Below are 57,671 nucleotides of genomic sequence, written 5' to 3'. Positions count from 1 at the left end.
CGATGCCCGACGATTTGCGCAGGTCGCTTGAACGCGACCCGACCGCACCTGTGCTTGGGAATCCGGATGGCGATATCACCCTGACGGAATTCTTTGACTATAACTGCCCGTTCTGCCGCAAGATGGTTGATCCGGTGCATCGGCTGATCCTGTCGGACAAGAATCTGCGTGTCGTGTTCCGCGAATGGCCGGTTTTTGGTGAGGACTCGGATTTTGCCGCCCGCGCCTCACTGGCATCATTGCAGCAGGGCAAATACTGGCAAATGCATACCGCGTTGTTTCGCACGCGGGGCCGTGTGACGACTGATGCCACCATGCAGACCGCGCGGAAGATCGACCTGGATGTTGCCCGGCTGGAGCGCGACATGGACAACGAGCAAATCGAGCAGCATATTTCCATGAGCTACATGCTGGCCGAACATATGGGCTTGCTGGGTACACCCAGTTTTATCGCCGGAGATGAAGGCGCATTCGGGGAATACAGTCTCGATGAGTTGCGGGGGCTGGTTCAACGCGCACGTGAGACGTTGGGATGATAGTGCTGATGGGAGGGGCTCTTCCGCGTGCATCAATATGGTGGTCAAATTACTTCCTGACATGTCTTTCGCCGGTTGCACCGGGGGCAGGCTACATCAGAAATTTGTCAGTTGATTGCATGGAGACCGCTCCACTTAATGCTCCGATCAAGCCGAACCTTGTAAGATGGGGCGGTTACTGCATGTTTAGGCGAATGCCGTAATTTACCGACGATATGGTCTGGTTATGTTCATTATAGTTCACGATCATGTACGGATATGACACAGTTCCGAGTATTCACGAGAGAATAGTACCGGTCTACTCTTGTGCGGAAACCACATTCTCCGAGGCCGGCAGCCGATCACGGCTGTCGGTTCTTTCCCACCATTCCCCCAGTGCATCAATGAGAGGAACCAGCCTTTCTCCGGCAGAGGTCAGATCATACTCGACACGAAGCGGATAACCGGCAAATTCGGTTCGCTGGACGATGCCTGCATCCTCTAGCTTGCGCAGCTCCAGTGTCAGCATCTTGTGAGAGATTGTCGGATTATCCCGGCGAAGATCACTGAAACGCTTCGTCCCATCTTGCAGGTAATAGATCAGCAGTGTCGGCCAGCGCCCGCTGAGTACTTGCATGACCTCTTCGATCGGGCAACGGGAGACAAGGTTTTTCATTCTTTGTCCATGGTTACAAAAAGGTGCGTAATTTACTTCGGGCAGGGGCCCGCTAAATTCCTCCTACGCTGCGCAGCGTGATCACCAGAAATCACGGAGAATAATAGCATGGAACCTATCCTTTTGTACGGCTTTCCCTCGGGAAGCTCCATGGGGCTTGTCGCCGCCTTTGAATGGCTGGAACAACCCTACAAGCTTTGCCGGGTAAACATGCTCGGCGAGATGCGCGAACCTGATTACAGAAAGCTTAATCCGCGCGTCGAAACGCCCGTTTTAATCACCGGTAAGCGTGAGGTGCTGACGGAGACCATGGCGATTGCCGCCTGGCTTGAAGCACGGGACACGAAACGGCGGATCAGCTTCGATCCGCTGTCGCGACAGGCGGATCGAATGCATCAGATGATGGCGTTCATCAACACCGGGTTTACTGGCATGTTCGGTCCCTTATGGGCGGCGATGGAGATGGAACCACCCAACCCGGCAATGCAGTCGGCCCTGAGGGAATGGGGTCGTGAGAGGGTGATCGAGCGGCATGACAGACTCGAAGAGATGATTGGAGATACAAGGTTTCTGATCGCCGACCACCCAACCCTTGCCGACGGCGTTCTGATTGGCGTCGCGCGGTGGCTGGATTTCCATGAGGTGGCCGACAAGGGACGCTGGCCAAAGCTCGCGGCACTGCGGGAGCGAATCGAAGCCGATCCGGCAGTCGTTTATGCGACGGAGCAGGAGAGCGGCGGGATGCTGCCGGGCAGCGGGGCGTGTTCTGCTCATATCGAGCTTTCGGAACTGATTGAGCAGTTCGGTTCATAACAATATCGGGTGCGGGTGTTATGGTCATCGCTTTCACCTGCGCCCGATCACCCGTTAAAATGCGTATTCGAGTTCTGTTCGGCGGATTATCTGGCGCATCGTTGACAGCGATAATCTGCCCAATGCTGCTGGTCATGCTTCGGCTTGTCGCGGCAGCGCGGTTTAACCAAACCGGCCGTTCCCGCGCTGTGCAGCATCGACGATCGGTATATGGTAGATCTCAGGGATGGACTTGCCGTTCGCTGCACCTGAAGCCTGAGGATGCTGATTTCGAGTGAGATCGGCCCAGGGGGCGGAAGGCGGATTAACGGCTGCGCGGCGTAGCAACTGCGGCATCAGGCTGAATTGGACATTCGGCTGCGCGGCGACATGCTTGGCCAATCGAGACTGAAAGAGGAGATAGTCCCACATAGCCTGAAGCTGCCTTCGAGGATGAAGCGGCGCCGTTCGGTGACAGCTCGCCCGAAGAGAGCGCCGGCCCCTATCACCACGCCGGGGCTGGCGTGGCAGTGATGGGAGTGGCATGGGCAGTATCCACACGGAATCACAAGACGGTTTTCTCCGGTATCCAGTCCAATCGGCCCCCGTGCTTGTCGGCCACCATCGCAGCCCCCATGTTCGTGGGGCGGTCGCCGGTGTCCAGCGTCATCCTCCGGCCCGTTCTGTGCGGGCATGGAAGATGAAGCCGAGGAAGTTCAGCAGCACCTGGGCGGCAAGGATGGCGGTGCTGCCAGAGTGGTCATAGTCGGGCGCAACCTCTACCAGATCGACGCCGACCACCTCGTGTCGCCGCGCAAGGGCCTGCAGCATTTCCAACACTTCGTAATAGAGGAAACCGCCATGGCTGGGCGTGCCTGTGCCCGGCGCGATCGAGGGGCAGAAGCCGTCGATATCGATGGTGACATATACCCGTGCGCCCTTGGGAATGCGATCGATTACCCCTTGCGGCCCCAGCGCCCGCATCTGTCGCACCGAGAGAATGTCCGAACCCATCGCCCGGGCGGCGTCATAGCCCTCTTTCGCGGTCGAGGACACGTTGCGGATGCCGACCTGCGTCAGACCGGTGACATAAGGCTTTTCCGCCGCACGCCGCATCGGGTTGCCGTGACCGTTGCGGACACCATGGCGTTCATCGACAAAATCCAGATGTGCGTCGATCTGAAGAATATGGATATCGCCCCGCCCCTCGAAAGCGTCGATGCAGGGGATGTTGACCGAATGGTCGCCGCCGATCACGACCGGCAGCGCGCCCGCGTCGAGAATGGCGTTCACGCCTGCCCTGATATTGGCGTGGCTTGCCGTGGTGTCGGTATGCACGATATCGGCATCACCGATATCTACCATCTGCACCTCACCGCCCAGATAGGTGCAGTCATCTTCATGGTCATAGGCCCCGGCATGGCCGAAGCTGAACAGAGTTGACGCTTCGCGTACCGCGCGGGGACCAAAGCGCGCGCCAGCCCGATACTGCGTGCCGAAATCGAAGGGTGCACCCAGCACGGCGATATCCGCATCGATCTGCGTCCAGTCGCCGACATAAGGCCGCTTGCCAAAGGTCGGGATGCCGACGAAGGGAAGGTTGAGGCGGCCGGACTGATAGGAATGGGCATTCACGGATGATATCCTTAGGTTTGTAATTAAATGAAGGTGGCAAAGCCGCTATTCGTCCTTGAGCCGGGCCCCGGCGCGGCCTGCGGTACTGATCGCAATCGCGACAAAGGTCACCACCGCCGCACCGACCAGATACCAGGCCGGGGCCAGCTTCGAACCGGTGACACCGATCAGCCAGGTTGCGATCAGCGGAGCGGTGCCGCCAAAAAGCGCATTGGCGCTGTTGAAGCTGAGCGCGAATCCCGAAAAGCGCACCCGGGTCGGGAACAACTCGCACAGAAAAGTCGGTAGTGTTCCACCATTCATCGACAGCAGCGCACCGAACAGCGCCCAGACGCCCAGGATGATGAAAAAGCCGGTCGAGAGGACGCCGGTAAAGACCGCGCCGGACAGCAGCACGAACATCGGCACGGTCAGGATGGCAAACAATACCGAGCAGGCCATCAGTACCTTTTTGCGCCCGATATGATCAGACAGCGCGCCCATCAGAAAGATCGAACCCAGATAGACCGCGAGCGAGGCGGTCGAGCCGATGAAGGCGGCGGTCTCGGAGATACCGAGTTCGGTCGAGAGATAGATCGGCATGTAGCTCAGCACTAGATAGAAACCGACCGCATTGAGAAGCGTGCCCCCGAAGGCGATCAGCACTGCCCGGAAATGACTGGTCAACAGCTCGATCACCGGCGTTTGCGGCACGTGCTGCGCCTCTTCCAACGCCTTGAAATGCGGGGTCTCGTCCAGCCTGCGGCGGATATAGACGCCGACATAGCCGAGTGGCAGCGCCATCAGGAACGGCAGGCGCCATCCCCAGGAGTGCAATTGTTCGGTCGTCAGCAGGCCATGCAGGATCGCCACGAAAAGCGAGGCCGCAAGCAGACCCGCCGCCTCACCCGCAGGCACGAGACAGGTCATCATGCCGCGTTTGTTGTCGGGCGCATATTCGGCCAGAAAGGACGCCGCTCCGGCATATTCGCCGGATGCGGCAAAGCCCTGCACCAGCCGGGCGGCAAGCAACAGCCCCGCCGCCCAAAGGCCGATCGATTCATAGGTGGGCAGGAACGCGATCACGAAGGTCGCCGCCGACATGATGAAGATCGACAGCGAAAGGGTTTTCTGCCGCCCGATCCTGTCGCCGAAATGACCCCAGATGACGCCGCCGATCGGACGCACGATGAAGGACAGCGCGAAGACCGCATAGGTCGCAAGCAGCGCAGTGCGGGCGTCGGTCCCGGGAAAGAAGACGACGGCGATCACCGTGGCGAGAAAGCCGTAGGACGCATAGTCGAACCACTCGACAAAAGTGCCTATGAAGCTTGCCATCCCGGCTCGACGCAGTACGACACCTGTCGGATTGACGCCGGGAGCGGTGATGCCGGGCGGGGCGGTAACGGTCTCTGTCATTGCGAAGGTCTCCTCCCATTCGCCTAGACGACACACCATCCTGCAGCGCTGATCCGAACCTGTCTGGGGCCGGATTTCCCTTCAGAGTGATGTGCGATCCCAAGAATTTCTTCGGCCAGTCTTGCTGCCGCGAATAACTGCAGCAAAGCTGAAGTTAATGATGTTCATATTAGAATTATTGATGTAATAACTCGTCATGCGGATCAGCGATTTCACCCTGCGCAATCTGCGCACCTTCTGTGCGGTGGCCGAACATGGCGGTTTTCTGGGTGCACAAGCAATGCTTGGAATGAGCCAGCCGGCGATCAGTGCCCATATCAAGGATCTGGAGGTCGGGCTTGGCTTTTCGCTCTGCCGTCGCGGCCGCGGTGGTTTCGCGCTGACCGAGAAGGGTAAGGACGTCTATGCCCATGCCAAGGAAATGCTTTCGGGCGTCGAGGACTGCGAGGCACGGCTGGGCGCATTGCGGCAGGTGCTGACCGGGCATCTGCGGGTGGGGCTCGTCGACAGCGAGGCCGACAACCCCGATTTGCCCGTACACCGCGCCATCCGCCGATTCTTTTCGCGCGAGCAAGAGGTGCGCCTGAGCCTTGAGGTCGGCACGCCCGAGGCCCTTGCCAAGGCTCTGCAGACCGGCGAGGTCCATGTCGCCATCGGCCCCTTTCCCAACCGCCAGCCGAATATCGACTACTCGCCGATCTATGTCGAGGAACACGCCCTGTTCTGCGGCCGCGATCACCCGCTGTTCATGCTTCCTGCTGCTGAAATCACGACAGCGATGTTGTCCCCTTATCCGATGACGGTACGGCCTTATCTGCAGCGGGCAGAGCTTTCAGCCCTTCAGGATGCGCATGTGACCGCCTCTGTCTCCAACATGGAGGCGCAGGCGATCCTGATCCGAAGCGGATGTTTCCTCGGCTTTCTGCCGGTGCATTTCGCGCGGAAATGGCTGAACGATGGCCAGATGCGCCGGATAGACCTGCCCGGTCTCGGCTGGCGCTCGCAATTTCATATCGCGCAGCGCGTCCAGCCTGAACCGACCGGGATCGCCCGATTGTTCGTGCGTGATGTAAAGCAGGAGTTGATCCAGCATAAGGAATGAGTGACTGCCCCGTGCCAGAATAAAATCCCGCTCCGCCCAGGCATATAATCGGGCTACTGTTTTCTGGAAGCGCCTACATCACTCTCCCGGGGCGGATGCTTGCAAAATCTGCGTTGAATTGCCTGACAAACGCCTATGACGTAAATGCGCGGGCCGGAGCAGGTGGTAATGACGATCGGTTGCTAGCTCGTGAACATGTCCCTGCGGATGATCGCGTGAACTCCCCAATTGCCGTCGGCAACCTGGGTGATACCGAAATCGACTGCCACCGACATGAGCGTCGTGACCTCATCCTCGGTCAGGCCCCGCCAATCCATCAGAAATTTCCGTGTTGCGCGAAAAGCGGATCTCAGCGCCCTGTTCAGTGACGACTTTTGATAGACTTCGGCCTGAGCATCCCGGCCAAGATCCTGAAGGTAGTCCGGATAGCTGAAGCCATGCAGCACGAACTCGCCTCCGGCCTCGATAAGCGGCCCGGCCAGTCCGCGCAGAAACGGCTTCTTCAAGGCGTCTCTCTTGTGCAGGTCGAAGCGAAAAAGGCCGGTCAGCGAGCATTCCAATGCGGTTCCCGAAACTTCGCCATCGCCCTGCGCCAAATGCCCATCGCCAATTGAAAACAACGCGCCGCGGGTTGAAACCGGCAAATACAGGGTCGAACCTTTCCCTGCGCGCCAGTTATCAAGATTTCCCCCGAACTTTCCAGGTGGCACGGAGTCAACCATTCCTTCTTCGCCGGGGGCCACAGCCATGCAGCCGAAATGAGCGCGTATCGGGATGCGGATATCCTGTAATATCCCGGTTCTCTTTTTAATAATCGACCGATCCACGGGCACGCCCGGGTAGTCGATGATTTCGTGCCGGACGCCGAAGGGATCCGTTTGTGCGACCCAGCGATAGGAATAGATCGCCTGTGCCCACTGAGCATCGGGTTCTATTTCGAAAATCGTCACGATTTCGCGCGGATCTGACGGATCGATGAAGTCCGAATACTGATACCCCCACCAGGTGGAGGCGTTGCTGGCGAAGCTGGAACCCCGGAATTTGCGGTTGGCGCTTGGCCGGGGCTCGATATCGAGAATCTGTACTTCCAGAATATCGCCTGGCTCGGCTCCGTCGATATGGATGGGCCCGGTGAGAATATGCACACCGAAACCCTCGCCGGCCCCACGACCGAAGATTGACGCATCCAGCGGCCCGGCACCGCGTCGGTTTACGTTTTTTTGCTCGCGCGTCCATAAAAAGACGCTTTCCGCGCCCGGATCGTCCTTGATCATCCGTTCATGATCATCGGAAGCGTGCTGGGTCAGGGTCTCGATCCTGACCCGATCACCGGGCGAAACATGGAGCACGGGCGGAATCCTGTTGCTGAGATACCCCCAATGCACCGTGTCGCGATTGGCAGCCACGTGAAACGGCTCGTCATTCGCCGGAAGTTCCGATTTCAGCGGTTTCAATCCGGTGGGCCTCGTCCCTGCGGCTTCATCGGCAGCCAGATTGTCGATAATTGTCGATGCTTCGGCGGCACCGACAGGACGCCCCCTGACAAGAGTGACTGCCGTGGTGGCCCGGCGCCCGGCGATGCGATATGCCCTGGGCGACATGCCGAACTCTTTCCTGAAGCTGCGGCTGAAATGCCCCTGATCCCGAAACCCCCACGTGAAGGCTATTTGCCCAACGGGTTTTGCCTGTAGATTCTCTGCCAGCAGGTCGAGCCGTGCGCGATCAAGACGGCGTGTGCGCAGGTAATGTGAAAAAGTTGTATCATGCAGCGCAAAAAGCTTTTGAAGATATCGCTCTGACAATGCCTCTTGCCGCGCGATCAGAGATAGTGACAGGTCGGATTGGGTCAGCCGGGCTTCGATCATCGCGGTCACGCGCTTGAAATGAGCGGACTGGACCTGGGTAATGCTATCATCATTATATTTTTCCGCACCGCTTTGCAGCGCGCCTACGATCAGTTCCATCACAGCGATCTTTGGCGTGATCAAATCTGCGCCGTCCAGTTTGTCGAACTCGTCAAGAAGCGTGCGCATGATCAGGCGCGCCGAATGCGCCGACACTGTCTGAGGCATGATCATGATTCTTTGAAGGCGGGTCCGCCCAAGGCGGGCCAGCAGCCGGGCGCGCGGGATTTCAAGCAGCAACAGGCAGCATTCCTGCTGGAACGACATGGTCCAGCCCGATGCCTGATCACACAGCGAAATATCACCTGCGGCAAAAGCAACACCGTCCGAGAAGGTGCCGATGCCATCAGAATGCAACACGCTTAAGACCGAGGATGCCGAATTTCCGCGGGTTGGGGTTCGGCGCAGAGTCGGAACATTCCCGCGGATACGTGCGAGAATGGCACCGCATGGCGAATTAACGATTTTGATATCGCCACCAAAACCCGGTGAAATCGGACCGCTTTCCAGCCCCAGAACCGCCAGCGTCTCATGCCATCTGATCTCTTGCTGATCGAGCGGCAGCAGTTCAGTGAAGGTTTGCATCTGTTCTCCCTCGATCGGAACCGGAAGACAATGAATGACCGCAAAACCAACGTCATCATACGGTACAAAACCGGGAGCAAGGATCATCCCCCGAAACAGGTTCTATCACATGCCTTCGCTTCCGGGCAGTCCGTTCCGCCACCGCAGAACACGAAAGGCGATGGCGGATACGGTATGGATTTGTCAGACGCTGATTTGCTTTTACCTTTTGATGTCCCGGCGCATCGCGATATGCGCACCTTTGACGCCATCAACGACCTGCGTGACACGCAAATCTCCGGCAACGCTGCATAGCGAGTAGGCTTCCATTCGGGAAATGTTCCATTCCTGTTCGAGAAGGGAAATCATTTCCAGAACGGCCTCGCGGACCGCCTCGTCTAGATCTTCGTCGAAGCCATGGCAGATCCAATGCTCCGGGGTTTCAAGGATCGGATTCCGGCTGCGGCGTTTCTTGTGCAGGATCAATTGGATCGTGGCATTGACATGGGCTTCGATTGCCGTCCCGTTCACTTCGCCATCGCCTTCCGCGAAATGCGTGTCGCCCGCCCAGAAAAGCGCGCCTTCGCGTTGAACCGGATAGAACATGCTGGTTCCGGCAACGAATTCGCGGTTATCCACATTGCCACCATGTGCACCCGGCGGCACTGTACTTATATCGCCATCATCCGCCGGACATACACCGGCCGTTCCGAAATGCAGTCTCAGAGGTATCGAAAAACCTTCCAGCGCCGGTTTGCGCTGTGACGGATCGACCCTTGTATAGCGTCCGGGGATCGCGCGTGCCGGGCTGTCATACTCGTATTGAAATACCGCTTTGGCGATTCCGGAATCGATATCGGCTTCGTAGATGATGACATGCTCTTTCGAACCGAACTCCTTATGCAAGAGCCCCCAACTGCCCGCGAAGTTGACGCCGTATTTGAGGCGGGGTTTCATTCCAAGCACGCGGCATTCAAGTGTGTCGCCCGGTTCCGCGCCCTCCACATAGATGGGACCGGTAATGATATGCACGCCAGGCGCACGGGTGTCTTCGGGAATACCGTCATAGATTTCGCGGATGGCATCATCCATCAGTAATTCGGCTGCATCGCCGGCATGGTGGCAGAGGCATTCGATTTCGACAATATCGCCCGAGGCGACACGACATACCGGCTTGGCATTTGCATTAAAGGCGCCCCATTGCACCGTATCAAGACCTGCCTTGATGTGGTGAATACGGCTCGCGATATTCTTCTGAACCATTATTTGTTGATTCATGGTATTTCCTCCTCATGTTGGTATTAGAATTGCAGGCTGAGTTCCCCGCGTAGTGCCGCAACGGCGACCAGACCGACAAAAGTACCGATAATCGCGAAAATCCCTCCCAGGACATTCGGGGCGGGTATCGGGGCGCGTAATGCGGTGTAAATCAAACCGGTGACCAGTCCGACCATTGCCGCCTGCAATTCAGTGCCGCCAATCGCAATTTCCATCATTGCTGATCTCCTGCGGCGCCGGTTCCGGTAGCTCCCCGATCAGTTGCGGGAGGCTTGCCGAAAGCAATCTCTCCCCGGATTTTCTGCACGATCAGATAGCCTATATATGTGAAGATGATCGCGAAAATTCCGCCGAGCACACCTGGTGCCGGAATTGGCAGTCTTAACCAGGAATAGATAAATCCAGTGGTGAGACCTACCAACAGCGCCACCAATTCGGTTTTGCCTATATATACATATTGCATTTGATATTCTTTCCTCCCTTCAACCAGCCGATTCCGATCCCCGGCGCAGAACCGGGGCTTATGTTTTCTCATTCACAGGGCAAAGCTGTCACATATGCCGGCATATTCATGTCGGCTCGGTATTGGTTTCCCAAAAAGTTAGTCAGCGATTCCCGGTCGCGGTTCGCAAAAATCTCTAATGCCGACTGGATGTAGAAAACTGTAACTTTCCGACCTTTTTCGTTCAATAGGCTTGCGATAGCGATAAATATGTCGGCGCGCCTTCTGGAGGCTGCGTGAATTTTTTAATACAATTAAATTTCAGTAAGTTGGATTGGTTTCGTGAAAGGCGATGTTGTTCAGAAATTCCGGAAAAGTTCGTGATTGGCACTGTTTTTGTGCACCTGGGGGCAAATCTCAATCATATTGCTTATGGAATCTGGCAGTCATCCTTGCAGCGAAGGTGCTGAGCGGGCCATCCCTCAGACCTTCCGAACCAGCCTGATCGCACATCTAGGGCTAATCCTGCAGGGTGTGTCCTGCGCCCCGACATGCTTCATATCCGGTTTCAGAGATCGGAAGAACAGGGTTTAGGTCTGCCCATTAATCCATTTTCCAACATGATGAAGTACAAAAATCCTTCCACGTGAAGAGCCAAGGCTCTAAAATCACGCAAGGCTCTGTAGAATAGCGAGCACCTGCATAGAAGTCCACATTCACTAGCCGCACTACAGCGACTGAATGCCGTGGCTAACGGCAGCAAGGGGCCGATCGTGCCTATTAGCGAAATCCAATCGCCCAGGAAGGATGCCGCACGAAGGCTGTGCCGAGCCTTTTTTCGACATTCGCATTAAGGCTATCTAGGTTAGGGATTAGCTTAATCGACCAACCCGCCCTCATCTAGCCGACGCGGAAGACGGGCCAGTTTCTCGTTGGTCGAGAAATCCTCGATGGTCAGGTCCAGCGGCAACATAGAGATAAAATTGCGCGTGCTCGGGGTGTCCTGCAAGATACAGGTGAAATCCTGATCCGCGAAGGTGCAGCGAATGCGCATGGTTTCGTTTCCGGTCTTTGCGTGCAAATAACGAGGCACTGTGATCGTGACGATGGCGCCTGCCAGAACAGCACGGCGCGATGGGGTGATCAATGATGGTCTGTTCCTCATGGTCCGGTCGCTCATCAGCCGGGCTATGACTTGGCCCAACCAACAATCCTCGTGGAGTCTGGACCGCCCAGCCACGGAAACCCAGGGTGGAGCGGACCTAATCTATCAGACAAGCGTATCGCCAAAGAAGCTTTCCATCCGGTCGAAGGGGATCACATCCATCATGTCATAGAGATCGGTGTGATTGGCGCCCGGGATGATCATCAGCTCCTTTGGCTCGGCGGCCGCCTCATAGGCGGTTTCGCTGAAATAGCGCGAATGGGCATTCTCTCCATGGATGAACAAGATCGGACGCGGCGCGATTTCCGCGATATAGCTGAGGATCGGCATGTTCATGAAGGACAGGGGCGTAGTCTGTGCCCAGGCATTGCCCGAGTTGACTGCCCGCGCATGGTAGCCGCGCGGCGTCATGTAATAGTCGTGGTAATCCACCAGGAACTGCGGCGCGTCGTGCTCCAGCCCCACGTTATATGCGGGCTGCATGGCAGGGGTGCCGTTTGCGGCGTCTTCCCAACGCTGGCGGCTCAGTTGTTCCAACGTCTTTGTGCGCTGCTCGGGGGTGACGCTGTCGTTATAGCCCTTCGACATGACGCGGGTCATGTCATACATAGTGCTGGCCACAACCGCTTTGACGCGCTTGTCCGCCGCGACCGCATTCAACGCCATGCCACCCCAGCCACAGATGCCGATGATACCGATCCGCTCGCGGTCAACGCTTTCGTGCAGGCCGAGATAATCCACCGCCGCCATGAAATCCTCGGTATTGATATCGGGTGAGGCGACATTGCGCGGCTCGCCACCGCTTTCGCCGGTAAAGGACGGATCGAAAGCCAGCGCGACGAAGCCGCGCTCGGCCATGGTCTGTGCATAGAGACCCGATGACTGCTCCTTGACGGCACCGAACGGACCACCGACGGCAAGCGCCGGCAGGCGATGATCGGTGTGATTCCTTGGCAGATAGAGATCGCCGACCAGTGTGATCCCATATCGGTTGGTGAAGCTGACCTTCTCGTGATCAACCTTATCGTTCCTGGGGAAAACCTTGTCCCAATCCTGTGTCATGGTCCGAGCCTTTGCTGTTGAAATGTTAATCGTTGAAGTCATGCCGAAGACGGCAATACCGGCGCCGGTCATCTTCAGCATCATGCGGCGGCGGAAACGCATTCCGGTTCTCTGCCCGTCAGTCTTGTCGTGGTTGGCCATATCTTTTCCCATTTTCATTCACTGTTTCTCCAAGCCGGGTTTCAGCATCCGCTGACCGTTACCGATCAGGACGACAGCGGTGGCAGACAGGATGACGCTGCCGGCGAAGGTCACGGTGATCGACCAGCCGTCCAGAAGCACCCCGCCGAGGACCGCGCCCAGCAGGATCGAGGCCTGAATTGCTGCGACCATCAGGCTGCCGCCCTCTTCAGGCGCGTCATCGACGTTCCGCGACATCCAGGTCATGAAGATGACTGACATGACGGTGTTCATTGCGCCCCATATGAACAGCAGACTTCCGGTAACGGTTGGCGAGGCGCCAGTGAACACAAGTCCAAGCGTGACGGTCCCCATGGTCAGGGCGGGGAGTTTCAGTTTGGGCGCGACATGATCCCCGATGAAACGACCCGACGCCCAGGTGCCGACGAAGCCCGCGCAACCCAGCACCAGCAGCAGGATCGACAGCGTGGGAATATCTGCCCGGGTGACCTGCTCCAGATAAGGGCGCAGATAGGTGAACATGGTGAAGGCCCCGCCCCAGGACAGCATCGCTGCGACGATGCCCCGTGCGAAATGGCGGCGGCGTATCACCGCAATCAACGTGCCGAGGTTTTGGCGACCGCGCGCGGGTAGCGAGGGCAATGCGATCATGTGCCAGATCAGGTTGATCGCGACGATGGGTGTCAGCGCCCAGAAAACACCACGCCAGCCGATGATATCGCCCAAGTAACTGCCAAGCGGCGCTGCGAAGGCGGCCGCGATTGCCTGCCCGCCATACATGAGCGACAGCGCGCGCGGTACCGCGCCTTCCGGCACCAGCCGCATGATGACGGCGGTCGCCAGTGCCCAGAACCCGCCAATGCAGATCCCCAGAATAGCGCGGGCAATCATCAGCACCACGAAACCCTGAGCCATCGCGACCATCACCAGCGACAGCAGCATCAACCCGGTCAGGCCAACCAGCACCGATTTACGGTTCAGGCGTCCGGCAGCGGTGGTGATCAGCAGGCTCGCGCCCACGGCGAACAACCCGCTGATGGAAATCGCCTGCCCGGTCTGGCCCTCGCTTGCCCCCAGCCCCGTGGCCATCGGCGTCAACAGGCTGACCGGCATGAATTCCGAGGCAATCAGCATGGCCACGCAAAGCGCCATGGACATCACCGCGCCCCATTCCGCCTGGGGCAGGCTTCCTGACTGACTCAGGCTCGCATCGCTCATCGTTCATTCTCTGGTCTATTGTGTTGCCGAGAAGATAGCGGCAAGGCACCTGTGTGATTAGCCGTCGCAAATGGCATGGACTAATCGATCTGGTCGATTAATGATGTCCATATGTCCAGGACGGATTTCAATGACCTGATGTGGTTCCGCATCGTCGCGGAAGAGCGCAACTTCACCAGAGCGGCCGCGCGGATCGGTGTGGCCCAGTCCACGCTGAGCCACACCATCAAGCGGCTGGAAACCAATATCGGTCTGCGCCTGCTGAACCGCACCACGCGCAACGTCTCGCCAACGCCCGCAGGCGAGCGATTGCTGGCAACCATCGCGCCGCGCCTGGGCGAGATCGAGGACGAAATCGCGGCCCTGATGGTGTTCCGTGACAAACCCTCCGGATCGCTCCGCATGACGCTGTCGGATCACGCGTTTCAAACAGTTGTCTGGCCCAGGCTGAAGCCCGTTCTGCGGGAACATCCCGATATCAGGATCGAGTTCAGTCTGGACAGCGGCTTTCGCAATATTGTCGAGAATGGCTTCGATGCCGGGGTGCGCTTGGGCGAGAGCGTCGAGAAGGACATGATCGCCGCGCGGATCGGCCCCGACTGGCGGATGGTCGCGGTGGCATCGCCCGCCTATCTGCCGTCACGAGATATGCCAAAGCATCCGCGCGATCTGGTCGATCACGACTGTATCAACATGCGGCACGAAACCCGGGGCGGGCTTTATGCCTGGGAGTTCGAGAAGGACGGGAAGGAGGTGAATGTCCGCGTTGATGGCCAACTGACCTTCAACAATTCCTATGCCATGGTGGATGCCGTGCTGAGCGGTCTCGGCGTGGCCTTCCTCCCGAACACCATTGCGGATCCTTATATAGCATCGGGTGACCTCATTTTGCTTCTTGATGATTGGTCGCCCTATTTCGACGGCTATTTCCTCTATTATCCTAGCAGACGACAGAACCTTCCCGTGTTCAAAGTGGTTCTCGATGCCCTGCGGCACCGGCCAGCGCGGTCCTGAGACGCGCGTTGAATTTCCGGGCCGGGAATATGCTATCCGGGTCAGGTTTTTCAGGGCGGGTGCTCTGCCCAATACAGAGGGAAGTCCCTACGCAAAACGTTACAATCGCGCATAAGCCCATCGTTGTGGTATAAGTAACATTGCCGGATGCGGCGTTGCGTCATAAGCTTCGAATGACATTCTTGCAGCGCACGCCCAATCCGGATGTTCGATTAGGGTATGTCACGCAAATTATACGCCATGTTGTCATGGATCGTCGCTTTGCTGGTCTCTCGAATTATGCTGTACGTGCAAAATCAATTTTGTGCATGCAGCGAATGCCGCTGTCAGCGGTGAGCGAGATAGTCCGCTGAAACATAACCCGAGATAGCAGGCCTGTCGGTGAGGAAGACCCTGCACCAGACCCTACCGCTATTCGTCACGCAGTTCTGGCGGGTGAGGCGCGTTCCGTCGGGCAGGCCGATTATGATCGCATGGTTGAGACCAGGGCCTTCGCGAAGCTTCAGGAGATCGTCCGGCCCGGCACCCTTGACCACTGCACCAGACCCGACCGTGCATCCGGTGGCGATCATGAGAGCGAGAAGAGCAGTAAAATGAGTTCGCATTGTCTGACCTGCATAGTTTTGCTATTACTACGACACCATCACGCGAGATGATAGCAGGTAGGTGCAGGACGCTGATAAAGGGTTGCCGAGGCCAGCCATTGGAGGTTCGATTCTCCCTGTGGGGCATTGATTTTGGTTAATATTTTTCTTCATCGACAGTCGATTGGCAGCTTTGGGGAATGCGGCCACGCAGCATGGGTTCGCCCGCCCGGCAGCAAAGGGTCGACCGCAGATCGAGACTGGTGAGAGCATCGATCCGCCGGTCATTCCGATTTGATCGCCGCGAGGTTCGCCAAACTGGCATGACGGATCAGGCCCAGGGTCCGGCCCCTCTGCGTTTCCCCAATAGACATAATCGAGGAAGGCGCATGTGTGACCATATGTTTGTCATAACCGGTGGCCCCGGTTCCGGCAAGACCAGTTTGATCGATGCTCTATCCCGCCGAGGGTTCCCGAGCATGCCCGAGGCCGGACGGGCCATTATAAAAGATCAGGTCGAGATAGGTGGAACTTTTCTACCTTGGGCGGACAGGTCGATGTATGCCGAGCTCATGCTGGTTTGGGAATTGCGTTCCTATCATGAGGCAAGGGCGCTGGATGGCCCGGTTCTGATGGATCGTGGAATACCTGATGTCATTGGCTATCTAACGCTCTGCGGCTTACCTGTTCCAGGACATATAGAGACGGCGGCAAGCCACTATCCCTATAATAGGCGGGTTTTCATCGCCCCTTACTGGGATGCAATCTTCACGCAAGACACCGAGCGAAAGCAGGATCGGCAAGAAGCTGAAGCAACCGGCAGGATGATGGCAGTAACCTACGCCCGTCTCGGCTATCAGCTCATTGAGCTGCCCCTGGCAGGAGTTGAGGAACGCGCCGATTTCATGGTGGACCACCTATATGGTGGGTGACGGCTGTGTCCGCATTATACCAATTTGATTGGTCGGTTTCGCCGCGATCGGTTTGCATGACCGGTTCGGTGAAGTCGCGCCGCGGTATCGCACAGCACAGCCAAGGCAGCTCGGAGTCGTTTATTGCTCCGCCGTTTTCATCACCTCGTGGCTAAGTTCTTCGATCAGGCACGGCATCCCGTTCTCCCTTCACGTCAAGAGAGATACTAGGGAAGGGATTGCGGTTCTGACGGCGCTTTGACGCTGCCGCTCTGTCTTGAACCGGAGCTGCCGCTAGTCGGCATTCTGATTTGCCTCGCGCTGCTGACGTTGGAAAGCCCCTGCGTGTGGTGCGCATGCGAAGGCAGGTTCGTGAAAGCTGCATCCCATCGGACTGGGAACGGCGGCAATGGGCCGTGCAAATCCTTCGTCCTGCGCCCGGCGATCACAGCTGTTGCCGCCTTGCAGCATGATGATTCGAGCTCTGTTTAGTCACATGCCGCGTTCGCAGCGTGAACATCAGACGGTTGTTGTTTCACGGCTTCCGGTTGACTGGAATGGCCGAAGCTTTTACTACCATTGCTCGGTCCATAGCGAAGCGATGGAATTGTCGATGTTGGAGCTTGTTACGAAGCACTGATCACCGCCGGAATGCCGGGGTGATCCAGATCAGGCGGAGCGAAGTAGCGCTTCACGCCTGTTTTTCTGTGTTTATCGAACAGGCTAAACTATGAACATTTCCAAGCTCGAACAGCGGGTACTTCATGTACTGGCTCAAGGTGGGCAGATTCGCTACACGCGCGGCCCGAATGGCAAATTGATCCGGACCGATTGCTTCACGCATGACGGCTCGGTTCTGGTCGATTGCACGCCGCGGATCGTCTCGACCCTTTGCCGCAAGCGGCTGATCGAATCGAGGAACTCGAGCCCCTACCGCATTTCCTCGTTGGGTCGCAGGTCGGTCAGATCGCAACTCGACAACCGCACATCATGAGGAACGACATGAAAATACGCCAGGAAATCCCGGCCGATCAGGGCACGGTCCGACAAATCACCGAAGATGCCTTTGCCACGGCAGAACACAGTTCCGGGACGGAGGGCGCCATCATTGATGCCCTGCGCGACACGGGCTCACTGACGTTGTCTCTGGTCGCCGAGATCGACGGTCAGGTGGTAGGCCATATTGCGTTCTCTCCGGTCACTGTTGCCGGGAATGACGTCGGTTGGTTCGGGCTTGGGCCTGTAGCCATCCGGCCAGACCTGCAAGGGCAGGGCATCGGCGGGAACCTGATCCGCAAAGGTCTGACGCAGCTACGGGCTCAAGGCGCCCGCGGCTGCGTTGTCTTGGGCAGTCCGGGTTACTACACCCGCTTCGGATTTGCGCAGGACGCCAGCCTCGTATTCGAAGGCGTTCCGCCGGAATACTTTATGAGCCAGGTGTTCTGCGGCAAAGCCCCTGCGGGCGCTGTGGTCTATCAACCGGCATTCTACTCAGCGTGAAAAATGCCCACCACGCCGTAAAAAGCGCGGTGGGCAACATCTGTCAAAGAACAGCAATGCCCCGCACCCGGTCAGAATCGCTGGGGCAAGTCCGAGCGTCCGGTCTGGTGAAGATGCATTGCGGTCGCTGCTCTCCCGACCGTCTGCAAAGGGCCGTTCTTTCCTCTCGGAGGTCACGATATGCCCACTTCGGACACAGCCGCCGCTTTCTGCTTCGCAGTATGTTACTTGGAGCGGATCAGTGACATTCAAGCGTGCTGACATCGATACTGCAGTTCAGCATTCCTGCACCGACTGCCCACAATGCCCCGAATTTGCGATCATAGAGCCGACACGAAGGACATCATGCTCGCGGTTTTTACGCGATTTTTACGCGATTTTTACGCGATACCCGGAAAATTCATATATCGCCTTAACGCAACTTTGCGCGATGGCTGCTGCGATTGAACATGCAGGAGCTGAATATGGCTGATCTGATTTACCTGATGCTTGGCATTGGCGCCTTTGTCGCCTTTGCCCTGACACCCCGCCTGATCGAACGATTGTGAGGCCGAAATGCTGGACCTCATTCTGGGCCTCGCCGTCGCGGCAGGGATTTTCGTCTTTCTTATCCTGACGCTGGCGCGTCAAGGTCACTCGTGAGGAGACAATCATGCCCGATCTGATTGGATATATCCTTTATGCGGTCGCGTTGACCGGGGGTGGTTATCTGCTGAGTTCCCACATGACCTGCGTCTATGCCGGAGAGCGGAATCTGCTCTCGCGATTTCTTACTCCGGTCGAAAGGGGTTTCTACAGTCTGGCCGGTATCCGGCCCGGCGCTTCGCAGGGCTGGCGGGGTTATACAATAGCAGTCCTGACCTTCAACCTTGCAGGTTTCTGCCTGCTCTATATTATCCTGCGATTGCAAAATCTGCTGCCACTGAACCCGGACGGGATCGGCGCGATGGCTCCGGATCTGGCTTTCAACACGGCGGTCAGCTTTGTCACCAATACCAATTGGCAGGCTTATTCCGGCGAGGCTCAACTTTCCTATCTTGCCCAGATGGCCGGGCTGACTGTGCAGAACTTCGTTTCCGCAGCAACAGGTATGGCCGTGGCTGTCGCTGTGATCCGGGGCTTTGCCGGGCCGAAGAACAGCGGGTTGGGGAATTTCTGGTGCGACATGACGCGATCGGTGCTTTATGTCCTGCTGCCGCTTTCGGTCATTCTTGGGCTGATCCTGATACTTCAGGGCGTGCCCCAGACATTGCTGGGTGCGGCTCATGTCACGACGCTTGAAGGTGCCGATCAGGTGATCGCGCGCGGGCCGGCGGCCAGCCAGATCGCCATCAAGCAGCTGGGCACGAATGGCGGCGGTTTCTTTGGCGTGAACTCTGCCCATCCGTTCGAGAACCCGACCATCATATCGAATATGTTCCAGACGCTTGCGATCCTGCTGATTCCGGTATCCTTCTGCTTTCTGTTCGGCCGCATGGCGCGGGACCAGCGGCAGGGATGGGCGATCTTCGCTGCGATGGCTGTGATGTTCGCGCTGGGACTGGCGATGATCCATTTCGGCGAAACCGGGGGCAATCCACTGCTGGGTGCCGGACCGAACATGGAGGGCAAGGAAGTCCGTTTCGGTGCCGCGCTTTCGGCGCTCTGGGCCGAGGCGACGACCGCCGCGTCAAACGGCTCGGTCAACGCGATGCATGACAGTTTCATGCCACTGTCCGGCCTTGTCACCATGGTCAACATGCAGATCGGTGAGGTAATCTTTGGCGGCGTCGGCTCTGGTCTCTATGGCATGCTGCTTTATGTGGTGCTTGCCGTGTTTCTTGCCGGCCTGATGGTAGGACGCTCGCCGGAATATCTGGGCCGCAAGATCGAAGGGCGCGAGGTCACGCTGGCGATGCTGGCATTCCTGTCGATTCCGCTGGGTATTCTTGTCGGTGGGGCCATTTCGGCAACGGTGCCGATGGCGCTGCAATCCGTGCAGGATGCCGGACCGCACGGGCTGAGCGAGATCCTCTACAGCTATTCCTCGGCGGTCGGAAATAACGGTTCGGCATTCGCAGGCTGGAACGCGGCTGCGCCCTGGCAGACTACGGCGCTTGGCCTCGCGATGCTGCTTGGACGCTATGCGATCATCGTGCCGATGCTGGCCATCGCCGGATCGCTGAGTGACAAGCAGCAAAGCCCATCCACCGCTGGAACCTTCCCCACGCATGGGCCGCTATTCGTGACGCTTCTGATCGTCACCGTGGTGATCTTCGGGGCACTGACATTCTTCCCGGTTCTCGCCCTTGGACCCATTGCCGAGCATACGGTAGTGATCGCGGGGCAAGGTTATTGAACCATGTCGCGGCCTGCATCCCTGGCCATGATCCGATCTCTCAATTCAAGGACAAAGAAGATGTCCCATAGTGAACTTGCCCCAAAGGGGCTTTACGTGACGGCGTTGAAAACCGCCTTCACCAAGCTTGATCCCCGCCAGTTGACGGAGAATGCCGTCATCTTCGTGACCGCCATCGTGGCCGCGATGACTACCCTGTTGGCTTTGCGCGATGCCGCCTTTGGTGCGGATAATGCCGCTGTCAGCCTGCAAATCGCATTCTGGCTTTGGGTCTGCGTGCTGTTCGCGAATTTCGCCGAAGCGCTGGCCGAGGGGCGCGGCAAGGCGCGGGCGGACAGCCTGCGTGCCACCAAGGCGGAAACCGTCGTGAAATTGCTATCGGGTGAGGATGATACGGCACCAAAGAAAATGGCGTCGTCCTTATTGCGCAAGGGACAGCTTGTTCTGGTCGAGGCGGGTGATCTCATTCCGACGGATGCGGAGGTTGTCCGGGGCGTCGCTTCTGTCGATGAAAGCGCGATCACCGGAGAAAGCGCCCCGGTGATCCGCGAAAGTGGCGGCGACAGATCCAGCGTGACCGGCGGGACGCGGATCGTCTCGGACAGTCTCGTCCTGAAGATCACCGCCGAGCCGGGCAAAAGCTTTCTTGACCGGATGATTGCGATGGTCGAGGGGGCCGAACGGCAAAAGACTCCGAACGAGATCGCCCTGAATATCCTGTTGGCGGGCCTGACCCTGATTTTCCTGCTTGTGGTGGTCACGCTTGAACCCTTTGCCCGTTATTCCGGGCTGGTGATCCCTGTGGTGACGCTTGCCGCGCTTTTCGTCACGCTGATCCCCACGACCATCGGTGGCCTTCTTTCCGCCATCGGCATCGCGGGGATGGACCGTCTTGTCCGCGCCAATGTCATCGCCAAGTCGGGCCGCGCGGTAGAAGCGGCGGGAGATGTCGACACGCTGCTGCTTGACAAGACCGGAACCATCACCTTCGGCAACAGGATGGCCGATGCCTTTGTTCCTGCGCGTGGCGTTAGCGAAAGACAGCTTGCGCAGGCGGCGTTTCTGGCCTCGCTGGCCGATGAAACACCCGAGGGGAAATCGATCGTCGATCTGGCCGAAAGGCTGCTGGGCGCATTGGATCATCAGCCGGAGCCGGGCTCCGAGCCCGTCGCCTTCTCGGCCCAGACCCGGCTTTCCGGCGTGGATTTTTCCGGGACCCGCCTGCGCAAGGGCGCCACCGATTCAATCGAGGCATTCGTCGGCAGTCCGACGGATCCGGCTCTGCGGGCCAAAGTCAACGAGATCGCGCGATCGGGTGGCACGCCACTATTGGTCGCCGAGAATGACCGCATTCTGGGCGCGATCCATCTGAAGGATGTGATCAAACCCGGCATGCGAGAGCGTTTCGCTGAACTCAGGGCCATGGGAATTCGCACGGTGATGATTACCGGCGACAACCCTTTGACGGCCGCCGCTATTGCCGCCGAGGCCGGGGTGGACGATTTTCTGGCCGAAGCGACGCCCGAGATGAAGCTGGAATATATCCGCAGGGAACAAGAGGGCGGCCGGCTTGTCGCCATGTGCGGCGACGGATCGAATGACGCGCCGGCACTGGCGCAGGCGGATGTGGGGGTAGCGATGAACCTGGGTACGCCCGCAGCCAAAGAGGCCGCGAACCTGATCGACCTCGACAGCGACCCGACAAAGCTGATCGAGGTGGTGATGGTGGGCAAGCAATTGCTGATCTCGCGCGGCGCATTGACCACCTTTTCCATCGCCAACGATGTCGCGAAATATTTCGCCATTCTGCCTGCGATTTTCGTCGCGGCCTTTCCGGGGCTTGGTACTCTCAACGTCATGAGCCTTTCCTCTCCGCAAAGCGCGCTGTTGTCGGCGGTGATCTTCAACGCGCTGGTCATCTTCGCGTTGATCCCGCTGGCCCTGCGTGGGGTCAAATACACGCCGGCCAGCGCCGCTGCCTTGCTGCGCCGCAATCTGACTGTCTACGGCCTTGGCGGGTTGATCGTGCCATTTGTCGGCATCAAGGCCATCGATATGGCCGTGACCGCCTTTGGCCTCGTATAAAAGGAGCCACGATCATGTTTATTCATATCCGCCGCGCATGTACGATGCTTGCAGCCATGCTGCTGCTGACCGGACTGGCCTATCCTCTCGCGATGACCGGAATCGCGTCGGTCATCGCACCGCAGGCCGCAACCGGAAGTCTGATCATGCGGAACGATGGCGTAGCGGTGGGCTCTGCCCTGATCGGGCAGGAATTCACGCAACCCGCCTATCTGCATCTGCGCCCGTCGGCGGTGGATTACGACGCGGCGGCGTCGGGTGCCTCGAATCTGGCGCCGAGTTCGACCGAGCTTCGCGAAAGCGTCAAGGCGCGTCGTCATGCCTGGGAAGACCTGAACAACGGTATTGCCCCGATCGACGCGGTCACGGCATCCGCTTCGGGGCTTGATCCCGATATCTCGCCGCAGAACGCGCGCGGACAGGCGCAGCGTATTGCCCGGGCGCGGGGCGTCGATCCCGAACAAGTGCTTGCGATCATCGACGCGAATATACAGAATCCGCTATTGGGGATTTATGGTCAGCCGCGTGTCAATGTTCTGATGACCAATCTGGCCCTTGATGCGGAACTTGCCCCGCGACCCGCCCCGACGGAGTGACGAATGTCCGACGCATCCCGCCCTGAACCCGACGCGTTGCTGAAGGAAGCTCGCCGCGAGGGCCGGGGGAAGCTGAAAATCTTTCTGGGTGCTGCGCCGGGCGTCGGCAAGACCTATGCGATGCTAGAGGCCGCGCGGAGACGCGCGGCCGATGGCGAGAATGTCCTGGCGGGCGTGGTGGAAACCCATGGCCGGGCCGAAACCGAGGCGATGCTGCGCGATCTCCGCGCGCTGCCTCGCCAGCCCTTCTATCATCGCGGCAAAATCCTGCACGAGATGGATCTCGAAGGGTTGATTGCGGCAACGCCGGACCTCGCGTTGATCGATGAACTGGCCCATTCCAACCTGTCGGGTAATCGCCATGAAAAGCGCTGGCAGGATATCGAAGAGGTGCTGTCAGCCGGGATCGACGTCTATACGACGTTGAACGTGCAGCATGTCGAGACACTGAATGATACCGTCGCCCGGATCACGGGAGTGCGGGTGCGTGAGACGGTTCCTGACCGCGTTCTGGAGATGGCCGATGAGATCGAACTGATCGACCTGCCGCCTGATGAATTACTTGAACGGCTTCGGGCTGGGAAGGTCTATGTTCAGGATCAGGCGGCGCGGGCGGTGGCGAATTTCTTTGCCAAGGGGAACCTGACCGCATTGCGGGAACTGGCGATGCGTACCGCCGCCGACCGGGTGGATGCCGAACTCAGACAGCATATGGCCGCCAATGCCATCGCCGGGCCGTGGCCGACACAGGAACGGCTTCTGGTGGTCATACCGGAAGATGCCGTGGGGCGCGATGCGGTTCGGATCGGCAAACGTTCGGCGGATCGCGCGCGGGTCGAGTGGTTCGCGGTGGCCCTGACCAGCGTGCGCGATGAAATCCGGACCACAACGATGCAGGAAAGCCGTGCCGATGCGCTGCGGCTGGCCGAGAGACTTGGGGCCGAGGTCACGATTCAACAAACGGAACGGAATCCCGCCGAGGAGGTAATAGGCTTCGCCGAGCGGCTGAATATCCGCCGGATCGTCGTGCCACGCCCACCCAGGCGCAACCCGTTGCTGCGCCAGATCGCGCCGACCCATCACGAACAACTGGTTTCGGGCCTCGTGAGAGAGGCAACCAGGTTCGAGTTGACCCTGGTCACCGATGACGAGCGGCCGGCCCGGCAGAGGCAACGCCTGAAACCCCCTGCCATGCCGGACATGCTGCGCATGATGGGGTTTATATTGCTTGCCGTGATCGGCACCACGGTGCTGGCCAAGGCCGCCGAGCATTTTGTCCCGGTGGTCAGCCTATCGCTTCTCTACATGACGACAGTTGTGGCGATGGCATCGCGTTTCGGAAGAGGACCGGCCATCGCCACTGCGGGCCTGAGTTTTCTGACCTATAATCTCTTATTCACGTCCCCGGTTCACACGTTCCGCATCTGGGATCAGGGCCAGCTTCTGACGCTGGTTCTGTTCCTCGTCGCATCAATCCTGACGGGCAATCTCGCCGCCCGCCTTCGCGATCGGGCCATGGCTCAACGTGCCATCGCCGAACGAACCGGCAAGCTTTACGAATTCTCGCGCAGGGCGGCGGCGGCGGCATCTTTCGACGATGTGGTCTGGGCCGCCGTCAGCCATGTTGCAACCGTCCTGCATTGCGAGTCGGTCCTGCTGGTTCCCAAGGAAATCGCCGGGCTTACCATTGTGGGGGCCTTTCCGCCCGAAGACAGGCTGGCGGATCGGGAAATGTCCGCCGCACGCTATTGTTTCACCCATGGAGAGGCGGCAGGCCACGGATCTGATACGCTGCCGACCTCCCGCTGGCTCTTCGTGCCGCTCAGCGCCTCGGATCGGCGGATCGGTGTTCTTGGGATTTCCTTTCCTGACGGTCGGCAAATCGCCCAAAACGACCGGCGACTTCTGGAGGCGCTTGCCGATCAGGTTGTACTGGCGCTTGAGCGTATCCGGCTGACCGAGGATCTGGCGCAGACACGCGTGGTTTCCGAAGCGGAGCGGTTGCGCTCGGCGCTCCTGTCTTCGGTCAGTCACGATCTGCGTACGCCACTGGTCTCGATCCTCGGTGCGGCGGAGGGGTTGGAGCATCCCCGTCTCACGAAGGAGGGGCGGCGTAGCCTGATCGAAACCGTGCGGGAAGAGGGCGAGCGGCTTGACCGTTATATCCAGAATCTGCTGGATATGACGCGGTTGGGCCATGGCGCGCTAAAGCCGAACGCCATCCCTTCCGATTTGCGCGAGCTTGTCGGCATGGCGCGCCATCGGTTGCGCGGACCGTTGCGCACTCATCCGATAAGCGTGCAAATGCCCGAGGATATGGCTCCGGTCCATGTCGATCCGGTACTGATGGAACAGGTCCTGGTCAATATCCTCGACAATGCGGCGAAATATTCCGCACCGGCTACACCCGTCCGGATAACAGTAGAAGTCCAGCGCGCCCATGCGATCCTATCCATAGAAGATGACGGTCCAGGCCTGCCTACCGGCGCGGCGGATCGGGTTTTCGATATGTTCTGGCGGGCAGAGCAAGGTGATGGCGGACAGGCCGGGACCGGTCTTGGACTTGCTATCTGTCGCGGAATTGTTGAAGCCCATGGGGGAGAGATCCATGCCGAGCCTGCCCGTGAAAGTGGCCGGGGAACGCGCATCGTGATAGAGCTGCCATTGTCGAACCCGGAGACCTTCTTGTGACCTCACGCATCCTCATCGTCGATGACGAGGCTCCGATCCGGCGTTTTTTGCGGGTTGCACTGGAAACCGAAGGTTACATCGTTTCCGAGGCGGCAACGGCACATGAGGCGGTTGCCGTGGCGGCGAGAGAGGCACCGGCGGCGATGATCCTCGATATGGGCCTGCCGGATGCAGATGGCATCACGGTCATCGAGAAATTGCGCGAATGGTCGCATCTGCCCGTCCTGGTTCTGTCGGTGAGAAGCGACGATGCAGGCAAGATCGCAGTGCTCGACGCAGGGGCACAGGATTATGTGACAAAGCCCTTCTCGACCGGAGAACTGCTTGCCCGGCTGCGCGGCCTGTTGCGCGATTACACGCGCGAGGCCGCGCCAGCAACTCTGACGCTCGGCCCGCTGCAGATCGATATCACGGATCACCGTGCCATCCTGGAAGGGGAAAACCTGAATCTGACCCGGAAGGAGTTTGACCTGTTATGGCTGCTTGCCTCGCATGCCGGGCGGCTGGTGACACATGACATGATCCTCAAGGCGATCTGGGGACCGGCGCACACGGAGGACAGTCAGTATCTGCGGGTCTATATCCGGCATTTGCGCAGCAAACTGGGCGATGATGCGGCGAATCCGCGATGGATATTCACCGAGCCCGGCATCGGATACAGGCTGGCGGACGGATAGCATCATCAAGAGCAACGGCCGTCATCCTGTGGGATGATGACATCTTTCAGCGAACGGAATCGATGTCAAAGCATAACCGAGATTACCACAGCAATATCCGTTCTGACGAAATGCTACGGCAGTCATGCCGCCTCGCCACAGGTCCGGTTTGCGCCCTATGCGCCCCGCTTGCTGGCTGTTCATGTTGTGGTAGGTACGAATCCCTGAGGGCGAAGCACCTGCACTCTGGATGCGGAGCCGGTTGTGTTATGAGTTCCTTGTTTCAGGCTGCTTACCCAAGCTGACCCGCTATTTAACTTGTCCCGGCATTACTTGAATAAGCCCCCTCTGCCACAATGCCTGCATGACCGATTCCAAGCCCAATCAGCGCCTTGGCGGCTTCCCGCCGCGGGCGAGATCCTGTGCGCCTTCGTTCCGGCGCCTTTGCCGCCAATGATGTGCTGGCGCTTCTCGAGCGGTTGAGCCTCGCCGGGCGAACGCCCGGGCGACTGGACGATATTACCATGCTGTTGCTGCATCAGAAATGTATATGCGCAAGGAGATGGTGCTGTCGTCCTGGATCGAGGATACGCAATCCACGCTGACCGACCTTCCGTGCTTCTAAACCGAGACCCGGGCCGGGGAGCTGATTGACGACATTCGTGAGGTGGCGAACTATGTCGATGCAATGATGTACCGGTTGGACCGGCTGGAGGAGCTGCCACTGTGCTTGTACCTGATCTGCGGGATGCATACGCGGCGATTGCCGCCCGGTGGGGGCGCGGCGTGGACATTACGGCAGTGGTCAGGGCTGCCAGCTTGATTCCCGCCTGCCAAGTTGATAACCACCTAAGCCATGATGTTCATGTCTACATTCTTTCCGCTGATCTGAACGGCCCGAACCGTTGTGGCGCATCTGCGCCGATCAGATCAGGACGGCCCCGCCCGGGCGGTGGCCGAATGGAGAATGTGAAATGCCCGAATTCAAACGGCTTGGCCTGACCACGGATCAGGTCCAGAGCTTCATCGACGATGGTTTCGTCAAGATCGAACATGCCTTCGGCACCGACCTCGCAAAACAAGGCCGGGACGCGTTATGGGCCGAGATGGGGCTGTCGCCCGACAGACCGGAAGGCTGGGTCCAGCCCGTCGTTCGACTGGGGTTCAAGACCTCGCGCCCTTTTGTCGATGCTGCCAACACTCCCCGGCTGCACAATGCCTATGATCAACTTGTCGGCAAGGACCGCTGGCTTGCTCCGAATGGCCTTGGAACCTTTCCGATCCGCTTTCCCTCGCCGGAATCCCCCGGCGACGATGGCTGGCATGTCGATATGAGCTTCGGCACGGATAATCTGGATTTCATGGAATGGCGGGCCAATGTGAAAAGCAGCGGGCGCGCATTGCTGATGTTGTTCATGTTCTCGGATGTCGGTCCGAAGGATGCGCCGACGAGAATACGCAAAGGCTCGCACGCGGTCATTGCGCGCGAATTGTTGCCCTATGGCGATCAGGGGGCGACGCTGAGGCAGCTTTCGGCGGGCGGCTATACCTCCACGGGTGATTGCGACATCGCCCTGGCGACCGGGGCCGCGGGCACCGTTTATCTGTGTCATCCCTTTATCGTCCATTCCGCGCAACCGCATCGTGGACGGCAACCGCGCTTCATGGCCCAGCCACCGTTGTTGCCGGCGGGGGAATTCGATCCGGCCTTGCCGCCATCGCCGGTTCAGGTCGCGATCCGTCGCGCATGTGGGCTGAAGCTCTGACAGCAAGGGCCCGGGCTGCCAGGCGGCCCGGGTCAACTTTGTCGCGGCCCATGACGGGTTCGAAGGTGACCTGCCATGGCGCGTTGACCATGTGTGAAGCCGGCAATGCGTATGGCAGGGTTTTCTAGGCGAGCTTCTTGACGCTATCAGTCCGGTAAAGCGAGACATTGACGGCTTTCGGACGGGTCTTGGGTCCTTTGGCCAGCTTTTGCCACGCCTTCCATGCCTGTTCGTCGCGCCAGATTTCGATGATATTGCTGCGCGTCGGATCGACCGAGTCCGCCGTGATGGCAAGATCGATGCAGCCGTCCTGCTTCCGCGCACGCATCACCATTTCGGCAAAAGCCGCAACTGCGGCATCCCGTTCCTCGGCGCTATTTGCAAGCGCGTATCCAGAGATGATGATCATTCTGCGTCTCCCTTGATTGACGTCCGGACAGCGCCGGTGCCGTTTGCTGCTGATCGCCGGTGCTGCGAGGCGGCGCCTGTTCTTGATGGAGCGCGATGGATTACCCCTTCACATATCCCAGGCCCTCGACGATGTGCCCATCGCGTACGCGCATGATGTTGACGCCACGTACGCGCGCCGTGTCGCCATCGCCCCATCTGAGTTGCCAGCGAATGATGCCGCGTTCGCCGCTGACCCAGATTTCCTCATCCTCGAAGGCAAGATTCGCAGAGGCTGCGATGTCCTTCCAGAAGCTCAGGCATGCCTGCCGGCCCTCATACCGTGCGCCGTCCGGCGCGGGTGCCGTATTCTCGAGAACGCAGTCATCGGCGATCAGATCATCAAGATCCTCGGGGCAATGCGCCTTGAAAGCGTTATGGAAGCGCGTGATGATGTCGCGCGTGGTTCTGGTATCGTCGGTCATCTTGGCCTCGTTCGCGTTGTCGAATAGCGGTCTTTCCCGGATTGTGCTGGTCAGCCAGACCCTGCGGCGGCGGCTTCGATTGCTGCCAGGTCGATCTTGTGCATGGTCAACATTGCCTCCATAGCGCGGCGCGCCTTTTCGCGGTCCGATCCCGTCGTCAGCTCCATCAGCCGGCGCGGCGTGATCTGCCAGGAATGCCCCCAGCGATCCTTGCACCAGCCACATGCGCTTTCCTGGCCGCCATTGCCGACAATCGCGTTCCAGTAGCGGTCGGTCTCGGCCTGATCCTCGGTCAGCACCATGAAGCTGACGGCCTCGTTCGGAGTAAAGATCGGCCCTCCGTTCAGACCGATGAAACGTCGGCCGAGAACGGTAAACTCGACCGTCAGCTCATCCCCGACCTTGCCGCTTGGATAATCGGCGGGCGCCGTGTTCACCCGATCGACATGACTGTCAGGAAAGGTCGCCGCATAGAATTCGGCGGCCTTGCTGGCCTGGCCGAGATCGAACCAGAGGCAGGTTACCAGTTTCGTCATCATCCTTCTCCCTTGCTGTAATGCCGGCTCGGCATGTCCCGGACGGCATGATCATGATAGATTCGGCGGATCGTTGCGATCTGGACATAGGACGAACAACGAGACCGTTTGCCGACAAGGACGGTGAGATTTATTTCGCCCGGTATCGGGGCGGCGGCAGATCATCGCGCACCATCCCCCGTCGGGTATTCCAGTTGCATCGCGACCAGATCGTGGGTCGGGCGGCCATAGGTGTCACGGATCGCTCCAAGCATGTTGTCAAGCGCGTCAGCCGGCGCTTGCCCGGATGGGAATGCCAGCCATCGATCGGCGGAACGCGTCCCGGCAACCTGATCCGGCAGAATGCGGATGCCGTTGGCCGTCACGATCGCCTGCGGTGTTTCGGCGACTGCAATGGCTTGCGAGCGATAGGTCCGCGACCATCCGTCGGCAACCAGCGCCACCGTTGCCTCGTCCATGCCGGGGCGCATGCGGATACCGAACGTCTCGTGCTTCCAAAACGCGAGGCGGTTCCGCAGAACTGTGGTCGCGAAGGCAAAGGTCAGGCGGAAGGCAGCGCTGGAATGTTCCGGGCCCCAGCCTTGCACCCCCAGATCCTGCGCCACGTTTTCGGCGCGGGTCCGTCCGCCGATCGCTTCGACAAGTGTCAGCATCATCGGTATGGATGCGCTGATCCCAGTCGTCGTGACCACCTGGCCATCCGCGACTATTCGCCTGTCGGTCACATATCGGATCGCCGGATTTCGCCGCAGCATCTCATCCCGATAATACCAATGCGTGGTTGCACGTTTACCGTCCAGCAACCCCGCCGCAGCAACGACCTTGGCCCCGGCGCAGATACCGATGATGACGGCACCCTTGGCCGATTGCGCCCGCAGCCAGTCCAGGATCACGGGGGCGTCATCGCGGCTCATCGCCGGGACAATCACGTAATTCGCGCCCTGCGGATGTATGGCATCGAATGCGGCGATGGTTGCATCCGCCTCGACGCTCAGGGCCGGGAACAATCGGACGGGTCCCGGACCGGCCGCCAGCATCACGACATCCGCCACGTCGGCACGGCGCAGGATACTGACCGGCAAAAGGTAGTCTGTGGTTTCGGTGGCATCGTTAAGACCGACGATCGCGATCATGGGGCGTGTAGATGTCCGGGGGGCCAGTGCAGACAGCATCGCATCTGTTTCGGCTGCCGGAACCGAGGGTGCTGGCATGGCCACTGCATTCGGTGGCAGTTTCGCGACCCAGCCGCCAAACCCGGCCAGCCCGATGATCGCCATCGCCGCAATCGCCAAGAGGATCCGCCGTAAGGACATTTGCCACCTTCGCACCTTTAGGTTTTCAGGCTAGATGACTTGCGGTATGGCGGAAATGACAAATTTATGGTAATTTCTGCCAATGCCGCAGATCGTCCTTATTGTCTATCCGGGTTTTGAACTGCTTGACCTTTCGGGGCCGACAGCGGTTTTCAACAACGCCAATCGTGCTTTGGTCGAACGGGGCTTGGCCCCGTTCTATGCGATGACTGTCGCCTCTGCCCGGGGCGGGCCGGTTGAAAGCAGCAGCGGCATCTCGGTCGAAACCCGGCGACTCGCCACCCTTGTGCCCGGTCAGGCGCATATGGTTGTGGTCGTCGGTGCCGAACGCCCGCACCTGCTGACGGCGATGGCGGATGCGGAATTGAGCACCACGCTGCCGCCATTGGTGGAAAATGCCGAACGCTTCGGCTCTGTTTGCAGCGGAGGCTTCATCCTTGCCGCGTTGGGTTTGCTGAACCGCAGGCGGGTCGCGACGCATTGGGATTCCTGTGCGCAACTGGCGCGGGCATTTCCCGAAGTTATCGTCGATTCCGACGCGCTCTATGTTGTCGATGGCAGGTGCTGGACATCGGCAGGCGTCACCACCGGCATCGACATGGCGCTGGCTATGGTTTCGGCCGATCTGGATGCGGCAATCGCCGGCGAGGTCGCGAAAAGGCTGGTACTCTATGCTCGCAGGCCCGGATATCAGTCGCAGTTCAGCTTTGTTCTTCAGGCGCAGAGCAGGGCCGAAAGCCCATTTGCCGAATTGATCGAATGGCTGCTGTCACATCTGGACAAGACGCTGGACGTGCCTTGTCTGGCCGAACGGGCCGGCATGACCGAACGCAGTTTTCACCGCAAATTCGTTGCGGCCACGGGGATCACCCCTGCGCGATTTGTGGAAATCGCGCGGTTGGATATGGCGCGGATGCTGCTGTCGCGTGGCCTGCCATTGAAGGAGATCGCGGACAAGGTCGGTCTTTATCCGACCGCGCGCCTGACCGAGGTCTTCGAGCGCCGCTTCGGCATCAAACCGAAGCTGTTCCGCGAGTTGCATTCCGAGACAGGCTAAGCCAAGCCCGGCGTCTTGTCTGTCTTCGGGATCTTGAAAAAAAGCGCCGCCGTGTCGGATTGGCGATCTGCGCGACGTCTTCAGATTACAAGCCCGACGAGGGCCAAAGCAATCAAGGAGAAAGACCATGCGTGTCGCCGTATTCGTAAAGGCCACCGAGGACAGCGAAAAGGGGGTTATGCCCTCGCACGAGCTGTTGGAGGCGATGGGGAAATTCAATCAGGAACTGGTAGAGGCCGGCATCATGACCGGCGGCGACGGGCTGAAGCCCTCGTCCCAGGGAAAGCGGATTATGTTTGACGGGCCTTCGCGGCTGGTCATCGATGGCCCCTTCGCCGAGACCAAGGAACTGGTCGCGGGCTTCTGGCTGTGGACCGTCAAGGACATGGACGAGGCCGTCACCTGGGCAAAACGCTGCCCGAATCCGATGCCTGGCCCCAGTGAACTGGAGATCCGGCCCATCTACGAGATGGACGATTTCAGCGAAGCCCTGACCCCCGAAGTCGCGGCAATCCACGCTGACACGCGTAACAGGCTGGCCGGCGAGGATTGATCGTGCATTATCACTTTCCAGCCGCACCTCCAACGCGGCGGCTGGAATGGAGACGCCAATGCTTTACGCCATCCTCTGCTATCATGACGAAAACGTCACCTCGAACTGGTCGGCCGAACATGATGCCGCCGTTATCACGCGGCTGAAAAAGGTGCATGGAAAATGGGCCGATCAGTTCAAGCCGATCGCCCGGCTGATGCCCTCATCCTCGGCCACGACCTTGCGGAAAAGCGACGGCATGGTGCTGGACGGGCCCTATGCCGAGACCAAGGAACAGCTTCTGGGCTTCTATATCGTCGATATCAGGGATCTTGATCAGGGCCTGCAAATCGCCCGCGAACTGACCGAGGCCAATCCGGGCGGCGCCTATGAATTGCGCCCGATCATGGGCTATTACCCCGACGGAGCGTCAGCCGCACATGACACGGACCCCTGACCCAAGCTGGATCGAAGCGCGGCTGACCGGAACGCGGCCGCAGGTCGTAGCGGCGCTTCTGCGCTATTTCCGCGATCTCGATCTGGCCGAGGAGGCGTTTCAGGAAGCCTGTCTTCGCGCGCTGAAAAACTGGCCCGAAAAGGGTCCGCCCCGCGATGCCGCCGCCTGGCTGATCATGGTTGGTCGCAATGCGGCGCTGGATTATATGCGTCGCCAGAGGCGGCTGACGCAACTGCCGCCCGATGACGCCGCATTTGATGGCGCAGCCGACCAGCCCGACATGGCCGAGCGGCTGGATGCGGCCGATTATCGCGACGATATCCTGCGGCTTCTGTTCGTCTGCTGTCATCCGGACCTGCCCGCGACGCAGCAGATCGCGCTGGCGTTGCGCATCGTGTCGGGTCTGCCGGTGTCGCGCATCGCGGCGGCTTTTTTGATCAAGGAAAAGGCGATGGAGCAGCGCATCACCCGCGCGAAGGCCCGCATCGCCAATGCCGATATTCCCTTCGATACGCCGGGCCCTGCCGAACGCGCCGAGCGGTTGGCCACCGTCACCGCCATGATCTATCTGGTTTTCAACGAGGGTTATACCGACGCCAACCCCGCCAGCGAGCGCGCGGGTCTTTGTGACGAGGCGATCCGGCTGGCGCGGCTTTTGCTGCGCATGTTTCCCGCTGAGCCCGAACTGATGGGCCTGCTGGCACTGATGCTGATCCAGCATTCGCGCCAGAACGCGCGTTTTGACAAAGATGGCGCACCGATCCTGCTGGAGGATCAGGATCGCAAGCAGTGGAACCGCCGGATGATTGCCGAAGCGCTTGTCATGATCGACAAGGCGATGCTGCACCATCGGCCCGGCTCCTATCAGATCCAGGCCGCCATTGCCGCGATCCATGCCCGTGCGTCGCGGCCCGAGGATACCGACTGGGCCGAGATTGAGGCGCTTTATCGGGCGCTGGAACATCATGTGCCCTCACCCGTCATTACCCTGAACAGGGCGGTTGCGGTGTCGAAGCTGCACGGCGCGCAGGCGGCACTTGATATGATCGAGCCGCTGGCCGCGCCGCTGGACGGTTATTTCTACTTCCACGGTGTGCGCGGAACCTTCCTGCGCGACCTTGCCCGGAAAGACGAAGCCCGCGACGCCTTCGGGCGGGCCATTGCGCTCGCGAACACGCCGGCTGAAGCCGGACATATCCGGCAGCTTCTGGACGGGCTTTAGGTTTTCGCGACGGGTGTAGAAAATTATCGCGGCCCATGTCGGATTTCGGTTTTCTGCTTCGTCCTTGCATCACGACCAACACGAACTGGGGTAAAGATAATGACCAGAATGATCTTCGTAAACCTGCCCGTCGCTGACCTTGCTGCCGCGACGCGTTTTTATCAGGCGATCGGCTGCCAGAAGAATGAGCAGTTCAGCGATGACAACGCCGCCAGCATGGTGTGGTCCGATACGATCACATTCCAGTTGCTGAGCCGCGACTATTTCCAGACCTTCACGCCCTTGACGATCGCGGATGCCAAGACGGCTTGCGGCGCGATGTATGCGCTGAGCTTCGATGAACGCGACGCTGTCGATGCGACAGCCAGGGCGGGCGAGGGCGCCGGCGGCACGCTGGATGGTCGCCCGGCGATGGATATGGGCTGGATGTATAACCGCCAGGTCCAGGATCCGGACGGGCATGTGCTGGAATTCGCGTGGATGGACATGTCTGCGATGCCCGGCCCGGACGCGGCCTGAACGGTAGACGCAACAAGGAGAGAGAAGATGTCACGGATTACAATCGCAGCCGCCACCCTGTTGCTGGCCTTTCCGGCTGCCGCGCAGGACCAGACAGCCACCGAGACGGGCGAGCGCGTCGAGGTCAACGGGATGCAGATTTATTACGAGGTCTCGGGACAGGGCGATCCGATTGTCGTGCTGCACGGTGCCTATATGAACATCCCCGGCATGGGCGAGATTATCCCGATGCTGACGGAAAACCACACCGTCTATGCGCTGGAATTCCAGGGCCATGGGCGCACCACCGATATCGACCGGCCGATCACCTATCCCAATCTTGCCGATGACGTGGCCGCCTTCATGGACGCGGTGGGTCTGGAAAAGGCCGATGTCTTCGGCTATTCCATGGGTGCCGCCGCCGGGCTGCAACTGGCCATCCGTCACCCCGAAAAGGTCGACCAATTGATCGCTGCCTCTGCCGCCTATGATGCCGAAGGCTGGCAGCCGGCCTTTCGCGAATTTATCCCGCAGATGACGGTCGAGATGTTCACCGAGATGCCCTTTGCCGAGGAATACAGGAAGCTTGCCCCCAATCCCGATGGCTTCCCGGCTTTGGTCGAAAAGCTGATCGCGCTCGAAAAAGAGCCGATGGCATGGGAGGCCGGGGTCGACGCGCTGGAAACTCCGGTGCTGATCATTACCGGCGATGCGGATGTGGCGACGCTCGAACATTCGGTGGCCATGTTCCGGCTGCTGGGCGGCGGTGGCATGGGCGATATGGGTGAGCCCCTGCCGGCATCGCGTCTGGCGGTCTTGCCGGCGACCTCGCATACGGCGGTGATCATGCAGCCAGAGTTGCTGATGTCACATATAGGCCCGTTCCTGGCTGGCGAGACGCCGAAGGGCATGTTTGAATGAAGCCCGCGCCTCGGTCTAACGAGGATGAGCACACCGCACCGACGGAATAGCATCCGAGCATGCCGGCCAGGGTTCTTGTCACATGCGCGGGTGCTTGCGCCCGTTCCGACGCCTGTTTCGGCAGCAAGATTCGGAGCGCCCAACTATCTCTGCGAACGTAAATCCATGCTCATGCATCAATGGAAGGCACGAGCATGGATCTCGGAAACAAAACCATCATCATCACTGGCGCGAGTAGTGGAATTGGAGCCGCCGCCGCAATTTTATGTGCGTCCCAGGGGGCAAATCTTGTCCTTGGCGCGCGCCGACATAATGAACTGCAATTGATCGTCGATCAGATCACTCAAAGCAACGGAAGTGCGACCTGCCTTGCAGGTGACGTGACAGACGAGGCCTATGCCGCAGCACTTGTCGCTTTGGCCGAAAGCACATTCGGTGGGCTTGACGGGGCATTCAACAATGCCGGAACAGTGGGGGCCATGGGCGCGGTCCCAGAGATGGAGAGCACGAACTGGCGTACCGTCATCGACACCAACCTCACGAGTGCGTTCTTCGCGGCAAAAGCTCAGATACCTGCACTGGTTGCGCGTGGAGGCGGATCAATTGTCTATACCAGCTCTTTTGTCGGCTTCAGTAATGGTGGCATGCCCGGAATGGGGGCTTATGCCGCATCCAAGGCCGGGATGATTGGATTGGTCCAGTCGCTGGCGTCCGATCATGCAAGCGACGGCATTCGTGTAAATGCGCTTCTACCCGGAGGAACGGTTACACCATCAGGAGGAGAAGGAAATCCCGCTGCTCTTGAGTTCATCGCAAATCTGCACCCGATGAAGCGGATGGCCAATTCAGCTGAAATCGCTGAAGCGGCACTTTTTCTCCTGTCCGGCAGATCCAGTTTCATGACAGGAACGCCGATGACCGTTGACGGCGGCATGTCGGTTCGGTTGCTCTGAAAAAACGGAGCTATTGGCGGGGGCCTGGCCCGATTGCGGTCCCTGCCGGACGGTAATCACGATTACGGCTGGCGTCGGGCGAGGTGCTTCGCCTGACCAAAGCGTTGTCCTTCGCCGCTCGTGCCGGGTGGGATTTGAAAGCAAGGCGCGGGGTGAGCCACGGCAAAAACGCCCTATATTAGGCTCAACAATAGACATATCGGGTAACGATCATGACCTCGAAACAGACCCAGACCGAACAAGACCCGCGCTGGCAAAACGTTGTGGACCGGGATGCGGGTGCAGATGGCAGTTTCGTGTTTGCCGTGAAAACCACGGGTATCTATTGCCGCCCATCATGCCCCTCGCGCCGTGCAAGCCCTGCCAACGTCACCTTCTATGACGCGCCAGAGGTCGCCGAGGCCGCAGGCTTCCGCCCCTGCATGCGCTGCAATCCCAACGGGCAATCATCCGCACAGGCCAATGCAGATATCATCGCCGAAGCCTGCCGTATCATCGAGGCGTCGGAAGAATTGCCAAAGCTGGACGATCTCGCCCGGCGCGTAGGCTTCAGCAGCCACTACTTTCACCGCCAATTCAAGGCAATCACCGGGTTGACCCCCCGCGAATGGGGCGCCGCGCATCGGGCGCAGAAGGTCCGCGCCGTGCTACAGGATAAGGAGAATACCGTGACCGAAGCGATTTATGACGCCGGTTTCAACGCGAACAGCCGGTTCTATGAAACGTCGAACAAGGTGCTGGGCATGACGCCTACCACCTTTCGTCAAGGCGGCAAGGACACCGACATTCTGTTCGCCGTGGGCGAAAGTTCCCTTGGTGCGATCCTCGTGGCCGAGAGCGACAAGGGGATCTGCGCCATTGCAATGGGCGACGATCCCGAGATTCTGGTCAATGATTTGCAGGATCGTTTTCCCAAGGCCAACCTGATTGGCGGCGACGAGGCTTTCGAGGCACGCGTCGCGCAGGTGGTCGGTTTTGTTGAGGCGCCTCGGATCGGGCTGGATCTGCCGCTGGATATTCGCGGCACCGCTTTCCAGCAGCGCGTCTGGCAGGCGCTGCGCGACATTCCCATAGGTGAGACGGTCAGTTACGCGCAGATCGCCCGCCAGATCGGCGCACCGAAATCGGTCCGCGCCGTGGCCGGGGCCTGTGCCGCCAACAAGATCGCGGTAGCGATACCCTGCCACCGCGTGGTGCGTAACGATGGTGAGCTTTCCGGTTATCGCTGGGGGATCGAGCGCAAACGCGCATTGCTGGAAAAGGAGTCCGCAGCATGAATGCCGTTACTGATTTCATCCCCTCCGCGCCGATCGTGAAATCGGCGGAAGCGCGTCTCGTGAGTTATGATTGGGCAGCTTTCACCGACGAGATGAACAATTTCGGCTGCGCAACGCTGAAAGACGTCCTGACTGTGGAAGAATGCCGCGATATCGCGGCCCTTTATCCGAAGGAGCAGCATTTCCGCAGCCACATCCACATGGCGCGGCATGGCTTCGGCAGGGGTGAATATCGTTATTTCAAATATCCGCTGCCGGATCTGCTGGGTGGGTTGCGCACGGCGCTTTGGCCGAAACTGGCGGGGGTTGCCAATAGCTGGAATGAACGCATGGGTATTGATCGGCGCTATCCCGAAGCGCATGTGGATTTCCTGCGCCAATGCCACGAAGCGGGGCAGAAACGCCCGACGCCGTTGCTGCTGCAATATGTTGCGGGCGACTTCAACTGCCTGCATCAGGACCTTTACGGTGACCTTGCCTTCCCGCTGCAAGTGGCGTTCCTGTTGTCGGAACCGGGCCGTGACTTCACCGGCGGCGAGTTCGTCCTGACCGAGCAACGCCCCAGGATGCAAAGCCGCGCCGAGGTGGTTCCGCTGAAGCAGGGTGACGCCGTGGTCTTTGCCGTCCACAACCGCCCGGTTAAGGGCAGCCGCGGCAATTACCGCGTCAACCTGCGCCACGGCGTCAGCCGCGTCCGCAGCGGCCAGCGCCACACCGTCGGGATCATCTTTCACGACGCGAAATGACCAGGACCTGTAAGTCCGCCCGGCAGTCGCGGTCATTTGCATAGCGATTACGCTTGTGCGTGTATCCCGTAGCGGATTTCACTTAACCATCATTCGATGGGAGACGGTTCCGCGTATAGGAGCATTTTGGGCCACCGGCGATGGAGACGCGGCGCATGACCATGACCTGAGTGCCGCGCAGCAATGCGGATTGCGTCCCGCGTATATCTACAGGAATTGCCATGCCCGGGACCCCCCGAAAGCCGGTATGTCCGGACTTTCGGATAAGTGGGGCTGTTCCGCAAGAGACCTGGCTGAACTTGCGACGAAACTTCTGCAACTATCTTGATAGTTGCCGCGAATGATGGCGTCGCCCCGCATTGCGTGGATTTAGCCAGCGTCTGTCTATGGGCCTGCGGCGAATGTTACAGGCTCGGCGGGCCGCGCCGCAGCAACCGACCATGCGATGAGGGGCGGGCGTCGGCTATCGCCCCCGGATAGCCAGACGATCGCGAAGCCGAAGCAATTCCCGCTCTATCGTGTCAAGCGCGTCTGGCGCGCCGTTGCGCGCTGCCGTGATTGCGTCGTCGATTGCCGCCCATGACGGATGATCATTGGCGATCAACTGGCCGTTCATATGCGCAACCGTCAAGGCATGGGCGTAAACCACGCGATATTCCGGGCGCCGGATGGCCTCGTCCCGCATATCCCTTAGCCGTTTGTGAAGCCTGATCCCTGTCATGACCCATAGATAGGAAGCGTGCCGCCAAGACAAAGCCCGGAATCGACGGAACGTCTCGTATTTCCGTGCAATAACAATAAAATCAAACTATTAATGGTGAATTCAAAGCTGCGGACACCGAACTCTGGCACATATCGCCACCGTTTCAGCCGGATGGAATGTCAGGCTTCGGGTAACGGGCTTGAAAGAACGGTCAAGTTTGGCTACATCACCCCTCGCATATACGAAGGAGCCGATCGTGGCCACCAATCCCGTCAAATTCATCACACAGGTTCGCGCCGAGGGTGCGAAGATCACATGGCCGACGCGCCGTGAAGTCGTGACCACGACTATCATGGTGTTGATCATGGCGGCTCTGACCAGCCTGTTCTTCTTCCTCGTGGATTTGGTGATTCGAACCGGATTGACCGAGGGGCTGAAGCTGATAAGCGGTTGATCGGGGCTTGCATTTTCGCGCGGGCGGCGGTATGTGCGCCCGACTGTCCGGCAAACGGCGTGCATCGAATCGATATGCGCGCCGATTTCGATTTTGTCGGAACGATTTGAATTCAAGGAGTTGGCGCGGATTCGCGTGATTCTCCCGGTGGTGAGCAGGGGTCGCTAGAGGCATGGCAAAACGTTGGTACTCGGTCAGCGTTCTTTCGAACTTCGAAAAGAAAGTCGCCGAGGCGATTCGTCTGGCGGTCGCTGAAAAGGGGCTTGAGGACCAGATTGAAGAAGTTCTGGTCCCGACCGAAGAGGTGATTGAAATTCGCCGTGGCAAGAAAGTGACCTCTGAGCGTCGCTTCATGCCGGGTTATGTCCTGGTCCGGATGGAAATGACGGATCGCAGCTATCACCTGGTGAACTCGATCAACCGGGTCAGCGGATTTCTTGGCGCCCATGGCAAGCCCATGCCGATGCGCGACGAAGAGGTGAACACGATCCTGAGCCGCACGGGCGAAGGGGAAGATGCCGCGCCGCGTAACCTGATCCGCTTCGATGTGGGCGAGAAGGTGAATGTGACCGACGGGCCTTTCGAGGGCTTTTCGGGGATGGTGGAAGAGGTCGACGATGCGGCCTCTCGTCTCAAGGTCACGGTATCGATCTTTGGCCGGCCAACGCCGGTCGAACTGGAATTCACGCAGGTCGCGAAGGCCTCGTGATTGGTCGCGGGAGGCGAGAGCCGTACCGCTAAGTCGGCCCCATGGACCCAATGACGGGCAGGGCATGATGATGAAGGAGAAGGCCAGATGGCCAAGAAAGTAGTCGGGCAGCTGAAGCTGCAGATCAAGGCGGGCGAAGCCAACCCGTCGCCCCCCGTCGGCCCTGCGCTGGGTCAGCGTGGGATCAATATCATGGAATTCTGCAAGGCATTCAACGCCAAGACGCAGGAGATGGAGAAGGGCGCGCCCGTTCCGGTGGTCATCACCTATTACGCGGACAAGTCCTTTACCTTCGAGACGAAGACTCCTCCGGCGTCCTTCCTGCTGAAAAAGGCCGCTGGCCTGAAGCCTCAGGGCAAACGGAACCGTGCGCGCGGTGGGGAAAAGCCCGGCCGTGAGACGGCTGGCTATGTGACCGTCAAGCAGGTGCGCGAGATCGCTGAAGCCAAGATGGCCGACCTGTCAGCCAATGACGTCGATCAGGCGATGAAGATCATTCTTGGTTCGGCCAAGTCGATCGGTATCGAGGTGAGAGGCTAAGCCATGGCAAAGATTTCCAAGAAAAAAGCCGCCGCCCGCGCCGCCTTTGAAGGCAAATCGAACCTTTCGGTCGAGGATGCGGTCAAGCTGGTCAAGGATAATGCCACCGCGAAATTCGATGAAAGCATCGAGATCGCGATGAATCTGGGCGTGAATCCGCGTCATGCCGATCAGATGGTGCGCGGCGTGGTGACGCTGCCCGCCGGGACCGGCAAGGATGTCCGTGTTGCCGTCTTCGCCCGTGGTCCGAAGGCCGACGAAGCGAAAGAGGCCGGTGCCGATATCATCGGCGCCGAGGATCTGATGGAAACCGTGCAGTCGGGCAAGATCGAATTCGACCGCTGCATTGCGACCCCCGACATGATGCCGCTGGTCGGCCGTCTGGGCAAGATCCTTGGTCCCCGGAACCTGATGCCGAACCCCAAGGTCGGTACGGTGACGATGGATGTCGCGGATGCCGTCAAGGCCGCCAAGGGCGGCGAGGTTCAGTTCAAGGCCGAGAAAGCCGGTGTGGTTCATGCCGGAATCGGCAAGGCGTCCTTCGAGGCCGACAAGCTGGCCGAGAATCTGCGCGCCTTTGTGGACGCCGTGAACAAGGCCAAGCCGTCGGGCGCGAAAGGGACCTATATGAAAAAGGTCTCGATCAGCTCGACCATGGGGCCGGGCGTTTCGGTGGATATCGCTTCGGCAACGACCGAAGCCTGACGAAATTTGCCGGAGCAATCCGGCGAATGGCGGGGCTGCCGCAAAGCCGCCCCGTCCTGTCCGAGACGGAGGGTGCCCGATCCCGCAAGGGTGACGGCTTAATGTCCTTCCCGAGATGGGGAACAAGCGTTTTTCCGAAGGCTGGCCTTCGGGCGATCTTGTCCCTGGCGGACCCGACCCGGTCCTTATGGCCCGGGAAATGTGAGAGCCGGGGGGAAACCCCCAAATTGGAGTGAAACCGTGGATAGAGCACAAAAAGAGCAAGTGGTCGAGGAACTCGGCCAGATCTTTGAAAGCTCTGGCGTCGTGGTGGTTGCCCACTACGAAGGGATGACGGTTGCGCAAATGCAGGACCTGCGCGCGCGTATGCGCGAAGCTGGTGGTGCGGTGCGTGTTGCCAAGAACAGGCTCGCCAAGATCGCCCTTGAGGGTAAGCCATGCGCAAGCATTGCAGAACACCTGACGGGCATGACCGTGCTCACCTATTCGGAGGACCCTGTCGCTGCTGCGAAGGTCGCCGACAAATACGCCAAGGATAACGAGAAATTCGTGATCCTCGGCGGTGCAATGGGTGACTCGGCTCTGGACGTTTCCGGCGTGAAAGCCGTTGCCGCGATGCCTTCGCGCGACGAGCTTATCGCTTCGATCGTGGGTTGCATCGGTGCACCCGCCTCGAACATCGCCGGAGCGATTGGCGCACCTGCAAGCAATATCGCAAGCATCCTCACGACTCTGGAAGAGCGTGAAGCTGCATAGATAGCAAACCCATTCCCGACAAGTGGTTGAATACCCGACGTTGGAACACTAACTGAAAGAACGGAAAAATGGCTGATCTTAAGAAACTCGCCGAAGAAATCGTGGGCCTGACCCTGCTGGAAGCCCAGGAACTGAAAACCATCCTCAAGGATGAATATGGCATCGAGCCCGCTGCTGGCGGCGCGGTGATGATGGCCGGTCCGGCTGCTGGCGGCGACGCCGGCGCTGCCGAAGAAAAAACCGAATTCGACGTTGTTCTGGTCGAAGCCGGTGCCAACAAGATCAACGTGATCAAGGAAGTTCGCGGCATCACCGGTCTGGGCCTGAAAGAAGCCAAGGACCTGGTCGAAGCTGGGGGCAAAGTCAAGGAAGGCGCTTCCAAGGACGAAGCCGAAGAGCTGAAAACGAAGCTCGAAGCGGCTGGTGCCAAGGTCGAGCTGAAATAATCGGCCTTCACGGCTGATCGGAATGGGCAGGGTCCGGGGTTTTCCGGTCCCTGCCGAACCTGTCTTGAAGGGCGGTTTGCGGTGACGCAGCGTCAGACCTTCCTTCAGGGCATGTTCGGAGTTCGGGCGCTGCACGGTGGGACGGGCGGCAAGTATGGAATTCCAACCCTGTATTCGCAGGCCGCGCCTCGGGGGCCCCGACCCGGGACGCGAGCGAAGACGAAAGGTGACTAGATCCCATGGCGCAATCTTATGTCGGTCAGAAGCGTATCCGCCGCTATTACGGCAATATCCGTGAAGTTCTGGAGATGCCGAACCTGATCGAGGTTCAGAAATCCTCTTACGAACTTTTCCTGAAATCGGGTGAAGGCGAGGGTCATAACGACGGCGACGGCATTCAGGGTGTTTTCCAGTCGGTGTTTCCGATCAAGGACTTCAACGAAACCGCGACGCTGGAATTCGTGAAATACGCTCTCGAACGTCCGAAATACGATGTCGACGAATGCCAACAGCGCGACATGACCTTTTCGGCGCCGCTGAAGGTCACCCTGCGGCTGATCGTGTTCGATGTCGACGAGAATACCGGGGCGCGTTCCGTCAAGGATATCAAGGAACAAGACGTCTATATGGGCGATATGCCCCTGATGACCCAGAACGGTACCTTCATCGTGAACGGAACCGAACGCGTCGTCGTCAGCCAGATGCACCGCAGCCCGGGCGTGTTCTTCGACCATGACCGTGGCAAGACGCACAGCTCGGGCAAGCTGCTGTTCGCCTGCCGGATCATCCCCTATCGCGGTTCCTGGCTGGATTTCGAATTCGACGCCAAGGATCTGGTTTTCGCGCGCATCGACCGCCGCCGGAAATTGCCGGTGACGACCCTGCTTTACGCGCTTGGCATGGATCAGGAAGGCATCATGGATGCTTTCTATGAGACGGTTGACTACACTCTGCGCAAGAATCAGGGCTGGATCACGCGCTTCTTCCCCGAGCGGGTCCGTGGTACGCGCCCGGCCTATGATCTGGTGAATGCCGATACCGGAGAGGTCATTACCAAGGCGGGCGACAAGGTGACTCCGCGTCTGGTCAAGCAATTGCTGGATTCGGGCGAACAGGTGAACCTGCTTGTTCCCTTCGACCGTATCGTCGGCCGTTTCGTCGCCAAGGATATCATCAACGAGGAAACCGGTTTCATCTATGCCGAGGCCGGCGATGAGATCACGGCGGAATACGACAAGGAAGGCGACCTGAGCGGTGGCCTGCTGAAGGTGCTGCTGGATAATGGCGTGGCGGATATTCCGGTTCTGGATATCGATCACGTCAATGTCGGCCCCTATATCCGCAACACCATGGCCTCGGACAAGAACATGAACCGGGAACAGGCGTTGATGGATATCTATCGCGTCATGCGCCCGGGCGAGCCGCCCACCGTCGAGGCCGCCTCGACCCTGTTCGACAGCCTGTTCTTCGATTCCGAGCGTTATGATCTGTCCGCTGTCGGCCGGGTCAAGATGAATATGCGTCTGGATCTGGATGCGCCGGACACGCAGCGCACCCTGCGCCCCGAGGATATCGTGGCCTGTGTGCGTGGCCTTGTCGAACTGCGCGACGGCAAGGGCGAGATCGACGATATCGACCATCTGGGCAACCGGCGTGTGCGTTCGGTCGGCGAGTTGATGGAGAATCAGTATCGCGTCGGCCTGCTGCGGATGGAGCGGGCGATCCGCGAGCGCATGTCGCAGACCGAGATCGACACCGTGATGCCGCAGGATCTGATCAATGCCAAGCCGGCGGCGGCCGCGGTGCGCGAGTTCTTTGGCTCGTCGCAGCTTTCGCAGTTCATGGACCAGACCAACCCGCTGTCAGAGGTGACGCATAAGCGCCGCCTGTCGGCGCTTGGGCCGGGCGGTCTGACGCGTGAGCGTGCGGGCTTCGAGGTTCGCGACGTTCATCCGACCCATTATGGCCGGATGTGCCCGATTGAGACGCCGGAAGGCCAGAATATCGGCCTGATCAACAGCCTCGCGACTTTCGCGCGGGTGAATAAATACGGCTTTATCGAGACCCCCTATCGCAAGGTCGAGGACGGTCAGGTGACCGATGACGTCGTCTATATGTCGGCGACCGAGGAGATGCGCCACACGGTCGCGCAGGCCAATGCGGAACTGGATGAAAACGGTAAATTCGTTCAGGAACTGGTCAGCACCCGTCAGGCGGGCGATTTCATGCTGAATCCGGTCGATGCCGTCGATCTGATCGACGTGTCGCCCAAGCAATTGGTTTCGGTCGCGGCGGCGCTTATCCCGTTCCTTGAAAACGACGACGCCAACCGCGCCCTGATGGGTTCGAACATGCAACGTCAGGCCGTGCCGCTGCTGCGGGCCGAAGCGCCGTTTGTCGGTACCGGGATGGAGGCCATCGTGGCCCGCGATTCCGGCGCCGCGATCATGGCGCGTCGTGGCGGGGTCATCGATCAGGTCGATGCCCAGCGGATCGTTGTCCGCGCCACCGAAGGGCTGGAAGCCGGCGATGCGGGCGTGGATATCTACCGTCTGCGCAAGTTCAAGCGTTCGAACCAATCGTCGACCATCAACCAGCGTCCGCTGGTCAAGGTGGGCGAGAAAGTCGTGGGCGGTCAGGTGATTGCCGACGGTCCCTCGACCGATCTGGGGGAACTGGCCATTGGCCGGAACGTGGTCGTCGCCTTCATGCCCTGGAATGGCTACAACTACGAGGACTCGATCCTGATCTCCGAGCGGATTCACCGCGACGACGTATTCACCTCGATCCATATCGATGAATACGAGGTCGCCGCGCGTGACACCAAGCTGGGGCCAGAGGAAATCACCCGCGACATCCCGAACGTGGGTGAAGAGGCGCTGCGCAATCTGGATGAGGCAGGCGTCGTCTATATCGGCGCCGAGGTCGGACCGGGCGATATTCTGGTTGGTAAGATCACGCCGAAGGGCGAAAGCCCGATGACGCCGGAAGAAAAACTTCTGCGCGCTATCTTCGGTGAGAAGGCCTCGGACGTCCGCGACACCTCGCTGCGTCTGCCGCCAGGTGCTTACGGGACCATTGTGGAAGTGCGGGTGTTCAACCGGCATGGCGTCGACAAAGACGAGCGCGCGCTTCAGATCGAGCGTGAGGAAGTCGAGCGTCTGGCCCGTGACCGTGACGACGAACAGGCGATTCTGGACCGCAACATTTATGCGCGTCTGAAATCGCTGATCGTCGGCAAGCTTGCCGTCAAGGGGCCGAAAGGCATCAAGCCGAAATCCGAGATCACCGAAGAACTGCTGGGCACGCTGAGCCGTGGCCAGTGGTGGCAGCTTGCCGTCGGTGAAGAGGATATCGCCAAGGAAGTCGAAGCGCTGAATCAGCAATACGACAGCCAGAAGAAGGCGCTTGAGGCCCGCTTTGAGGACAAGGTCGAAAAGGTCCGTCAGGGTGACGATCTGCCGCCGGGTGTCATGAAGATGGTCAAGGTCTTCGTCGCCGTGAAGCGCAAGCTTCAGGCGGGCGACAAGATGGCCGGTCGTCACGGCAACAAGGGTGTCGTCTCGAAAGTCGTGCCGATGGAGGATATGCCGTTCCTTTCGGACGGAACTCCGGTCGATCTGGTGATGAACCCGCTGGGCGTGCCGTCGCGGATGAACGTCGGGCAGATCCTCGAAACCCATATGGGCTGGGCATCGCGCGGTCTTGGCATCAAGATCGACGAGGCGCTTGAAGCCTATCGCCGCGATGGCGATATGAGCCCGGTTCGGGACGCCATGCAGAACGGTTACGGCGAGGATATCTATACCGAGACCTTCGCGGATATGGACGATGACAGGCTTGTCGAACATGCCGAGGCGGTCCGTACGGGTGTCCCGATCGCCACGCCGGTCTTCGACGGTGCCAAGGAGGCCGATATCAACGACGCATTGACCCGCGCCGGTTTCGATACCTCGGGGCAATCGATCGTCTTCGACGGCCGCACGGGCGAGCAGTTCGCGCGTCCGGTTACCGTGGGCATGAAATATATCCTGAAGCTGCATCACCTTGTCGACGACAAGATGCATGCCCGCTCGACCGGACCTTACAGCCTTGTGACCCAACAGCCGCTGGGCGGTAAGGCGCAATTCGGCGGTCAGCGACTGGGTGAGATGGAGGTCTGGGCGCTGGAAGCCTATGGCGCCGCCTATACCCTGCAGGAAATGCTGACGGTGAAGTCGGACGACGTGGCGGGCCGCACCAAGGTCTACGAGTCCATCGTCAAGGGCGAGGACAATTTCGAAGCCGGTGTGCCCGAATCGTTCAACGTGCTGGTCAAGGAGGTCCGGGGTCTGGGCCTCAATATGGAACTCCTGGATGCGGAGGAAGAGGAAGAGTGAGGGCTGCCACCCTCACCACCCTTCTTCCGCGCCCTTTCACAAGGATTGAAAAATGAACCAGGAACTTGCCACCAATCCCCTGAACCCGATGGCCGCGCCTCGGCAGTTCGATGAAATCAAGATCTCGCTCGCATCGCCCGAGGAAATCCTCGCGTGGTCTTTCGGTGAGGTGAAGAAACCCGAAACCATCAACTACCGGACCTTCAAGCCGGAACGCGATGGCCTGTTCTGTGCCCGCATCTTCGGGCCGATCAAGGATTACGAATGCCTTTGTGGCAAATACAAGCGGATGAAATATCGCGGCCTCGTCTGCGAGAAATGCGGTGTTGAAGTTACGCTGCAAAAAGTCCGCCGCGAACGTATGGGTCATATCGAACTGGCCGCGCCTGTTGCGCATATCTGGTTCCTCAAGTCGCTGCCGTCTCGCATCGGTCTGATGCTGGACATGACGCTGCGCGATCTTGAGCGTATTCTTTACTTCGAGAACTACGTGGTGATCGAACCCGGTCTGACCGATCTGACCTATGGTCAGCTGATGACCGAAGAAGAATATATGGATGCCCAGGACAACTGGGGCGCCGACGCTTTCACCGCCGATATCGGCGCGGAAGCGATCCGCACCATGCTGGCCAATATCGACCTTGCCGCCACTGCCGAGCAATTGCGCGAGGATCTGAAAGAGGCCACGGGCGAACTGAAGCCGAAAAAGATCATCAAGCGGCTGAAAATTGTCGAGAGTTTCCTTGAATCCGGCAACCGCCCGGAATGGATGGTCATGACCGTCCTTCCGGTCATTCCGCCCGAACTGCGCCCGCTGGTTCCGCTGGATGGCGGCCGGTTTGCGACTTCGGATCTGAACGACCTGTACCGCCGGGTCATCAACCGCAACAATCGCCTGAAGCGGCTGATAGAATTGCGCGCACCCGATATCATCGTGCGCAACGAAAAGCGGATGTTGCAGGAATCGGTCGATGCGCTGTTCGATAACGGCCGTCGTGGCCGTGTGATCACGGGCAATAACCGCCGTCCGCTGAAATCGCTGTCGGACATGCTGAAAGGCAAGCAGGGGCGTTTCCGTCAGAACCTTCTGGGAAAACGGGTCGACTTCTCGGGCCGTTCGGTCATCGTGACCGGGCCGGAACTCAAGCTGCATCAGTGCGGGTTGCCGAAGAAGATGGCGCTGGAGCTGTTCAAGCCGTTCATCTATTCGCGGCTCGAGGCCAAGGGGCTGTCCAGCACCGTTAAACAGGCGAAAAAGCTGGTCGAGAAAGAGCGTCCCGAGGTTTGGGATATTCTCGATGAAGTCATCCGTGAGCATCCGGTTCTGCTGAACCGTGCGCCGACGCTGCACCGTCTGGGCATTCAGGCGTTCGAGCCGATCCTGATCGAGGGCAAGGCGATCCAGCTTCACCCGCTGGTCTGTTCGGCCTTCAACGCCGATTTCGACGGCGACCAGATGGCTGTTCACGTGCCGCTGTCGCTTGAAGCCCAGCTTGAAGCCCGCGTTCTGATGATGTCCACGAACAACGTTCTGTCGCCCGCGAACGGCGCGCCGATCATCGTGCCGTCGCAGGACATGATCCTTGGTCTCTATTACATCACGATGGAGCGCGAGGGCATGAAGGGCGAGGGCATGGTCTTCGCCAATGTCGAAGAGGTCGAGCATGCGCTTGCCGCTGGTGAGGTGCATCTGCACGCGCGGGTCACCGCCCGTCTGCGCCAGATCGACGAAAACGGCAACGAGGTCATCAAGCGCTATGAAACCACGCCGGGCCGGATCCGGCTGGGCGCGCTGTTGCCGATGAACGCCAAGGCGCCGTTCGAGCTTGTCAACCGCCTGCTGCGCAAGAAAGACGTGCAGTATGTCATCGACACCGTCTATCGTTACTGTGGCCAGAAAGAGTCGGTGATCTTCTGCGATCAGATCATGGGCATGGGTTTCCGCGAAGCCTTCCGCGCAGGTATCAGCTTCGGCAAGGACGATATGGTCGTTCCCGACAACAAATGGACGATCGTCGACGAGGTGCAGGACCAGGTGAAGGAGTTCGAACAACAATATCTGGACGGTCTCATCACCCAGGGCGAGAAGTACAACAAGGTCGTGGACGCATGGTCGAAATGCAACGACCGTGTGACCGAAGCCATGATGTCCACCATCTCGGCCAAGAAGAAGGACGAGGGCGGAGCCGAAAAGGAACCGAACAGCGTCTATATGATGGCGCATTCGGGCGCCCGGGGTTCGGTCAACCAGATGAAGCAGCTTGGCGGGATGCGCGGGCTGATGGCCAAGCCGAATGGCGAGATCATCGAAACGCCGATCATTTCGAACTTCAAGGAGGGCCTGACCGTTCTTGAATACTTCAACTCGACCCACGGTGCCCGGAAGGGGCTGTCGGATACCGCGTTGAAAACCGCGAACTCGGGTTACCTGACCCGGCGTCTGGTCGATGTCGCGCAGGACTGCATCATCCGCGAGCATGATTGCGGAACGGATCAGTCGATCACTGCCGCGGCCGCCGTGAACGATGGCGAGGTGATTGCCCCGCTGTCCGAGCGTGTGCTTGGCCGGGTTGCTGCCGAGGATGTTCTGGTTCCGGGCGAAAACGAGATCATTGTCCGTGCGGGCGATCTGATCGACGAGCGCAAGGCGGATGAGATCGAGGCGGCTGGCGTAGCCACTGTCCGTATCCGTTCGGCCCTGACCTGCGAATCCGAAGATGGTATCTGTGCGCTGTGCTATGGCCGCGATCTGGCGCGGGGCACGATCGTCAATATCGGCGAAGCTGTCGGCATCATCGCCGCGCAGTCGATCGGTGAACCGGGCACGCAGCTGACCATGCGGACCTTCCATATCGGCGGTATCGCTCAGGGTGGACAGCAATCCTTCCAGGCGTCGGCCCATGAAGGCACCGTGCAGTTCCGGAACGAGAACGTTCTGACCAATGCGAATGGCGAACCTGTCGTGATGTCGCGCAACATGCAGATCGTCATTCTTGACGATCAGGGCAACGAGCGTGCCAATCACAAGCTGTTCTACGGCTCGAAGCTGTTCGTGAAGGATGGTGAGCGGGTGATCCGTGGCGCCAAGCTGTTCGAATGGGATCCCTATACCCTGCCGATCATCGCCGAAAAGGGTGGCGTGGCCAAATTCGTCGATCTGACATCGGGTGTTTCGGTACGCGATGAAACCGACGAGGCGACCGGCATGTCGCAGAAGATCGTGACCGACTGGCGCTCGGCGCCCAAGGGCAACGATCTGAAGCCCGAGATCATCATCATGGATGAGAACGGCGAACCGGTTCGCAACGAGCAGGGCAACCCGGTCAGCTATCCGATGTCGGTGGATGCCATTCTGTCGATCGAGGACGGGCAGGAAATTCGTCCGGGTGACGTGGTTGCACGTATCCCGCGCGAAGGCGCACGGACCAAGGACATCACCGGGGGTCTGCCCCGCGTGGCGGAACTGTTCGAGGCGCGTCGTCCCAAGGATCACGCGATCATCGCCGAAATCGACGGTTATGTGCGCTTTGGCAAGGACTACAAGAACAAGCGCCGCATCGCCATCGAGCCGTCGGAAGAAGGGCGCGAGCCGGTCGAATACATGGTGCCGAAAGGCAAGCACATCCCGGTGCAGGAAGGCGACTTCGTGCAGAAGGGGGACTACATCATGGACGGTAACCCGGCTCCGCATGACATCCTGCGGATCATGGGGATCGAGGCGCTTGCCGATTACCTGATCGACGAGGTTCAGGACGTGTATCGTCTGCAAGGTGTGAAGATCAACGACAAGCATATCGAGGTGATCGTTCGCCAGATGCTTCAGAAGATCGAGATCATCGACAGCGGCGAGACCACGCTTCTGAAAGGCGAGCATGTCGAGCGCGACGAGTTCGACGCCGAAAATGCCAAGATCGAAGCGCGCGGCGGCCGTCCGGCCACAGGTGAACCGGTTCTGCTGGGCATCACCAAGGCCAGCCTGCAGACCCGCAGCTTCATCTCGGCGGCGTCCTTCCAGGAAACCACCCGCGTGCTGACCGAAGCCTCGGTTCAGGGCAAGCGCGACAAGCTGGTCGGGCTGAAAGAGAACGTCATCGTCGGCCGCCTGATCCCGGCAGGTACGGGTGGCGCGACCTCGCGCGTTCGCCGTATCGCCACCGAGCGCGATAACGAGGTGATCGATGCCCGCCGTGCTGAAGCCGAAGCGGCTGCGGTTCTGGCAGCGCCCGCTCCGGCAGAGGAAAGTGCCCCGGCCGGAGCACCCGATACCGGCAGCCAAGAATAACCCGCTGCCCAAGCGACAGGAAAGGCCCGGCATTTGCCGGGCCTTTTTATATGCGATTGCGGCAAGAAACGGGGCGTAAATCCTGTCGGCCCGGTGGGCGTCGGGCAGAAAGAGCTGCTTGATCGGCCTCTATCCGTAATCTCTCCCCCTTGCTCCTGCCTGAACGACCGCCTAACGCTTGGGGCAGAGGGACGGAAATCAATGCGCACGCCACTTATATCGCCATTCCGGCGGGTCAGCCCCGCCTCGATCAGGACACAGCCCCATCAGCCCGGAGACAATCTGCGTGGCGCTTTGCTGATGTGTTTCTCGATGGTTGGATTCACCTGCAATGACACGGTGATGAAATTCGTCACACAGGATATGCCGCTATATCAGGCCATGACCTTGCGGGGGCTGGCGGTGATGGTTGGCATCATGATCCTTGCGCAGCGGGAGGGCGGGCTGCGCCTGCAGGTTCCCCGCACGGATCGTGTCGCGATGGCGTTCCGGATCGTGGGGGAGCTTGGGTCGACGGTGCTGTTCCTGAATGCGCTTCAGAATATGGCGATCGGCGATCTTTCGGCGGTCATGCAGTCGCTGCCGCTTGTGGTGATGTTGTCGGCGGCCCTGCTGTTCGGCGAAAAACTGGGCTGGAGGCGGATGAGCGCGGTTGCCATCGGGTTGATCGGCGTCGTGATCATCCTGCGACCGGGCACCGGTACATTCGGGATCTGGTCGCTGGTGGCCCTGGCGGCGGTGGCGCTTGTCGCCATGCGCGATCTGGTGACCCGGACTGTCGGGCGGGGGGTCAGTTCGATCACGATCGCTTTCTATACCGCCATGACCGTGACCCTGATGGGCTTTCTGGCAAGCCTGTGGCAGGGCTGGGTTATGCCGGGAATATCACAAATCCTTTTGCTTATGCTTGGCGGTGCGTTCCTGACGCTTGGCTATATGACCGCCGTTGCCGCGATGCGGATCGGAGAGATCAGTTATGTTGCGCCGTTCCGCTATGTTTCGCTGATCGTGGCGATTGCGGCAGGGCTGCTGGTGTTCCATGAATGGCCGGATATCTGGACATGGACCGGGGCGGCGCTTGTCGTTGGCGCCGGAATCTATTCCATCTGGCGTGAAGCGCAATTGAAGGGGGAATGATGCGGGTACAGATGCTGGGGCTTTGCCGGTTCTCCTATGTCGGAATGCGTGGCTACCAGGTCGAGCACGAAAGCTATGATGAAAGACGAGCCTATCTTTACGATCCGCAGCGGCTTGCGCGACGCTGGTTCTGGTTCACCGAGATCGCCCTTCCGGCATGGCGCATGCAGACGGATCCCGATTTTACGCTGGTCGTGATGACCGGGCCGGATCTGCCAGAGCCCTATCTGGGCATGTTGCGGGATCTGGAAGCCGAGATCCCGCAGCTGAAGCTGGAACTGGTGCCGCCGATGAAATATCACCTGAAAGCGTGCCGGGCGGCTGTCGCGCCGCATATCGATCCGTCTGCCGATGTGATCGGGCATTTCCGCCATGATGACGACGATGCTGTCGCCGTGAATTACATCGAGGCGGCGCGCAAGGATTTTCGTCGTGTAAAGGGCCTGTGGAAAACCGAGGGCAAGCTGTCTCTGGATTATTCGCGCGGCCTGATCCTGAAATTCGAGAATGGCAAGGTCAGGCTGATTCCGCGTATTTGCCACAATGCGACTGCCGCTTTGACGATTTTCCTGCCTCCGGATGCGGACGAAACCGCATTGAATTACGATCATTCCAAGCTGGCGCAATGGATGCCGGGCGTGGCGGTGACACGTCCGCTGATGTTTGTCCGCACGCTTCACGGCGACAATGATTCGGGCGATATGGGGCCGGGCCTGCCGTGGCAACTGGATGAAGAGGCCCTGAACCGTCAGATTTCTGCGCGGTTTGGCCTGAGACCCCAATGGCTGGAAAAGATCGCAGCCGGGTTGTAAGAGCAAGCTCTGCCTCCGAGCCGGACCGGAAGGTGCCGCATGCGGGGGATAGTCTTAACAGGATCGAATTGGGCGATATGAAGATTCAGCCGATCGGGGTTTGCCGTTTTTCACTGTTGACGACGGGCGGGTTCAAACGCGGTCCCGCGTCGCTGGATGAGCGCCGGGCCTTTCTGTTTCAGGAATCCCGCCTTGCGCTTCGGATGGCATGGTTCAGGCATGTGGTGATGCCCTCGATCCGGGCGCAGAGCGATCAGGGTTTTCTTTTCGTCGTGCTGGCAAGCGATCTCATGCCGCAGAAATGGCAGGATGAACTGGCGGAAATCGTAGCGGATTGTCCGGTCGTCAGGCTGGAATTTATCGCGCCGGGGAAGCATTTCCAGATCTGCAATGCGCCATTCTCGAAATATCTGCATCCGGACACCGATATCGTCGCCCAGTTCCGGCTGGATGACGACGATGCGGTTGCCGTGAATTACATCGACCGGGTGCGCAGGGATTTCGAAACCTATCTTGCACCGCTATATCGGCAATACGGGATGGTCAGTGGCGATTATACCAGCGGTTTCGTACTGGAGGCGGACGGAACGCAGGCCAATCTGCATCGCGTATTCGCCTCGACCTGGAATTGCGGGCAGACGGTCTATCTGCCTGCCGGTTCGCGTCAGGGCCTGTTTGGCTGGGGGCATCATCAGTTGCATTGTCATATGCCGACCGTGACCCTGCATGACGGCAACATGTTCCTGCGCGGTCGTCATGATACGAATGACAGCGCGTTCCGGTTGCCTGACCATAACAGTCGGCCCTGGGAACTGGATGCGCTGAAGCGTCGCTTTGACATCGATCTGGCGGCGCTGCAGGATGCGCTTCGAAAGCTGCCGTCCTGACATTGCCGATATGCGGATGATGAAACGGCAGGGCATAAATCCACTGCGATGGATTGACAGCCTTCCCGATTCCCCCTATACGCCCCGCACCCGGCGGAGTTCCGCCTTGGGTACCAGAACCTATGTGGTCATGATCCGGGCCAGATCGCCCCGATCCTCTGGAATTTTCCCGTCCACCCCTTTTCGTGGGGCCGGATGGGTTTGGCGTTTCGCGATTCGCGTGAAACGCCGTCGAGAAGTGGCGCAGCCGGTGGCTGCGAGTATTGACAGAGCAAGACGGGGAACCGAATGCCGACTATTCAACAGCTGATCCGCAAGCCGCGGCAGCCCAGAGTGCAGCGCAGTAAGTCGATGCATCTTCAAGGATGCCCGCAGAAGCGTGGCGTCTGCACGCGCGTCTATACCACGACGCCGAAAAAACCGAACTCCGCTATGCGTAAAGTCGCCAAGGTGCGTCTGACGAATGGCTTCGAGGTCATCTCTTATATTCCGGGCGAAAAGCACAACCTCCAGGAGCACAGCGTCGTGCTGATCCGTGGCGGCCGTGTGAAAGACCTTCCGGGTGTCCGTTACCACATCCTGCGCGGTGTTCTGGATACCCAGGGCGTCAAAGATCGTCGTCAGCGTCGTTCGAAATACGGCGCCAAGCGTCCGAAGTAAGGAGATAGGCAGATGTCCCGTCGTCACGCCGCTGAAAAGCGCGAAATCCTGCCCGACGCCAAATTTGGCGATCGTGTGCTGACCAAATTCATGAACAACCTGATGGTTGACGGCAAGAAATCCACCGCCGAGCGTATCGTCTACAACGCGCTCGACCGTGTCGAGCAGCGCCTGAAGCGCGAGCCGATCGAAGTCTTCCACGAAGCACTCGACAATGTGAAGCCTTCCGTTGAAGTGCGTTCGCGCCGCGTCGGTGGTGCCACCTATCAGGTTCCGGTCGAAGTTCGCCCGATCCGCCGTGAGGCTCTGGCGATCCGCTGGCTGATCACCGCCGCCAAGAACCGCAACGAACACACCATGGAAGAGCGTCTTGCGGGCGAATTGTCCGACGCCGTCAATGGCCGCGGTACCGCCGTCAAGAAGCGCGAAGACACTCACAAGATGGCCGACGCGAACAAAGCGTTCAGCCATTACCGCTGGTAAACGGAAGGAAGGCCCATCATGGCACGCGAATATCCGCTACAGCGTTATCGTAACTTCGGCATCATGGCTCATATCGATGCCGGCAAGACCACGATGACCGAGCGCATCCTGTTCTACACCGGCAAGAACCACAAGATCGGCGAGACCCATGACGGCGCCTCGACGATGGACTGGATGGAACAGGAAGCCGAGCGCGGTATCACCATCACTTCGGCTGCGACCACGACTTTCTGGCAGCGCCAGGAAGATCCGTCCGCCGAGGGCACGTCGGATACCAAATACCGTCTCAACATCATCGATACGCCGGGTCACGTCGATTTCACCATCGAGGTCGAGCGTTCGCTGGCTGTTCTTGACGGCGCTGTCGCGTTGCTGGATGGGAATGCCGGCGTCGAGCCGCAGACTGAAACGGTGTGGCGTCAGGCTGACCGCTACAAGGTGCCGCGTCTGGTCTTCGTCAACAAGATGGACAAGATCGGCGCCGATTTCTTCAATTGCGTGAAGATGGTCAAGGACCGGACGGGCGGAACGCCTTGCCCGATCGTATTGCCGATCGGCGCCGAGGATAATCTTGAAGGCATTATCGACCTGATCACCATGGAAGAATGGGTCTGGACGGGCGAGGATCTTGGCGCAAGCTGGGTTCGTCAGCCGATCCGCGACAGCCTGATGGATCTGGCGACCGAGTGGCGCAACAACATGATCGAACTTGCCGTCGAGCAGGACGATGACGCTATGGAAGCCTATCTGGAAGGCAATGAGCCCGATGCCGATACGCTGCGCAAGCTTATCCGCAAAGGCACGCTGTCACTGTCCTTCTTCCCGATGCTTGCTGGTTCCGCATTCAAGAACAAGGGTGTACAGCCGCTTCTGAACGCCGTGATCGACTTTCTGCCGGGGCCGCAAGACGTTCCGACCCTGATGGGCTTCTCGCCCGATGACGAGAACGAAGAGCGCAATATCCCACGGAATGCGGATGATGCTGAACCGTTCTCGGCGCTGGCCTTCAAGATCATGAACGACCCCTTCGTCGGTTCGCTGACCTTCACCCGGATCTATTCCGGTGTGCTGAAGAAGGGCGACAGCATGCTGAACTCGACCAAGGGCAAGCGCGAGCGTGTCGGCCGGATGATGCTGATGCATTCGAAGGACCGGACCGAGATCGAAGAGGCGTTTGCGGGCGATATCATCGCGCTGGCCGGTCTGAAAGAGACCACCACGGGCGACACGCTTTGCGATCCGGTCAAGCAGGTGGTTCTGGAAACCATGACCTTCCCCGAGCCGGTGATCGAGATCGCGGTCGAGCCGAAATCCAAGGCCGACCAGGAGAAAATGGGTCTGGCCCTGCAGCGTCTGGCGGCCGAGGATCCGTCCTTCCGCGTTGAAACCGATCTGGAATCGGGGCAGACGATCATGAAGGGGATGGGTGAACTTCACCTGGACATTCTGGTCGACCGCATGAAGCGGGAGTTCAAGGTCGAGGCGAATATCGGTGCGCCGCAGGTGGCGTATCGGGAAACCATCTCGCAGCCTGCCGAGATCGACTATACCCACAAGAAGCAGACCGGCGGTACGGGCCAGTTCGCCCGCGTCAAGCTGGAAATTCAGCCGACCGAGCCGGGCGAGGGTTATTCCTTCGAATCGCGCATCGTCGGCGGTGCGGTGCCGAAGGAATATATCCCGGGCGTCGAGAAAGGCATCAAATCGGTGATGGATTCCGGTCCGCTGGCCGGTTTCCCGGTGATCGATTTCAAGGTCGCACTGCTTGATGGTGCTTTCCACGATGTCGACTCGTCGGTTCTGGCCTTCGAGATCGCTTCCCGCGCGGCAATGCGTGAAGGTCTGCGCAAGGCCGGTGCGAAACTGCTCGAGCCGATCATGAAGGTCGAAGTCGTGACGCCGGAGGAATATACCGGTTCGATCATCGGCGACCTGACCAGCCGTCGCGGCATGGTTCGCGGACAGGATAGCCGCGGCAATGCGAATGTCATCGATGCTGCGGTGCCGCTGGCAAACATGTTCGGCTATATTAACAACCTGCGCTCGATGTCTTCGGGTCGTGCGGTGTTCACGATGCAGTTCTCGCATTACGAGGCCGTTCCGCAGAATATCTCGGACGAAATTCAAAAGAAATACGCGTGATCCGATGCGCCTTCGGGCGCATCTTCGAAGAACGAAAAGGAGCCAATCATGGCAAAGGCAAAGTTTGAACGGAACAAACCGCACGTCAATATCGGGACGATTGGTCACGTTGACCACGGCAAGACGACTTTGACGGCAGCGATCACGAAGTATTTTGGC

General features: G+C 59.3%; 54 protein-coding genes (1 of these 54 running past the window's edge). 37 read left to right on the top strand and 17 right to left on the bottom strand.

Annotated features, from left to right (window positions below; all coding sequences use genetic code 11):
* Positions 1-536, top strand: the 3' portion of a protein-coding gene (locus Q0601_RS15790; protein ID WP_305290831.1) for a DsbA family protein. 94 nt of this gene lie to the left of the window's left edge; 536 of the gene's 630 nt are visible here — the last part of the coding sequence; the start codon falls outside the window, past its left edge; it ends in the stop codon at positions 534-536.
* Between the two features lie 298 nt (positions 537-834).
* Here Q0601_RS15790 and Q0601_RS15785 read toward each other — a convergent pair whose 3' ends face one another.
* Positions 835-1,191 carry a winged helix-turn-helix transcriptional regulator gene (locus Q0601_RS15785; protein WP_305290830.1) on the bottom strand — a complete coding sequence of 119 codons (357 nt, stop codon included), beginning with the start codon at positions 1,189-1,191 and terminating at the stop codon, positions 835-837.
* Between the two features lie 108 nt (positions 1,192-1,299).
* Here Q0601_RS15785 and Q0601_RS15780 point away from each other — a divergent pair, with 108 nt between their 5' ends.
* Entirely contained in the window at positions 1,300-2,004 is a 705-nt protein-coding gene (locus Q0601_RS15780) for a glutathione S-transferase family protein (protein ID WP_305290829.1), read from the top strand.
* Between the two features lie 162 nt (positions 2,005-2,166).
* On the opposite strand, the gene Q0601_RS15775 is transcribed toward Q0601_RS15780, so the two are convergent.
* From Q0601_RS15775 to Q0601_RS15765, 3 genes are all read right to left on the bottom strand, one after another.
* On the bottom strand, positions 2,167-2,415 hold the full coding sequence (locus Q0601_RS15775) for a hypothetical protein (RefSeq protein WP_305290828.1): 249 nt from the start codon (positions 2,413-2,415) through the stop codon (positions 2,167-2,169).
* Positions 2,416-2,649: 234 nt separating this feature from the next.
* On the bottom strand, positions 2,650-3,618 hold the full coding sequence (gene speB / locus Q0601_RS15770; RefSeq protein ID WP_305290827.1) for an agmatinase: 969 nt from the start codon (positions 3,616-3,618) through the stop codon (positions 2,650-2,652).
* Between the two features lie 45 nt (positions 3,619-3,663).
* Positions 3,664-5,016: an MFS transporter gene (locus Q0601_RS15765; protein WP_305290826.1), complete on the bottom strand. Its 1,353-nt coding sequence runs from the start codon at positions 5,014-5,016 to the stop codon at positions 3,664-3,666.
* A 196-nt stretch (positions 5,017-5,212) separates the two neighbouring features.
* Here Q0601_RS15765 and Q0601_RS15760 point away from each other — a divergent pair, with 196 nt between their 5' ends.
* Entirely contained in the window at positions 5,213-6,118 is a 906-nt protein-coding gene (locus Q0601_RS15760; protein WP_305290825.1) for a LysR family transcriptional regulator, read from the top strand.
* Between the two features lie 182 nt (positions 6,119-6,300).
* On the opposite strand, the gene Q0601_RS15755 is transcribed toward Q0601_RS15760, so the two are convergent.
* The 7 genes from Q0601_RS15755 to Q0601_RS15725 form a co-directional block, all read right to left on the bottom strand.
* Positions 6,301-8,607 carry an acetamidase/formamidase family protein gene (locus Q0601_RS15755; RefSeq protein ID WP_305290824.1) on the bottom strand — a complete coding sequence of 769 codons (2,307 nt, stop codon included), beginning with the start codon at positions 8,605-8,607 and terminating at the stop codon, positions 6,301-6,303.
* A gap of 201 nt (positions 8,608-8,808) precedes the next feature.
* Positions 8,809-9,864 carry an acetamidase/formamidase family protein gene (locus tag Q0601_RS15750; RefSeq protein ID WP_305290823.1) on the bottom strand — a complete coding sequence of 352 codons (1,056 nt, stop codon included), beginning with the start codon at positions 9,862-9,864 and terminating at the stop codon, positions 8,809-8,811.
* A gap of 23 nt (positions 9,865-9,887) precedes the next feature.
* Positions 9,888-10,082 carry a DUF1427 family protein gene (locus Q0601_RS15745; protein ID WP_305290822.1) on the bottom strand — a complete coding sequence of 65 codons (195 nt, stop codon included), beginning with the start codon at positions 10,080-10,082 and terminating at the stop codon, positions 9,888-9,890.
* Positions 10,079-10,327 (bottom strand): XapX domain-containing protein, encoded by a 249-nt coding sequence (locus Q0601_RS15740; RefSeq protein WP_305290821.1) that lies wholly within the window; start codon positions 10,325-10,327, stop codon positions 10,079-10,081. The genes Q0601_RS15745 and Q0601_RS15740 overlap by 4 nt, the downstream gene beginning before the upstream one ends.
* Before the next feature lie 856 nt (positions 10,328-11,183).
* A complete protein-coding gene (locus Q0601_RS15735; RefSeq protein WP_305290820.1) occupies positions 11,184-11,471 on the bottom strand; it encodes a cyclophilin-like fold protein in 288 nt (95 codons plus the stop codon).
* A gap of 105 nt (positions 11,472-11,576) precedes the next feature.
* On the bottom strand, positions 11,577-12,692 hold the full coding sequence (locus Q0601_RS15730; RefSeq protein WP_305290819.1) for an alpha/beta hydrolase: 1,116 nt from the start codon (positions 12,690-12,692) through the stop codon (positions 11,577-11,579).
* Positions 12,693-13,892 carry an MFS transporter gene (locus Q0601_RS15725; protein WP_305290818.1) on the bottom strand — a complete coding sequence of 400 codons (1,200 nt, stop codon included), beginning with the start codon at positions 13,890-13,892 and terminating at the stop codon, positions 12,693-12,695.
* A 111-nt stretch (positions 13,893-14,003) separates the two neighbouring features.
* Between Q0601_RS15725 and Q0601_RS15720 the strand changes: the two genes are divergently transcribed.
* On the top strand, positions 14,004-14,906 hold the full coding sequence (locus Q0601_RS15720; protein ID WP_305290817.1) for a LysR family transcriptional regulator: 903 nt from the start codon (positions 14,004-14,006) through the stop codon (positions 14,904-14,906).
* Between the two features lie 326 nt (positions 14,907-15,232).
* Here the strand turns inward: Q0601_RS15720 and Q0601_RS15715 are convergent, their stop codons facing one another.
* On the bottom strand, positions 15,233-15,511 hold the full coding sequence (locus tag Q0601_RS15715; RefSeq protein ID WP_305290816.1) for an SH3 domain-containing protein: 279 nt from the start codon (positions 15,509-15,511) through the stop codon (positions 15,233-15,235).
* A 368-nt stretch (positions 15,512-15,879) separates the two neighbouring features.
* Between Q0601_RS15715 and Q0601_RS15710 the strand changes: the two genes are divergently transcribed.
* From Q0601_RS15710 to Q0601_RS15670, 9 genes are all read left to right on the top strand, one after another.
* Positions 15,880-16,422, top strand: coding sequence for an AAA family ATPase (locus tag Q0601_RS15710; RefSeq protein WP_305290815.1), 543 nt, complete (start codon positions 15,880-15,882; stop codon positions 16,420-16,422).
* Between the two features lie 709 nt (positions 16,423-17,131).
* A complete protein-coding gene (locus tag Q0601_RS15705; RefSeq protein ID WP_305290814.1) occupies positions 17,132-17,395 on the top strand; it encodes a YjhX family toxin in 264 nt (87 codons plus the stop codon).
* Positions 17,396-17,403: 8 nt separating this feature from the next.
* The gene (locus tag Q0601_RS15700) at positions 17,404-17,901 is read left to right on the top strand and encodes a GNAT family N-acetyltransferase (RefSeq protein ID WP_305290813.1); all 498 of its coding nucleotides are present in this window, start codon (positions 17,404-17,406) and stop codon (positions 17,899-17,901) included.
* A 652-nt stretch (positions 17,902-18,553) separates the two neighbouring features.
* Positions 18,554-20,239 (top strand): potassium-transporting ATPase subunit KdpA, encoded by a 1,686-nt coding sequence (gene kdpA / locus Q0601_RS15695; protein WP_305290811.1) that lies wholly within the window; start codon positions 18,554-18,556, stop codon positions 20,237-20,239.
* Between the two features lie 60 nt (positions 20,240-20,299).
* Complete coding sequence (kdpB, locus tag Q0601_RS15690; RefSeq protein WP_305290810.1) at positions 20,300-22,324, top strand: potassium-transporting ATPase subunit KdpB; 2,025 nt, start codon at positions 20,300-20,302, stop codon at positions 22,322-22,324.
* Between the two features lie 14 nt (positions 22,325-22,338).
* Entirely contained in the window at positions 22,339-22,920 is a 582-nt protein-coding gene (gene kdpC, locus Q0601_RS15685; RefSeq protein WP_305290808.1) for a potassium-transporting ATPase subunit KdpC, read from the top strand.
* A 3-nt stretch (positions 22,921-22,923) separates the two neighbouring features.
* Entirely contained in the window at positions 22,924-25,611 is a 2,688-nt protein-coding gene (locus Q0601_RS15680; RefSeq protein WP_305290807.1) for a sensor histidine kinase, read from the top strand.
* On the top strand, positions 25,608-26,288 hold the full coding sequence (locus tag Q0601_RS15675) for a response regulator (RefSeq protein ID WP_305290806.1): 681 nt from the start codon (positions 25,608-25,610) through the stop codon (positions 26,286-26,288). Before Q0601_RS15680 ends, Q0601_RS15675 begins: the two co-directional genes overlap by 4 nt.
* A 953-nt stretch (positions 26,289-27,241) precedes the next feature.
* Entirely contained in the window at positions 27,242-28,033 is a 792-nt protein-coding gene (locus tag Q0601_RS15670; protein ID WP_305290805.1) for a phytanoyl-CoA dioxygenase family protein, read from the top strand.
* Positions 28,034-28,157: 124 nt separating this feature from the next.
* Here the strand turns inward: Q0601_RS15670 and Q0601_RS15665 are convergent, their stop codons facing one another.
* The 4 genes from Q0601_RS15665 to Q0601_RS15650 all read right to left on the bottom strand — a co-directional run bounded on the left by Q0601_RS15665 (position 28,158) and on the right by Q0601_RS15650 (position 30,754).
* On the bottom strand, positions 28,158-28,442 hold the full coding sequence (locus tag Q0601_RS15665; protein ID WP_305290804.1) for a putative quinol monooxygenase: 285 nt from the start codon (positions 28,440-28,442) through the stop codon (positions 28,158-28,160).
* Positions 28,443-28,542: 100 nt separating this feature from the next.
* On the bottom strand, positions 28,543-28,905 hold the full coding sequence (locus Q0601_RS15660) for a nuclear transport factor 2 family protein (RefSeq protein WP_305290803.1): 363 nt from the start codon (positions 28,903-28,905) through the stop codon (positions 28,543-28,545).
* A 50-nt stretch (positions 28,906-28,955) separates the two neighbouring features.
* Positions 28,956-29,444 (bottom strand): VOC family protein, encoded by a 489-nt coding sequence (locus Q0601_RS15655; RefSeq protein ID WP_305290802.1) that lies wholly within the window; start codon positions 29,442-29,444, stop codon positions 28,956-28,958.
* Positions 29,445-29,602: 158 nt separating this feature from the next.
* Positions 29,603-30,754 (bottom strand): DJ-1/PfpI family protein, encoded by a 1,152-nt coding sequence (locus tag Q0601_RS15650; protein ID WP_305290801.1) that lies wholly within the window; start codon positions 30,752-30,754, stop codon positions 29,603-29,605.
* Positions 30,755-30,836: 82 nt separating this feature from the next.
* Between Q0601_RS15650 and Q0601_RS15645 the strand changes: the two genes are divergently transcribed.
* The 9 genes from Q0601_RS15645 (at position 30,837) to Q0601_RS15605 (ending at position 38,417) form a co-directional block, all read left to right on the top strand.
* Positions 30,837-31,811: a GlxA family transcriptional regulator gene (locus tag Q0601_RS15645; protein WP_305290800.1), complete on the top strand. Its 975-nt coding sequence runs from the start codon at positions 30,837-30,839 to the stop codon at positions 31,809-31,811.
* Between the two features lie 127 nt (positions 31,812-31,938).
* The gene (locus Q0601_RS15640) at positions 31,939-32,364 is read left to right on the top strand and encodes a YciI family protein (RefSeq protein ID WP_305290798.1); all 426 of its coding nucleotides are present in this window, start codon (positions 31,939-31,941) and stop codon (positions 32,362-32,364) included.
* Between the two features lie 58 nt (positions 32,365-32,422).
* Positions 32,423-32,800, top strand: coding sequence for a YciI family protein (locus tag Q0601_RS15635; protein ID WP_305290797.1), 378 nt, complete (start codon positions 32,423-32,425; stop codon positions 32,798-32,800).
* A complete protein-coding gene (locus Q0601_RS15630) occupies positions 32,784-34,022 on the top strand; it encodes an RNA polymerase sigma factor (protein WP_305290796.1) in 1,239 nt (412 codons plus the stop codon). Before Q0601_RS15635 ends, Q0601_RS15630 begins: the two co-directional genes overlap by 17 nt.
* 99 nt (positions 34,023-34,121) lie before the next feature.
* The gene (locus Q0601_RS15625) at positions 34,122-34,541 is read left to right on the top strand and encodes a VOC family protein (RefSeq protein WP_305290794.1); all 420 of its coding nucleotides are present in this window, start codon (positions 34,122-34,124) and stop codon (positions 34,539-34,541) included.
* Positions 34,542-34,568: 27 nt separating this feature from the next.
* Positions 34,569-35,441, top strand: a complete 873-nt coding sequence (locus Q0601_RS15620) for an alpha/beta fold hydrolase (protein ID WP_305290793.1) — start codon at positions 34,569-34,571, stop codon at positions 35,439-35,441.
* 194 nt (positions 35,442-35,635) lie between these two features.
* A complete protein-coding gene (locus Q0601_RS15615) occupies positions 35,636-36,394 on the top strand; it encodes an SDR family oxidoreductase (protein ID WP_305290792.1) in 759 nt (252 codons plus the stop codon).
* Between the two features lie 212 nt (positions 36,395-36,606).
* Positions 36,607-37,671, top strand: coding sequence for a bifunctional DNA-binding transcriptional regulator/O6-methylguanine-DNA methyltransferase Ada (gene ada / locus Q0601_RS15610; RefSeq protein WP_305290791.1), 1,065 nt, complete (start codon positions 36,607-36,609; stop codon positions 37,669-37,671).
* Positions 37,668-38,417, top strand: coding sequence for a 2OG-Fe(II) oxygenase (locus tag Q0601_RS15605; protein ID WP_305290789.1), 750 nt, complete (start codon positions 37,668-37,670; stop codon positions 38,415-38,417). Before ada ends, Q0601_RS15605 begins: the two co-directional genes overlap by 4 nt.
* A 463-nt stretch (positions 38,418-38,880) precedes the next feature.
* Here the strand turns inward: Q0601_RS15605 and Q0601_RS15600 are convergent, their stop codons facing one another.
* Positions 38,881-39,102, bottom strand: a complete 222-nt coding sequence (locus Q0601_RS15600; protein WP_305290788.1) for a hypothetical protein — start codon at positions 39,100-39,102, stop codon at positions 38,881-38,883.
* A gap of 271 nt (positions 39,103-39,373) precedes the next feature.
* On the opposite strand from Q0601_RS15600, the gene secE reads away from it, so the two are divergent.
* From secE to Q0601_RS15525, 15 genes are all read left to right on the top strand, one after another.
* Positions 39,374-39,574 carry a preprotein translocase subunit SecE gene (gene secE, locus Q0601_RS15595; protein ID WP_232845103.1) on the top strand — a complete coding sequence of 67 codons (201 nt, stop codon included), beginning with the start codon at positions 39,374-39,376 and terminating at the stop codon, positions 39,572-39,574.
* A 172-nt stretch (positions 39,575-39,746) separates the two neighbouring features.
* A complete protein-coding gene (gene nusG / locus Q0601_RS15590) occupies positions 39,747-40,283 on the top strand; it encodes a transcription termination/antitermination protein NusG (RefSeq protein WP_119751653.1) in 537 nt (178 codons plus the stop codon).
* An 87-nt stretch (positions 40,284-40,370) separates the two neighbouring features.
* On the top strand, positions 40,371-40,823 hold the full coding sequence (rplK, locus tag Q0601_RS15585) for a 50S ribosomal protein L11 (protein WP_119751652.1): 453 nt from the start codon (positions 40,371-40,373) through the stop codon (positions 40,821-40,823).
* A 3-nt stretch (positions 40,824-40,826) separates the two neighbouring features.
* Positions 40,827-41,528 carry a 50S ribosomal protein L1 gene (gene rplA, locus Q0601_RS15580; protein WP_305290786.1) on the top strand — a complete coding sequence of 234 codons (702 nt, stop codon included), beginning with the start codon at positions 40,827-40,829 and terminating at the stop codon, positions 41,526-41,528.
* Positions 41,529-41,768: 240 nt separating this feature from the next.
* Positions 41,769-42,284, top strand: coding sequence for a 50S ribosomal protein L10 (gene rplJ, locus Q0601_RS15575; protein ID WP_119751650.1), 516 nt, complete (start codon positions 41,769-41,771; stop codon positions 42,282-42,284).
* Between the two features lie 68 nt (positions 42,285-42,352).
* Entirely contained in the window at positions 42,353-42,730 is a 378-nt protein-coding gene (rplL, locus tag Q0601_RS15570; RefSeq protein WP_119751649.1) for a 50S ribosomal protein L7/L12, read from the top strand.
* Positions 42,731-42,969: 239 nt separating this feature from the next.
* Positions 42,970-47,109, top strand: coding sequence for a DNA-directed RNA polymerase subunit beta (rpoB, locus tag Q0601_RS15565; RefSeq protein WP_305290785.1), 4,140 nt, complete (start codon positions 42,970-42,972; stop codon positions 47,107-47,109).
* Positions 47,110-47,161: 52 nt separating this feature from the next.
* Entirely contained in the window at positions 47,162-51,391 is a 4,230-nt protein-coding gene (gene rpoC / locus Q0601_RS15560; protein WP_305290784.1) for a DNA-directed RNA polymerase subunit beta', read from the top strand.
* Positions 51,392-51,592: 201 nt separating this feature from the next.
* Entirely contained in the window at positions 51,593-52,528 is a 936-nt protein-coding gene (locus Q0601_RS15555) for a DMT family transporter (protein ID WP_305290783.1), read from the top strand.
* A complete protein-coding gene (locus tag Q0601_RS15550) occupies positions 52,528-53,340 on the top strand; it encodes a glycosyltransferase (protein WP_305290782.1) in 813 nt (270 codons plus the stop codon). The genes Q0601_RS15555 and Q0601_RS15550 overlap by 1 nt, the downstream gene beginning before the upstream one ends.
* Positions 53,310-54,227: a glycosyltransferase gene (locus tag Q0601_RS15545; protein ID WP_305290781.1), complete on the top strand. Its 918-nt coding sequence runs from the start codon at positions 53,310-53,312 to the stop codon at positions 54,225-54,227. The genes Q0601_RS15550 and Q0601_RS15545 overlap by 31 nt, the downstream gene beginning before the upstream one ends.
* A gap of 288 nt (positions 54,228-54,515) precedes the next feature.
* Positions 54,516-54,887, top strand: a complete 372-nt coding sequence (rpsL, locus tag Q0601_RS15540; protein ID WP_042252808.1) for a 30S ribosomal protein S12 — start codon at positions 54,516-54,518, stop codon at positions 54,885-54,887.
* A gap of 12 nt (positions 54,888-54,899) precedes the next feature.
* Positions 54,900-55,370, top strand: coding sequence for a 30S ribosomal protein S7 (gene rpsG, locus Q0601_RS15535; protein ID WP_119751644.1), 471 nt, complete (start codon positions 54,900-54,902; stop codon positions 55,368-55,370).
* 18 nt (positions 55,371-55,388) lie between these two features.
* Positions 55,389-57,512, top strand: coding sequence for an elongation factor G (gene fusA, locus Q0601_RS15530; protein WP_305290780.1), 2,124 nt, complete (start codon positions 55,389-55,391; stop codon positions 57,510-57,512).
* Between the two features lie 48 nt (positions 57,513-57,560).
* A partial coding sequence (locus Q0601_RS15525; protein WP_160384254.1) for a GTP-binding protein occupies positions 57,561-57,671 on the top strand: 111 nt, incomplete at its 3' end.

Source organism: Paracoccus wurundjeri (assembly GCF_030678915.1).
In the GTDB taxonomy this organism is placed as follows: domain Bacteria; phylum Pseudomonadota; class Alphaproteobacteria; order Rhodobacterales; family Rhodobacteraceae; genus Paracoccus; species Paracoccus onubensis_A.
The sequence above is the reverse complement of the archived record's forward strand: the minus strand, read 5'-3'. Positions and strand labels throughout refer to the sequence as shown.

Coding starts and splice junctions, on each gene's coding strand:
- rpoC (WP_305290784.1), top strand. CDS start 47,162: ATGAACCAGGAACTTGCCACCAATCCCCTGAACCCGATGGCCGCGCCT.
- Q0601_RS15670 (WP_305290805.1), top strand. CDS start 27,242: ATGCCCGAATTCAAACGGCTTGGCCTGACCACGGATCAGGTCCAGAGC.
- Q0601_RS15785 (WP_305290830.1), bottom strand. CDS start 1,191: ATGAAAAACCTTGTCTCCCGTTGCCCGATCGAAGAGGTCATGCAAGTA.
- Q0601_RS15650 (WP_305290801.1), bottom strand. CDS start 30,754: ATGTCCTTACGGCGGATCCTCTTGGCGATTGCGGCGATGGCGATCATC.
- Q0601_RS15725 (WP_305290818.1), bottom strand. CDS start 13,892: ATGAGCGATGCGAGCCTGAGTCAGTCAGGAAGCCTGCCCCAGGCGGAA.
- nusG (WP_119751653.1), top strand. CDS start 39,747: ATGGCAAAACGTTGGTACTCGGTCAGCGTTCTTTCGAACTTCGAAAAG.
- rplL (WP_119751649.1), top strand. CDS start 42,353: ATGGCTGATCTTAAGAAACTCGCCGAAGAAATCGTGGGCCTGACCCTG.
- Q0601_RS15775 (WP_305290828.1), bottom strand. CDS start 2,415: ATGTGGGACTATCTCCTCTTTCAGTCTCGATTGGCCAAGCATGTCGCC.
- Q0601_RS15620 (WP_305290793.1), top strand. CDS start 34,569: ATGTCACGGATTACAATCGCAGCCGCCACCCTGTTGCTGGCCTTTCCG.
- kdpC (WP_305290808.1), top strand. CDS start 22,339: ATGTTTATTCATATCCGCCGCGCATGTACGATGCTTGCAGCCATGCTG.
- Q0601_RS15700 (WP_305290813.1), top strand. CDS start 17,404: ATGAAAATACGCCAGGAAATCCCGGCCGATCAGGGCACGGTCCGACAA.
- Q0601_RS15655 (WP_305290802.1), bottom strand. CDS start 29,444: ATGATGACGAAACTGGTAACCTGCCTCTGGTTCGATCTCGGCCAGGCC.
- Q0601_RS15645 (WP_305290800.1), top strand. CDS start 30,837: ATGCCGCAGATCGTCCTTATTGTCTATCCGGGTTTTGAACTGCTTGAC.
- rplA (WP_305290786.1), top strand. CDS start 40,827: ATGGCAAAGATTTCCAAGAAAAAAGCCGCCGCCCGCGCCGCCTTTGAA.
- Q0601_RS15765 (WP_305290826.1), bottom strand. CDS start 5,016: ATGACAGAGACCGTTACCGCCCCGCCCGGCATCACCGCTCCCGGCGTC.
- fusA (WP_305290780.1), top strand. CDS start 55,389: ATGGCACGCGAATATCCGCTACAGCGTTATCGTAACTTCGGCATCATG.
- Q0601_RS15740 (WP_305290821.1), bottom strand. CDS start 10,327: ATGCAATATGTATATATAGGCAAAACCGAATTGGTGGCGCTGTTGGTA.
- Q0601_RS15615 (WP_305290792.1), top strand. CDS start 35,636: ATGGATCTCGGAAACAAAACCATCATCATCACTGGCGCGAGTAGTGGA.
- rpsL (WP_042252808.1), top strand. CDS start 54,516: ATGCCGACTATTCAACAGCTGATCCGCAAGCCGCGGCAGCCCAGAGTG.
- Q0601_RS15760 (WP_305290825.1), top strand. CDS start 5,213: ATGCGGATCAGCGATTTCACCCTGCGCAATCTGCGCACCTTCTGTGCG.
- Q0601_RS15755 (WP_305290824.1), bottom strand. CDS start 8,607: ATGCAAACCTTCACTGAACTGCTGCCGCTCGATCAGCAAGAGATCAGA.
- Q0601_RS15550 (WP_305290782.1), top strand. CDS start 52,528: ATGCGGGTACAGATGCTGGGGCTTTGCCGGTTCTCCTATGTCGGAATG.
- Q0601_RS15710 (WP_305290815.1), top strand. CDS start 15,880: ATGTGTGACCATATGTTTGTCATAACCGGTGGCCCCGGTTCCGGCAAG.
- Q0601_RS15635 (WP_305290797.1), top strand. CDS start 32,423: ATGCTTTACGCCATCCTCTGCTATCATGACGAAAACGTCACCTCGAAC.
- Q0601_RS15750 (WP_305290823.1), bottom strand. CDS start 9,864: ATGAATCAACAAATAATGGTTCAGAAGAATATCGCGAGCCGTATTCAC.
- Q0601_RS15605 (WP_305290789.1), top strand. CDS start 37,668: ATGAATGCCGTTACTGATTTCATCCCCTCCGCGCCGATCGTGAAATCG.
- Q0601_RS15665 (WP_305290804.1), bottom strand. CDS start 28,442: ATGATCATCATCTCTGGATACGCGCTTGCAAATAGCGCCGAGGAACGG.
- Q0601_RS15660 (WP_305290803.1), bottom strand. CDS start 28,905: ATGACCGACGATACCAGAACCACGCGCGACATCATCACGCGCTTCCAT.
- Q0601_RS15715 (WP_305290816.1), bottom strand. CDS start 15,511: ATGCGAACTCATTTTACTGCTCTTCTCGCTCTCATGATCGCCACCGGA.
- Q0601_RS15555 (WP_305290783.1), top strand. CDS start 51,593: ATGCGCACGCCACTTATATCGCCATTCCGGCGGGTCAGCCCCGCCTCG.
- kdpB (WP_305290810.1), top strand. CDS start 20,300: ATGTCCCATAGTGAACTTGCCCCAAAGGGGCTTTACGTGACGGCGTTG.
- Q0601_RS15545 (WP_305290781.1), top strand. CDS start 53,310: ATGGCTGGAAAAGATCGCAGCCGGGTTGTAAGAGCAAGCTCTGCCTCC.
- Q0601_RS15780 (WP_305290829.1), top strand. CDS start 1,300: ATGGAACCTATCCTTTTGTACGGCTTTCCCTCGGGAAGCTCCATGGGG.
- Q0601_RS15735 (WP_305290820.1), bottom strand. CDS start 11,471: ATGAGGAACAGACCATCATTGATCACCCCATCGCGCCGTGCTGTTCTG.
- Q0601_RS15630 (WP_305290796.1), top strand. CDS start 32,784: ATGACACGGACCCCTGACCCAAGCTGGATCGAAGCGCGGCTGACCGGA.
- Q0601_RS15680 (WP_305290807.1), top strand. CDS start 22,924: ATGTCCGACGCATCCCGCCCTGAACCCGACGCGTTGCTGAAGGAAGCT.
- rpsG (WP_119751644.1), top strand. CDS start 54,900: ATGTCCCGTCGTCACGCCGCTGAAAAGCGCGAAATCCTGCCCGACGCC.
- Q0601_RS15640 (WP_305290798.1), top strand. CDS start 31,939: ATGCGTGTCGCCGTATTCGTAAAGGCCACCGAGGACAGCGAAAAGGGG.
- Q0601_RS15625 (WP_305290794.1), top strand. CDS start 34,122: ATGACCAGAATGATCTTCGTAAACCTGCCCGTCGCTGACCTTGCTGCC.
- rplK (WP_119751652.1), top strand. CDS start 40,371: ATGGCCAAGAAAGTAGTCGGGCAGCTGAAGCTGCAGATCAAGGCGGGC.
- ada (WP_305290791.1), top strand. CDS start 36,607: ATGACCTCGAAACAGACCCAGACCGAACAAGACCCGCGCTGGCAAAAC.
- Q0601_RS15600 (WP_305290788.1), bottom strand. CDS start 39,102: ATGCGGGACGAGGCCATCCGGCGCCCGGAATATCGCGTGGTTTACGCC.
- kdpA (WP_305290811.1), top strand. CDS start 18,554: ATGCCCGATCTGATTGGATATATCCTTTATGCGGTCGCGTTGACCGGG.
- Q0601_RS15730 (WP_305290819.1), bottom strand. CDS start 12,692: ATGAAAATGGGAAAAGATATGGCCAACCACGACAAGACTGACGGGCAG.
- Q0601_RS15705 (WP_305290814.1), top strand. CDS start 17,132: ATGAACATTTCCAAGCTCGAACAGCGGGTACTTCATGTACTGGCTCAA.
- Q0601_RS15720 (WP_305290817.1), top strand. CDS start 14,004: ATGTCCAGGACGGATTTCAATGACCTGATGTGGTTCCGCATCGTCGCG.
- rpoB (WP_305290785.1), top strand. CDS start 42,970: ATGGCGCAATCTTATGTCGGTCAGAAGCGTATCCGCCGCTATTACGGC.
- Q0601_RS15745 (WP_305290822.1), bottom strand. CDS start 10,082: ATGATGGAAATTGCGATTGGCGGCACTGAATTGCAGGCGGCAATGGTC.